The following is a 57,671-nucleotide window of genomic DNA, read 5'->3' as shown; positions in this document are numbered from 1 at the left end:
TTCAATTGATTATTATTGCATTAAGTTGTCAGCATATATGTCTCAGGCAGATGGTTATGAAGTAAACTATTTTTATACAATTGATAAAAAGACAGGACAAGTGATAAAATTAACAGATTTGTTTAAAAAAGATAGTCAATATGTAGATGTAATTACTAAAGATATAAAGAAACAGATGAAAAAGAAAATGAAAGAAAATTCACAGTATAAATATTTTATAGATGAAGAGGAAAAATATACAACATTTGAAAAAATAGATGAAAATCAACAGTTTTATATTAATAATTCAGGTGAATTAGTTATATGTTTTGCAGAAGGAGATGTTGCACCGGCATATATGGGCGCATTAGAGTTTACAATATCACATAAAACAATCCAAAATATTTTGAAATAAATAAAAAAGACTAATGTAATAATAAAAGGATTTATGCAATAATTAAAAAGGTAAAAAATTTTTAGTTATTGCGTTAAATCCTTTTTTTGTTGAGTTGAAAAAATTACAATATTTCTTTGCTCATATTACTGTTATGATACTTTTTGTCATATGTGACATCTTCTCCGAACCATTCAGGTGGAATAAATGAATTGGCATCTTCGATAGAATTAAATTCGACTTCTACCAGTAAACGACCATCAAATATATCGTGGAAAATATCTAACTCAGCTGTTAGAGAATTAAATAGAGGAATGAGATATCGTGTTTTTGTAATAATATTACCATCGGCTTTTGTCAAAAGATGAAAATAACTTTTTTGATTCAGAGGAAGATTATATTCTTCTCTAGACATCATTCCGCTACCTTTATATGTAAGAAAATAATCCTCATCCTGTTTTCTGATTCGAATAACAGGAGAAGTATTTAAATAAGCCTGTTGAATATCGTGGTGCTCATAAGAGTCTAAATTGTCAGGAAGACATTTAGGAATAAATTTGCGTTCTATTTCCATAAAAATACCATTATAACAAATACGTTAATACCTTTCATAAAATATAGTTGTATAACAAAACATTAAATACTAGAATAATATTATCAGTTTGCTATAATAAAGGCAAGAAAAGTACAAATATAAAGAAAGTGATTGTACAGAATAAAACTAATAAAATGATATAGAAAGGAATAAATAACATGAAGAAAATATATGCATTTTTAGCACAGGGATTTGAAGAAACAGAAGCGTTAATGGTAATAGATTTAATGAGAAGAAGCCATACAATTGATGTTGTTACAGTATCCGTAACAGATGAATTAATGGTTGAAAGTTCTCATAAAGTAAATATTAAGGCAGATAAATTAATTAAAGATATTAATTTTGATGAAGGAAACGGAATTTTTCTTCCGGGAGGTATACCGGGCACACCTAATCTTGAGGCATGCGATATGTTGAAACAGGCAATATTAAAATATTATAAGGAAGGCAAGTATCTTACAGCTATATGCGCAGCACCAAGTATATATAGTCATTTGGGCTTACTAAAAGATAAAAGAGCTACATGTCATGGAAGTTTTGAAAAAGAAATGGATTGCAAAGAATATGGTGGAAGCGTAGTTACTGATGGACAGTTTGTTACTGCAAACGGATTAGGAGCAGCATTAGAGATGGGACTTGAAATGGTATCTATATTAGACAGCGAAGAAAAAGCAGGAAGTATTGCTGAAGCAATTCATTTTAATAGATAGTAAATCTGCATAATAAAGAATTGATAAAATGCAATAGTTAAAACACTTAGAAGTTTATAATTTATATAGAGAAAGTTTACAAATAATATTATATAAGTATTAAATAAAAAAATAATAATTGATAAAAAGAGAGTTGAAAAAGTTAATAAAAAAATGATGACAGTATCTTGCATTTATGTTATAATGTTGTACTGCGTATAGGGTGTAGTATGCCCTGTTGCAATCAAAAAGATAGAAAGATGGACACTGACTCATAGTCCATTTTACATATTCAAGGAGGAAATATTAAGATGAGTTTACAAGTTGAAAAGTTAGAAAATAACACTGCAAAGCTTACAATTGAAGTACCTACTGAAGAGGTTGAAAAGGCTATAGAAAGTGCATACCAGAAATCTAAATCTAAATTCAGCATTCCTGGATTTAGAAAAGGTAAAGTACCTCGTAAGATGATTGAAAAGATGTATGGCGTTGGCGTATTTTATGAAGATGCTGTAAATAGCATGATTCCTGGAGCTTATGCTGATGCTGCAACAGAAAGTGAATTAGAAATCGTTGCTCAGCCTGAAATCGATATCGTACAGATTGAAGCTGGAAAGCCATTTATCTTTACAGCAGAAGTAGTATTAAAACCTGAAGTAGAACTTGGAAAATACAAAGGAATTGAAGTAGAAGCTAAGGATACAACAGTAACAGATGAAGAAGTTGATGCTGAATTAGCAAAGGTTCAGGAACAGAACTCAAGATTAGTTGCTGCAGATGATAAAGAAGTGGAAAATGGAGACCAGGTAACAATCGATTTTGAAGGATTTGTTGATGGTGTTGCATTTGAAGGTGGAAAGGGTGAAGATTATCCATTAACAATTGGATCACATTCATTTATTGACACATTTGAAGATCAGTTAGTAGGAAAGAAAGTAGGAGACGAAGTTGAAGTTAACGTTACTTTCCCAGAACAGTATCAGGCTGAAGAACTTGCAGGAAAACCAGCTATGTTCAAGGTAAATATTAAAGAAATCAAGGTTAAAGAACTTCCTGAATTAGATGATGATTTCGCTCAGGATGTATCTGAATTTGATACACTTGCTGAATACAAGGAAGATGTTAAGAAGAACCTTGAAGAAAAGAAGAAAGAAGAAGCAGAACAGCAGAAAGAAGCTGATGTAATTAAAGCAATCGTTGAAGATGCTAAGATGGACATCCATGAAAAGATGATTAAAGCACAGGCACAGCAGATGGTTGAAGATTTTGCTCAGAGAATACAGTCACAGGGAATTTCTTTTGAACAGTATATGCAGTTTACAGGTTCAACACCTGAAATGTTACTTGAACAGGTAACACCACAGGCTGAAGAAAGAATTAAAGCAAGACTTGTATTAGAAGCAGTTGTTAAGGCTGAAAACATCGAAGTTTCAGATGAAGAATTCGAAAAAGAATTAGAAGAAATGGCTAAACAGTACAATATGGAACTTGATCAGATTAAGCAGTTCACAACAGATGCTGATAAAGAGACAATTAAGAAAGACATCGCAGTACAGAAGGCTGCTAAGTTAGTAGTTGACGCTGCAAAATAAATAACAGAAACAGGAGGTATGGCACATGAGTTTAGTACCTTACGTCATTGAACAGACTAGCCGAGGCGAACGTTCGTATGACATTTATTCAAGATTATTAAAAGACAGAATTATATTTCTTGGTGAAGAGATTAATGATGCTGTAGCAAGTATAGTTGTAGCACAGTTATTATTCCTTGAATCCGAGGACCCAAGTAAAGATATCCATCTTTATATTAACAGTCCGGGAGGATCAGTTACTGCAGGAATGGCTATATATGATACAATGAAATATATCAAGTGTGATGTTGAAGTTACATGTATCGGTATGGCAGCAAGTATGGGCGCATTCCTTTTATCAAGCGGTACAAAAGGAAAACGTTACGCACTTCCTAATGCAGAAATTATGATTCACCAGCCACTTGGTGGTGCTCAGGGACAGGCAACTGAAATTCAGATTGCTGCAGAGCATATTTTAAAAACAAAGAAAAAGTTAAATGAAATTTTAGCTAGCAATTCAGGTCAGCCACTTGAGGTTGTGGAAGCTGATACAGACAGAGATAATTGGATGACAGCGAAAGAAGCTCAGGAATATGGTTTGATTGATAAGGTTATTGAAACAAGATAGAATGTAATTTATAAGGCACCGCATTAGTGGTGCCTTATTGTTAAAATTAGAAAGAGGTTATGATGGCAGGTAAAAATTTTGATGATAGCAATGTACGCTGCTCATTCTGTGGTAAATCTCAGTATCAGGTAAAGAGACTGATTGCAGGCCCGGAAGGAGTATATATATGTGACGAATGTGTAGAGACTTGCGCAGAAATTGTTGAAGAAGAGGTATACCATGCGCAGGATAGTGCTGTTACAGATGACATCAACTTACTTAAACCAAAAGAAATAAAAGAATTTTTGGATTCATATGTTATAGGACAGGATGAGGCAAAAAAGGTTCTTTCAGTAGCTGTATACAATCATTATAAGAGAGTATTGGCAGGAAATGATTTGGATGTAGAATTACAGAAATCAAACATTCTTATGTTAGGACCAACAGGTTCCGGAAAGACATATTTAGCACAGACTTTAGCAAAAATTCTTAATGTACCGTTTGCAATTGCTGATGCAACTACTTTGACAGAAGCAGGATATGTTGGAGAAGATGTAGAAAATATATTACTTAAACTTATTCAGGCAGCGGATTATGATATTGAAAAAGCACAATATGGAATTGTCTATATTGATGAAATAGATAAAATAACAAAGAAATCTGAAAATGTATCAATCACTAGAGATGTTTCAGGTGAAGGTGTGCAACAGGCATTACTTAAGATTTTAGAGGGAACAGTAGCAAGTGTACCACCTCAGGGAGGAAGAAAACATCCACATCAGGAATTGCTTCAGATTGATACAACAAATGTTTTGTTCATCTGTGGAGGAGCATTTGATGGATTAGAAAAAATTATTGAAAACAGAATGGATCAGAAAGCAATTGGTTTTAATTCTGAAATAACAGATAATACTGAAATGAATAACGATGCGTTATTTGGCGAAGTAATGCCACAGGATTTGGTTAAATTTGGAATTATTCCTGAGTTTATAGGACGTGTGCCTGTAACAGTTGCATTAAAATCATTAGACGAAAATGCATTAGTGGAAATTTTAACAAAACCAAAAAATGCGATTGTAAAACAGTACGAAAAGTTATTTGAACTTGATGGAGTAAAATTAACATTTACGGATGAAGCTTTAAAGACAATTGCTAAAAAGTCGTTTGAAAGAAAGACAGGGGCAAGAGGATTGCGAGCAATTATGGAGCAGACAGTATTAGATGTAATGTATGAAACACCTTCAGATGAAACAATCGAGGAATGCATTATTAATGAAGATGTAGTAAACCAGTTAGCAGATCCTGAGTTAAAGTACAAAAATAATTTGGATGCGAAAATAAAAAGAGCAAATAAGAAAGCAAAGAACGAACAGATTCAACCAGCTTAATGTAAGGGAGTAGAAATGCCAGACGAAATGTTAAATTTGCCGGTAATACCACTTAGAGGATTAACAATATTGCCGGGAACGACAGTTCATTTTGACGTCAGCAGAAAACAGTCTATTGCAGCAGCGAATGAAGCTGTGACGACAGGCGAAAAATTATTTGTAGTAACACAAAAAGACCCGGTGGTAGACGCACCGGGTTTTGATGACGTTTATAAAGTAGGAACTGTTGTTGAAGTAAAACAACTTAATAAGATGCCTGACCGGATAGTGCGTGTGATGGTTGAAGCAAAAGAAAGAGGAATAATTCATTCTTACAATGAAGAAAATTCATGTATTAAAGGCGATATTGAAATAATTAAAGAGCCGGATGAAAAAATTACTCAGGTTAGAGAAATTGCATTATTAAGAGAACTTAAGGATGAATTAGCACTTTATGATGGTATTAATCATGAATTGACACCTGTTGGAATAAAAAATATTGATAATCAGGAGTCATTAAGTGGTACAATGCTTCAGATTATTATGAGAATCCGAATGGATTTTAAAACAAAGCAGAAATATTTAGAGGCAAATACACTACTTGAAAGATATGAAGTGATTTTGTCATTTTTCAGTATTGAAAATGAAATAAGTCAGGTAAAAGCTGAAATTATAGAAAAAGTTAAAACAAATATAGATAAAAATCAGCGAGAACATATTTTAAGAGAACAAATGAGAGTCATCAGGGATGAACTTGGCGAAAATGATGCTACGTCAGATATTGACGAGATGATTGAAAAAACTAAAAAGTTAAATGCTGATGATGAAATAAAAGAAAAAATATTAAAAGAAATAAAAAGATTACGTATGTCAGCGGGTAATCCGGCAGATAGTAATGTATTAAGAAATTATATTGAAACTATGTTGGATATGCCATGGAATAACTGCACGGAAGAAAATCAAAAAGTTGAAGATGCACAGGCAATTTTAAACAGAGATCATTATGGACTTACAGATGTAAAGGAAAGGATGCTTGAATTTCTATCTGTAAGGGTTTTAACAAAAGATAAAGGCGAAAGTCCAATTGTTTGCTTAGTAGGGCCTCCGGGTACAGGTAAGACATCAATTGCGCGCTCAATTGCAGAGGCATTAAATAAAAAATATGTCCGTATATGTTTAGGAGGAGTTACAGACGAGTCTGAGATAAGAGGACACAGGAAAACATATGTTGGAGCTATGCCTGGTAGAATTGCAACTGCTATTAGACAGGCAAATACAGCTAATCCTCTTATTTTACTTGATGAAATTGACAAATTAGGTCAAAGTATTCATGGTGATCCGGCAGCAGCAATGTTAGAGGTGTTAGATTCAGAACAAAATTCTAAATTCAGAGACAATTATTTGGAAGTGCCTTTGGATTTATCGAAAGTAATGTTTATTGCAACAGCTAATGATTTGTCAACTGTTCCAAGACCGCTTTTAGACAGAATGGAAATAGTTGAAGTATCAAGTTATACAGATAATGAAAAATTCCATATTGCTAAAGTGCATTTAATTCAGAAAGAATTAGAGCAAAATGGTTTGAAAAGATCACAACTTACAATATCTGATGAAGCAATAAATAAAATTATAAAATATTATACAAAAGAAGCAGGTGTCAGAAGTCTTGACAGAACAATTGCAAAAATTTGCAGAAAAGCAGCTAAGATAATAGTTGGAAAAGAAAAGAAAAGTATTAAAGTAACATCGAAAAATATTACTAAATATTTAGGAAAAGAAAAATTCCGTCAGGATGAAGCAAATGAAAAGAATGAAATTGGAATTGTTAGAGGACTTGCATGGACTAGTGTAGGTGGAGACACATTACAGATAGAAGTAAATACAATGCCTGGAAAAGGAATACTGGTTTTAACCGGAAATCTAGGCGATGTTATGAAAGAGTCAGCACAGATTGCGCTTAGTTATGCAAAAAGTGTTGCCAAAGAATATGGCGTTGACAGTAAATTCTTTAAAGAGAATGATATACATATGCATATTCCGGAAGGTGCAGTTCCAAAAGATGGACCATCAGCGGGTATAACTATGTCAACAGCAATAGTTTCAGCTATTGCAAATATTCCTGTAGACAGATATTTAGCAATGACAGGTGAGGTTACTCTTAGAGGAAAGGTTCTTCCTATAGGTGGACTTAAAGAAAAATTGTTGGCAGCAAAAGATGCGGGAATGAAAAAAGTACTTGTGCCGGTGAAAAATAAAACTGACGTAGAAGAATTCTCAACTGAAATTACTGATAGATTAAAAATAGTATATGTTTCAGAAATGACTGAAGTATTGAAACAGGCGTTAGTTAAATAATAACGACATATAAATAGAAAGGTAAATCAACATGATAATAAAGAGTGTAGAATTAGAAAAAGTTTGTGGAGTTACAAGCGTAATTCCGGACAATGATAAACCTGAAATAGCTTTTGCCGGTAAATCAAATGTAGGTAAATCATCATTGATAAATGCGTTAATGAATAGAAAATCATTGGCTAGAACATCTTCACAGCCTGGAAAAACACAAACAATTAATTTCTATAATATTAATGATGAATTATATTATGTTGATTTGCCCGGATATGGATATGCAAGTGTATCAAAAGAAGTTAAGGCAAAATGGGGAAAGTTAATTGAAAGATATTTGAGAAACTCTAAGCAGTTACAATGTGTGTTCTTATTGGTAGATATTAGACATGCACCGTCAACTAATGATGTAGAAATGTATGAATGGATCTTGGCAAATGGGTTCTATCCGATTATTATTGCAACAAAGCTGGACAAAATAAAAAGAAGCCAGGTTCAGAAAAATGTAAAGATAATTAAGGAAAAACTTAACGTGGAACCGGGAACAATTATTATTCCTTTTTCAGCTCAGACAAAACAGGGAAGAGATGAAATATGGGATATCATAGATCAGATTACAAAGGAGTAGATAAGAAATGGCAATGGATTCGGCTACATTGTATAAATTAATGATTTTATACATGCTTAATAAGGTTGATTTTCCGTTAACAAATTCACAGATTTCAGAATTTTTCTTAGAAAATGAGTATACGAATTACTTTTCATTACAGGAATCGATAAATGAGTTATGCGAAAATAATTTCGTGTTTTCGGATACAGTAAGAAATACATCATATTATCATTTAACATCAGAAGGAAGAGAAAGTTTAAAATTTTTTGAAAATAAAATTCCTAATGCAATAATTGATGATATGGATACTTTTTTGATAACAAATAAGTATGAACTTAGAAATGAAGTCGGAACAGTTTCTGACTATTATAGAGTAAATGATGGAGATTATATTGTGCATTGTCAGGTAAATGAAGATGCAAGTACATTAATTGAAATAAATCTGACTGTACCAAATAAAGAAAGCGCTGCAAAAATGTGTGCTAAATGGAAAGATGCAAGTCAGGAAATATATGAAATGGTTATAACAAAACTGACGAAATAGCCTTTGGCTATTTTGTCAGTTTTGTTGTAAAGAAAAAATAATGTATATCATGTTCATATGAATTATACGCTAAAAAGACTATGAATTAAAATGAGTAGTGAATAAAAATAGGTATTAAATTTATATAGACTATAAATAAAAATGTATAATAATTTGAAACGATGTTAATTGATGCACTTAAGACAAAAAGAGAGAAAGGAATAGTAATTATTTAAATAGAAAGACAACTACAAATAAAAACAAAGAGTTGGTTGTAAAGAAAATTAATAATTAGATGGTAATAGAGAGATGGATAAAAAAGGAATATTAGAATTAAAAAGAAGAATGACAAAAGATGGCTGTACATTTACAAAAATGACAGGATGTTATGTGGATGGAGAAAAAAATAAGATTGTAAATATAGATGAAAATTTCTTGGGATTAGAGGAAGAAGAATTTTATAAATACCTTGAAATTGCCAAGAAAACATTGTCAGGTACAATAGGCAATAATTTAATGGAATATGAATTTCCATTAGCTGAAGAGGAACCGGGAGGACATCAGCAAAGTCTTATGGCAATTAAGTCAAGTCAGTTAAAGAATGAAGAAATGCTTGAGTCATTTTATGATATGGTAATAGAAAATTATGAACATACAGGAAATTATCTAATTTTATTATTCCATGATGTTTATGATGTAATGACAAAAACAACAGACAATAATAAGTTAGATGAGTCAGAAGAGATATTTGAATATATCATATGCTCAATATGTCCTGTGGCTTTAAGTAAACCGGGACTTGGATACAGAAAAGACGAGAATAGAATTGGAACAGTAGACAGGGACTGGATTGTCGGACTTCCGGAAAGCGGATTTTTATTTCCGGCATTTACAGATAGAAGTACGGATATACATAATGTTATGTTCTATTCAAAGGATGCAAAAGAACCACATAAAGAATTGGTAAATAATATTTTAGGATGTGAAAGCAAACATACAAATGCAGAAAAACAGGTTATTTTTAATAATTTGTTATTAGAGCATGTACCTGAAGATGACCATAAAGAGGTGTTGATCAAAGTTAATGAAAATTTGGCAGATGTAATAGAAGAAAAACCGGAAGAAAAATTAACAGAAGAAGTTGTTGCGCAGGTTATTACTGAAAGTGGCGTAATGGGAAGTGTTGCGCAGAGTATCGCGGAAGAATTTGTGCATACATTAGGTGAAGAATTACCTGAAGCAGAAAATATTGTTGACCAAAAAATTGTGAAACAAAGTGCTGAGAAGAAGGAAAAGATTGAACTTACAGCAAAAGTGGAAGAACTTACAGCAAAGTTAGAAGAAGCAAATGAAACTATTGCAAATAGCACAATTAACAATGACGAAGAAGAAACACAGGAGACAGATGATAATGAAATTTTTGTAAGAGTTTCAGGTGATAAGAAAGATGAAATAAGAACCCAATTAATTGAAGGACAAAAGTGCATTGTGATTCCTGTATCGGAAGAAGATAACATAAATATTGTGAAGCGTTAAAATTTTTAAAGAGCACAATATCATTCAGAGTTTATAATCTTACTTCATTAAAATGATTATAAAAGAGGAGTTGCAATTACATAAAAGATCTACTGATAAAAAGGAGGAGAAGTGAAAAAATTATCTGCATATATATGGAAAAATAAACTTAGATATATTTTGGCAATAGGCTCGATGATTCTTGCAGTAAGTCTTGATTTAATGTCACCGCAGCTTACAAAACATATTATTGATGATGTTATTGTAGGTGGACAGATAGGCAAATTAAAATATTTACTTGCAGGAATTTTGGCAATAGGCGTAGGAAGAGCGGTATTTCAATATATAAAAGAATATACATTTGACTGCTTAGGTTCTGATATAGCAAGTTCTATGCGAAAAGATTTATTTATACATACACAGAAATTGAGCCAGGATTTCTTTGATAGAACGGATACCGGTGAATTGATGTCAAGAATTAAGGATGACGTTGATAAAATCTGGGATGGATTAAGCTATGTAAGTATGCTGTTGATTGAAGTGGTAATACATACATCAATAGTATTATTTTGCATGTATACAACAAACGTTAAACTTGCGATTATACCTACAGTAGCCATGATTTTTTGTGGATGTATTGCTTTAATTATGGAAAGAAAACTAGGAGCAGTGTATGAGGAAATAAGCGAAGAAAATGCCGAGTTAAATACTGTTGCGGAAGAAAATCTTGCAGGAGTCAGAACAGTTAAGGCATTTGCCAGAGAAAAATATGAAATAGAAAAATTTCTGAATCATAACAACAGATATTATGAATTGAATATGAAGCAGTCAAAAGTATTTGTAAAATATTATCCTTATTTTTCTGTAGTAACAAAAATTTTACCGCTATTAACATTACTCGCAGGCGGGAAAATTGTTATTGATGGAAGAATGTCTTTGGGACAATTGGCTGCAATGGTAGAATATTCAAATAATATAGTGTGGCCGATGGAAATGCTTGGATGGCTTACAAATAGTTTCTCATCAGCAATTGCATCTAATAGAAAATTAAAGAAAATTTATAATGAAGTACCAACAATCAAAGAAAAAGAAAATCCTATAATTCTTGATGAGGTTAAGGGTAAGATTACTTTTGACCATGTGGCATATGGAAAAGAAGGAAAACATATATTAAGAGATGTTTCTTTTGAAGTACAACCTGGAGAAACACTTGGAATTATGGGAGAAACCGGGTCGGGAAAATCTACAATAATTAATCTTATGTCAAGATTTTATGATGCTGATAAAGGAAAAATATGTCTTGATGATGTTGACATAAGGGATATGAAACTAAGTCAGGTAAGAGAAAGCATTTCTCAGGTTATGCAGGATGTATTTTTATTTTCCGACACAATAGCTGAAAATATCAAACTTGGTAAAAAGGACTACATAAGTGAGGAAGAAGTAGAGATAGCTTCAAATAATGCACAGGTAAGTGAATTTGCTACTAAAATGAAAAATAAATATAATACTGTAATAGGTGAAAGAGGTGTTGGACTGTCGGGAGGACAGAAGCAGAGAATCAGCATAGCGAGAGCATTTGCAAAGAAAAATCCAATACTGATATTAGATGATTCTACATCAGCACTGGATATGGAAACAGAGCAACAGATTCAGGAAGCATTAAGGAAATTAGATGGTGTTACAAAGGTTATAATAGCCCATAGAATTAGTGCTGTAAAAAATGCTGATGAAATTATAATTCTCAAAGATGGAATTATCGCTGAGAGAGGAAAGCATCAGCAGTTGTTAGAAAAACATGGCCTTTATTATGAAACATATCAATCTCAATATGGTGATGTAGAAGGGGGTGAAGTGAATGGCTTATAATTCATATAAAGAAGATGAAAAAAGCGTAGAAAAGAGTAAACTTCAAACTCTTAAAAGATTGCTTTTGTATTTGTTAAAATACAAGTGGACAATAGTGTTAGTTTTGATACTTATGGGATATTGTGTAGTTGTAAGTTTAATAAACCCTCTAATAATTGAGTCAGCAATAGATAATCATATTGGAAATAAAGACTATATAGGCTTATACAAATTATTAATTATAGCGTTAATTATCAATTTAATTGCAACATTTGCCATTAAACTTAGAATGTATATAATGGCTAAAATGTGTAATCAGATATTACTTACAATTAGGCAGGAATTATATACTCATATACAAAAACTTGGATTTAAGTTCTTTGATAGTAGACCTACAGGAAAAATATTATCTAGGATTATCGGAGATATAAATTCCTTAAAAGATGTGCTGTCAAATTGTGTAACAACATTAATACCTGATTTTATTACAGTATGTGCAGTTGTTATTATTATGTTTTCTAAGAATCCAAAACTTGCAGTAGCAGCACTTATAAGTACACCTTTTATGGCAATTGCAATAACAATGATACAGGTTAAGGCTCATCCAAGATGGCAGACTTTTAGAAAAAAATCTTCTAATTTAAATGCGTTTTTGCATGAAGATATGTCGGGAATGAAAATAATTCATAGTTTTACTGCTGAAAAAGAAACAGAAGAAACGTTTGATGAGTTACTAAATGAACATAAATCATCATTCAGATCAGCTGTAAGATTAAGTGACTGTTTTGGTTCTGTTATTGATTTCTCATGGGGATTTGGATGTGTTGCATTATATTTTATAGGAATTGTTGTATTGAAAGATGAAAATATTTCTGTAGGTACATTTTTGGCATTTGGAACATATATTAATATGTTTTGGCAGCCTATTAATAATTTAAGCAATTTCTATAATCAGATAACAACAAATATTGCAGGAGCAGAAAGAATATTTGAAATTTTAGATACAAAGCCTGAAATAGAGGATGAGAAAGGTGTTGTCGATTTACCTGATATAAAGGGTGAAGTTACATTTGACCATGTTACATTTGGATATGATGAAGAAAAAGTATTAGATGATGTAAGCTTTGTTATTAAACCGGGAGAAACGATAGCGATAGTTGGACCTACAGGAGCAGGAAAATCAACTATAATAAATCTTATCAGTCGATTTTATGATGCAAATGAAGGAAGAGTGTTGTTAGATGGTTATGATGTAAAAGATGTTTCGATAGAAAGCCTTAGAAAACAGGTTGGAACAATGACGCAGGAAAATTTTATTTTTTCAGGAACTGTCAAAGATAACATAAGATATGGAAAATTAGATGCAACAGATGAAGAAATAATCGAAGCTGCTAAAGCTGTTAATGCTCATGAATTTATAATGAAGCTTGATAAAGGCTATGATACTGAGTTGTTAGAGCGTGGTGGAGGATTATCTATAGGTCAGAAACAGATTTTAGCATTGGCAAGAACAATGGTTTCAAAACCTAAAATACTTATACTTGATGAAGCAACATCAAGTATAGACACAAAAACAGAATTAATAGTTCAAAAAGGGATTGATAAATTGTTGAGAGGAAGAACTTCTTTTGTAATTGCACACAGATTATCTACAATAAAGAGAGCAGATAGAATATTTGTTGTTGATAATGGAAAGATAATAGAAGAAGGAAATCATAGACAATTATTGGAAAAGAAAGGTGCATATTATAATTTGTATATGGCACAGTTCAACGTATAACACGAATTGCTACGTTCTTCGAACTCTCGCAATTCTACAAAATATATGAGAAAACAGTTCTATCGGACTATGAATATTCTTATATAAATATATAACACGAATTGCTACGTTCTTCGAACTCTCGCAATTCTACAAAATATATGAGAAAACAGTTCTATCGGACTATGAATATTCTTATATAAATATATAACACGAATTGCTACGTTCTTCGAACTCTCGCAATTCTACAAAATATTCGAAAACCACCCTATCGGGCTATTTTCTCATATTTTGGCGATTCATAAAAAAGACTGCGTTTTCATGCAAGCATGAACGCAGTCTTTTTTTGAATCTGGTGTTATATGTTTTCTTTTACGGCTTTGCTTACTACTTCAGAAACTTCAGGATTGAAGGCTTCAGGTAAAATAAAGTTTTCGCTTAACTGGTCATCAGGAACGAGAGAAGCAATTGCATTAGCAGCAGCTAATTTCATTTCTTCAGTAATCTGCTTTGCACGACCTTCAAGAGCACCCTTGAAAATTCCAGGGAAGGCAACAACATTGTTAACCTGATTTGGAAAATCAGAACGTCCTGTACCAACGACCCTTGCACCTGCTTCTTTAGCAAGGTCAGGCATAATTTCAGGTGTAGGATTTGCCATTGCAAATATAATAGCGTCTTTGTTCATTGAAGCAACCATTTCCTTAGTTACGATGTTTGGAGCTGATACACCAATAAATATATCTGCACCAACCATTGCATCGGCAAGAACACCATTTTTTCCTTCAAGGTTAGTTACCTGAGCCATTTCCTTTTGAGCCCAGTTTAAATCTTTAACATCATTTGATAATATTCCGTATAAACCGCATATTGTAAGATCTTTAAAACCGTATTTTAATAATAATTTTGAAATTGCAATACCGGCAGAACCATCACCGTTTACAACTACCTTACAATCTTCTTTTTTCTTTCCGACAACTTTTAAAGCGTTGATAATACCGGCAAGAACAACGATTGCTGTTCCATGCTGATCATCATGGAATACAGGAATGTCTAATAATTCTTTAAGTTTACTTTCTATTTCAAAACATCTTGGAGCAGAAATGTCTTCAAGATTAATACCACCGAATCCGGGAGCAATTCTAACAACAGTGTCAATGATTTCCTGTGTATCCTGTGTGTCAAGACAAATTGGAACGGCATTTACATCACCGAATTCTTTAAAAAGAACAGCTTTACCTTCCATAACAGGCATGGCGGCGTAAGGGCCAATATTTCCTAAACCTAAAACAGCACTTCCGTCTGAAACTACGGCTACTGTATTTGCCTTCATTGTGTATTTATAAACATCTTCCGGATTTTTAGCAATTTCAACACAAGGTTTAGCAACACCCGGTGTATATGCAATTGATAAATCCTCACGTGTTTTGATTTTACATTTTGCTTCTGTACTGATTTTACCTACTAAATCAGCATGGAGCTTTAAAGCTTTTTCATCTGTTGTCATAATAACCTCCAAATATAATATAAATAGTAATAAATGTATATTTTAAACATATACATAAAATCAGGTGTCTGAAGTATAGTAGTAAAAAATACATTTAAACACCTGTTTATAAGCATAACACATTTTTAAAAATTACACTATTATTTTTAAAAAAGATGTGTTAATATAAAAACAGAATCTAGACTCAAGTGGGTTTCCCACACATTTCCCGGATTTAATAATAAATATTGAACAGATAGATAGTGAAAGGACTGGTGCATTTATGAGAGAAAAGTTGCAGTCATTACCAGTGAGCGAATTACGAGCCATTGCAAAGGAAAATGGGATTAAAAGTGTAACAAAGTTAAGAAAACAGCAGTTAGTAGATATGATTTTGGAAGTGAATGAGCGAAATCAGAAAAAGCAGACTGAAGCCGCCAAAAAAGAAGAAGTTGATAATGAAAATAAAGAAAATATACAGGTAGCAGAAGTAAGTACTGAAGAAAAAGAAGATAAGCCTGAAAAGGAAGTAAAGAAAAAAAAGTCAGAAAATAAAGAAAAAAATTCAGAAAGTAATAAAGAGTTAAAGATAGAGAAAAAGAATTCACATAAATTGGAAGGAAAGACTGAACATAGAATAATAAAAACACATTCTAAAAATGAAAATAAACCGGTACAGAAGGTGCAAAAAACTGAGAAGAGAGATCCTCAGCCAACAGATGAAGGAGATTTTAAATCAGGAATACTTGAGGTTATGCCGGATGGATTTGGATTTATCAGATGTGATAACTATATGCCTGGAGATGATGATGTTTATGTGGCACCATCACAGATTAAAAGATTTAATTTGAAAACAGGAGATATATTAGAAGGAAAAGTAAGAGCAAAGAGAGAATCAGAAAAGTTTGGAGCTCTTTATTATTTAGATAAAGTAAATGATGAATCATTAGAAAAAGTTATTTCCAGACCAAATTTTGAAGATTTAACTCCTATATTCCCTAATAACAGACTTCATTTGGAAACACCATCTGAAAATATGGCAATGAGAATAGTTGATATTATCAGCCCAATTGGAAAGGGACAAAGAGGAATGATTGTGTCTCCACCAAAAGCAGGTAAGACAACCCTTTTAAAACAGGTAGCAAAATCAATTCAGACTAATAATCCTGAAATGAAAATGATTATTTTATTAATAGATGAAAGACCTGAAGAAGTTACAGATATAAAAGAAGCAATTGAAGGGGAGAATGTAGAGGTAATTTATTCTACATTTGATGAATTACCTGAGCATCATAAACGTGTTTCGGAAATGGTAATCGAAAGAGCAAAAAGATTAGTTGAACATGGAAATGATGTAATAATTTTATTGGATAGTATTACAAGACTTGCAAGAGCATACAACATGACTGTACCGCCAAGTGGAAGAACTTTATCAGGTGGTTTGGATCCGGCAGCACTTCATATGCCAAAGAGATTCTTTGGTGCAGCAAGAAATATGAGAGAAGGTGGAAGCCTGACAATTCTAGCTACAGCATTAGTAGATACAGGAAGTAAGATGGATGATGTTGTATATGAAGAATTTAAGGGAACAGGTAATATGGAATTGGTTCTTGATAGAAAATTATCTGAGAAGAGAGTATTCCCGGCTATTGATATAATTAAGTCAGGTACAAGAAGAGAAGATTTATTATTAGATAGTGAAGAATTAGGAGCATCTTATGTAATAAGAAAAGAAATTAATGGAATGAAGAAAGAAGACGCGGCAGAAAGAATAATTAATTTATTCTATAGAACAAAAAATAATAAAGAATTTATTTCAAAAATTTCAAAAATAAAAAATAATGATGGACCAACAAATTCAACAGGTGCTCACAGATTCACGTAATTTTTGTCGAATCATTATAAAATAAAGTGACATTTAATAAAAAAAGGTTGCTAATAGTAAAAGCATATGCTATAATGACTAGGCTATTGAGTTAAGACGGATTGGCGTTGCCAATAAGCATAAAATTTAATTTAAGGAAATGAAGAGGTGAATGTAATGAGAGAAGGAATCCATCCAGATTACCAGCAGGCAACCGTTACATGTAACTGTGGTAACACATTCGTAACAGGTTCAACTAAGTCAGATATTCATGTTGAAATTTGTTCAGCATGTCATCCATTCTACACAGGACAGCAGAAAGCAGTTTCAGCTCGTGGTAGAATTGATAAGTTTAATAAGAAATATGGTATTCAGTAAGTATTAAGGATAACAGGTTGGGAATTTTTGTTCTCAACCTATTTTCTTATGTAAAGATATGCAGGTTAGAAGCATAATCTGATTATGAAAATAGGGATATTTAATATTTTTATTTGTGCGATTATAATGAATGAGGACATTTATGAAAAATAAAAATAAATTAGGTTCTTCCGGAATAGGAGGACAGGCAGTTATAGAAGGAATTATGATGAGAAATAAGGACTGGTATTCTGTAGCTGTAAGAAAAAGTGATAATACAATTGAGGTAGAAAAGAAGCAATATAAAAGTGCTTCACAGAAAAACAAAATTTTGGGAGCTCCTTTTATCAGAGGAGTATTTAGTTTTATTGATTCCCTAGTGCTTGGAATAAAATCTCTTACATATTCAGCATCTTTTTTTGAAGATGATGATGAAACAGAAGAAGAGCCTGGCAAATTAGAATTGTGGCTTATTAATAAATTTGGTGAGAAAGCTGAGAATGTAATAATGGGATGTGTAGTAGCAGTTTCTATTATATTTTCAGTATTAATATTTATGATGTTACCGTTATTTATAGCGGATATGTTTGAAAGATTTGTTCCGGGAATAGGAAACAGACAGGTTCCAGTAATAGAAGGAATAGCCAAGATGGTTATTTTTATCGGATATATGCTGTTAATATCATTAATGAAAGACATAAGAAGGACATTTATGTATCATGGAGCAGAGCATAAATGTATTAACTGTATTGAAAATGGAAAAATATTAACTGTAGAAAATGTAAGAGAAAGTTCGAGATTTCACAAAAGATGTGGAACAAGCTTTATGTTGATAGTTTTGATAATTAGTATTTTGTTCTTTATCTTCATTCGCTCGGATGTAGTTTGGATTAAATATACAATAAGATTAATTTTAATACCTGTAATTGCAGGTGTTTCATATGAGATTATCCGATTAGCAGGTAGTAGCGATAATTTTATTGTTAATTTAATAAGTAAACCCGGAATATGGATGCAGAAAATAACAACTAAAGAACCAACTGATGATATGATTGAAGTCGCAATTAAGGCAGTTGAGGAAGTCTTTGACTGGAAAGATTATTTGAAAAGCAATGGAATAGAAGTTTTGGATGAAATTTCAGGAGAAGAAGATGTCAACTGAATTTGAATTAAAAGATTTGATAAAAGATGGAATAGAAAAATTGCAGAAAGCATCTGATTTGGATGCAACTGTTGATGCGTGGCTTTTAGCAGAAGAAGTTTTAGGGATTACAAGAGTACAGTATTTTATCAATCCTCAAAGATTAGTTAATAAAGAGGATGCAGATAAGTTTTTTAAATTTATAGATATGCGTTGTAATAAGATTCCTTTACAGCACATAACCGGTAAGCAGGAATTTATGGGATTATCATTTAATGTGAATGAAGATGTATTGATTCCAAGACAGGATACGGAACTTTTAGTTGAAATGGTTTTAAATTATTTAAAACAAAAGATTCAAGGCAAGAAAGTCAAAGTATTAGATATGTGTACCGGCTCAGGATGCATAGCGATTTCAATAAAAAAACTTGCAGAAAATGTAGATGTGACAGCAGTAGATTTGTCCCCAAAAGCATTAAAAGTTGCAATTGATAATGCAAAGCAGTTAGATGCAAAAGTTACATTTATTGAATCAGATTTATTTGAAAATGTATCAGGTAAATATGATATAATTGTATCTAATCCGCCATACATAAGAAAAAGTGATATTGAAACGCTTATGGAAGAAGTAAAAAATCATGAACCGATGATGGCTTTAGATGGTGATGAAGACGGATTGAAATTTTATAAAAAAATATCGGAAAAGTTAAATGAATATTTATCAGATGATGGGATGATTTTTTATGAGATTGGTTATGATCAGGGAAAAACAGTTCCCGATATTTTGAAGCAGTATAATTTTAAAGATATTAATGTATATAAAGATTTGTCAGAAAATGACAGAGTTGTGATTGCGAGAAAAGGAGAAGAGAATGTTTGATAAATTAGACGGTATATTGGAAAGATTTGATGAAATATTAGAAATGTTAAACGATCCAAGCGTGGCAAATGACCAGAATAATTTTAGAAAATTAATGAAAGAGCAAAGTGACTTAGCACCAATTGTTGAAGCGTATAAGACATATAAACAAGCTAAGCAGGATGTTGAAGACAGTCTTTTAATTCTTGAAGAAGAAAATGACGAAGATATGCGTGAATTAGCTAAAGAAGAATTAAATGAAGCTAAAGCAAAAGTTGAAGAAATGGAACAGCAGTTAAAGATTTTACTTTTACCAAAGGATGAGAATGATGATAAAAACGTTGTTGTAGAAATCCGTGGCGGTGCAGGTGGAGATGAAGCTGCGTTATTTGCTGCTGAACTTTACAGAATGTATTGTATGTATGCAGAAAAGAATCGTTGGAAAACAGAAATGATTTCTTTAAACGAAAATGGTTTAGGTGGATTTAAAGAAGTTGTATTTATGATTAACGGTCAGGGTGCATATTCTAAGTTGAAATATGAAAGTGGAGTACATCGTGTACAGAGAATTCCGGTAACTGAATCAGGTGGAAGAATTCATACATCAACAGCAACTGTTGCAATTATGCCTGAAGCAGAAGAAGTAGATGTAGAAATCGATATGAATGATTGTAAATTTGATGTGTTTAGAGCATCAGGAAACGGTGGTCAGTGTGTAAATACAACTGATTCAGCTGTACGACTTACACATATTCCAACAGGAATTGTTATTTCATGTCAGGATGAAAAATCACAGTTAAAAAATAAGGATAAAGCACTTAAAGTATTAAGAGCAAGATTATACGAACTTGAACTTCAAAAGAAGCAGGATGCTGAATCAGCAGCAAGAAGAAGTCAGGTAGGAACCGGTGACCGTTCAGAAAAGATAAGAACTTACAATTTCCCACAGGGAAGAGTAACAGATCATAGAATTAAGTTTACATCACATAGATTAGATGAAATAATGAATGGAAATCTTGATGAAATAATCGATAACTGTATAGCAGCAGATCAGGCAGCAAAGCTTAGCAATATGGAAAATGAAGTATAAATTTTTTGAGCCATCGAAAGATGGCTCATATTTATATAAAAAAGTGAGGGTAGAATTATGCAGATGACAACTCTTTGTTATATAGAAAATGATGAAAAATATTTGATGCTTCATCGTGTGAAAAAGAAAGAAGATATTAATAAAAACAAGTGGATAGGAGTAGGTGGACATGCTAACGAATGGGAATCACCGGAAGAATGTCTTGTAAGAGAGGTAAAAGAGGAAACAGGACTAATACTTACTTCATATAAATTCAGAGGAATTGTAACATTTATCAGTGATGAATGTGAATCGGAAACCATGTGCCTATTTACTGCGGATAAGTTTACAGGAAATATAATTGAATGCGATGAGGGAGAACTTAAATGGGTAGATAAAAAAGTAGTACCTAATTTGCCAACATGGGAAGGGGATGCAATATTTTTGAAATTACTGTTAAATGATGAGAAAAGATTCTTTTCATTAAAATTGGTATATGAGGGAGATAAATTAGTAGAAAATAATATTGTTTTTTATTAAACAAAATATGAAAGCTTATGAGGTGCTTACTAAATGATAGTATTAAGTAAAAAGCAGATTGTTGATATAATGGAAGAAAAACAAAAAAATAAGGAACAATTATAAGCAAAAAATCAAAATTACTTAATTTTTAATCGTTATATATTAAAAAAAGCCTTTGAAATTTAAAAAGAAATTTGCTAAAATATCAAACGAATCGAGTGGCTAAGAGCGTAAATCCAGATATGGATTTGCGCTCTTTTATGTTATATAAGACGAAGTCGTGTGTATAACAACAAATAAAAAATTGACGAAGCCGGATTGATTTAATTTTATGAATTTTGGGAATTCATTTTAAACATAGGAGGTAAAGGGAAAAGTGGAAGAAAACAAGGAAGCAAACAAAATGGGGACGATGAAGGTAAACAAATTGATGCTGACAATGGGAGCACCTATGATTTTATCGATGGTGTTACAGGCTGTGTATAATATTGTTGACAGTGCATTTGTATCCAATATGCATGAAAATGGAGAAGCAGCTTTGAATGCCTTAACATTGGCGTTTCCTGTTCAGATGATGATGGTTGCGATTGCAATAGGCACAGGTGTCGGAATGAATGCATTGCTTTCGAAAAATTTAGGGAGTGGAAATCTGAAAAAAGCATCTATGATAGCAGGAAATACAATATTTTTAGGAACAATAATTTATTTAATATTTCTTGTTTTCGGAATATTTGGAGCAGATTTCTATGTATCTACACAGACAAGTAATGAATTAATAAAAAATATGGCAATACAATATTTGAAAATATGCTGTACTTTATCTATAGGAATAGTGTTCTTTTCAATATTTGAAAAAATGCTACAGGCAACAGGGCGCTCATTATATTCAACGATAGCACAAATACTAGGGGCTGTAACAAATATGATTTTAGACCCTATTTTAATATATGGTTTGCTAGGAATTCCTGAAATGGGAGTCGCAGGCGCGGCATATGCAACTGTTATAGGTCAGGTAGTGTCAGTTTTAACAGCGATTGCTTTCCATATAAAATTTAATGTCGAAATAAAAGGAATAATTAAAAATTTAAAACCATCAGCAAAAATAATAAAAGAGATATATATGATTGGTTTACCTGCAATCATAGCTCAGGCATTAATGTCATTTATGACATACGGATTAAATATAATACTTGTTAGAATAAGTGAAACAGCAGTTACTGCATATGGATTGTACTATAAAATTCAACAGTTTATTTTGTTTGCAGCATTTGGCTTAAGAGATGCAATTACTCCGATAGTATCATTTAATCATGGAATGAGAAGTAAAGAAAGAGTTAGGGACGGAATAAAATATGGTTTGATTTATACTTTAATTATAATGGTTGTAGGAACTGTTGTGCTGGAAATTTTTGCAAATCCATTTGCTAAGATATTTGGGTTGTCAGGTGTTACGCAACAATTATGCGTTAGTGCGATAAGAGTAATTTCTATAAGTTTTGTATTTGCAGGTGCAAATATTGCTTTTCAGGGAATATTTCAGGCACTTGAAGGTGGCATGGAATCACTATTTATTTCAATATGCAGACAGTTCTTATTTGTTCTTCCTGTTGCATGGGGATTTTCTTTAATTGCAATAAAAGATATAAGCTACATATGGTTAGTATGGATGACATTTCCGATAGCAGAGGCAGTATCATGTGTTATTGCGTGTGTGTTTATGAAGAGGATTGATAGGAGAAAAATACAAAGTCTTAATAAATAGGTAGAAATGTATGTATATATTGTTGTATTATATAAAGTATGTAGAAAAAGTATTAATTATTTATATTCTGCAGACAGATACAAGTGTCAGAGAAATATTTTTATTTAATGGGCATTTGTGCAAGAGTAAAAGCCATAAGGAGAAGTACAATGGATATTACAGTTAGAAGAGCAGAAATTAAAGATATTGATAAAGTGAGCATATTATTAAGTGAGGTACTCGAATTACATGCGAAGTTAAGACCTGACATATTTATATCAGGTACAACAAAGTATACAAGGGAAGAACTAACTAATATATTTCAAAATGATGAAACACCGGTATTTGTAGCTATAGATAATGATGAAGTTGTAGGTTATGCATTTTGTGTAATAAAAAAACAACCTTTTAGTACAAATATGGTTGATTTTAAAACATTACATATTGATGATTTGTGTGTAGACGAAAATTGCAGAGGAAAACATATTGGAACAATTTTGTATAAATATGTTCTTGAATATGCTAAATCAATAGGATGTTATGATGTTACGTTAAATGTATGGGAAGGAAATGATAATGCCCGTGCATTTTATGAAAAGGTGGGAATGTTTGTAAAGGAAACACAGATGGAAGTGATTCTTAAATAGGGATATTCATGGTAAAGAATTGGTATATGTGATAGATTTTTACAGACATATATCACAAGGATAAATTTAGGGAGAACTAAGGAGAAAGTAATATGGACAATCTGTCAGTATATGAACTTATGTGGCTGTTTTTAAGTTATTCATTTTTAGGATGGATTCTAGAAACAGTATTTGCAACAATAAAGGAAAGAAAAGTAGTTAACAGAGGTCTTATAAATGGACCATTTTGTATTATATATGGTATCAGTGCAGTTTTAATATCAACAACATTACACGAACTTACAGGAATTTGGTTGATTTTATTTGCAGCTATATATGCATCTGTTGTTGAATGGTTTGGCGGACATTTAGTTGAAAAAATATACCACGAAAAATGGTGGGATTATTCAGATATTAAATGGAATTTTGAAGGATATGTATGCGTTCCAATGGCAGCAGTATGGGGCGTGCTAGGATACATAGTTGTTAAGTTTGGAGATAGTCTGTTACTTGATTTGTACAAATTATTTCCGGAACTTTTAATGCATATAATTTTATGGATTATAACAGGATGCCTTATTGCAGATATAGTATTTTCTTCAATTATTATTAAATTTGAAGGTAAAGGCGTAGATAAAATAATTGAAGCAAATAATAAATTTACGGAAATTAGTTTAAAACTTGAAAAATGGATTGCCAAAAGAATAAATCTGCGTATAGATAAAGCTTATCCAAAATCTTCTAAAGTAGAGAAAAAGGAAAAGGATAAGAGTGTATTTGCAAGGGGATGTGATTTTTATAAAATTGCATTACTGTTTTTTATCGGCTCATTTCTTGGAGATGTAACAGAAACGATATTCTGCAGAGCAACGGCAGGAGTATGGATGAGAAGAAGCAGTGTAATATGGGGACAGTTCAGTATAGTGTGGGGCTTGGCAATTGCAATCGTAACGGCTATGCTCTATAAATATAGAGAAAAAAGTGATAGTTTCTTATTTGTAATGGGAACCTGTTTAGGGGGAGCATACGAATATTTATGTAGTGTATTTACCGAAATTGTATTTGGAAAGATATTTTGGGATTACAGCAAAATACCATTTAACTTAGGAGGAAGAATAAATCTTTTATATTGCTTCTTCTGGGGAATGGCAGCAGTTGTATGGTTTAAAATATGTTACCCTAAATTATCAGCAATAATTGAAAAAATTCCTGTAAAGCCGGGAAAAATATGTACATGGGTATTGATTATATTTATGAGTGTTGATGTCGTTGCGACATGCATGGTGCTTCATAGATATGACCAGAGAGAAAATGGAATAGTGGCAACAAAGCAGTGGCAGATATGGGTTGATGATAATTACAATGATGCCAGAATGGAAAAAATATATCCAAATGCAAAAAATGCCAAATAAAAATTAAAATAATGTTGTTAAAACAACAGAAATGTTATTCGAATTATAATACTATCTGCATGTGATAATTTTACATCAGAAAGGAATTTTAATAGATGGATAATAAAATGTTTTGTTTTCAATGTGAGCAGACAGCCGGTTGTACAGGCTGTACAGGAGCAATGGGAGTGTGTGGTAAGTCAGCGGATACATCTAAATTGCAGGATGAACTCACAGGAGCGTTAATCGGTCTGGCAAAAAGTACAAGTCACAATCCTAAAAGAAAAGAAACAGATAAAATTATAATAGAGGGATTATTTACAACGATAACAAATGTTAATTTTAATGATGATACATTAAAGGAAATGATACAAAAAGTTCATTTAGAAAAAAATGCAATTGCACCAAATTGCAATGCGTGTGCGATGCCTTGTGGAAGTACAGAAGATTATGATATGAATTTGTTGTGGAATGAGGATGAGGATATCCGCTCATTAAAATCACTTATCTTGTTTGGAATAAGAGGAATGGCAGCTTATGCGTACCATGCAATGGTTTTAGGATATGAGGATGAGGATGTAAACGGATTCTTTTATAAAGCGTTATCTGTTATTACTTATGATATGGAAATTGGACAACTTTTGCCAGTAGCGCTTGAAGTGGGAGAAAAGAATTTAAAATGCATGGAATTACTTGATAGGGCAAATACAGAAAGTTATGGAAATCCTACTCCGGTAAAAGTTCCATTGACTATAGAAAAAGGACCATTTATCGTAATTTCAGGACATGATTTAAAAGATTTAGAATTGTTATTACAGCAGACAGATGGAAAAGGAATAAATATATATACTCATGGAGAAATGCTTCCTGCACACGGTTATCCGGAGTTAAAGAAATATCCTCATTTGAAGGGGAATTTTGGAACTGCATGGCAGAATCAGCAAAAGGAATTTGATGATATCAAAGGACCTGTATTATTTACAACTAATTGTCTAATGCCGGTTAAGCAAAGTTATGCAGACAGAGTATTTACAACGGAAGTTGTTTCGTATCCTGAAATGGTTCATATCGGAGAAGACAAGGACTTTACTCCTGTAATAAATAAGGCACTTGAACTTGGCGGTTATGAAGAAGATAAAGTTATGACGGGAATAAACGGTGGAAGATATGTTATGACAGGATTTGGACATGGAACTATTCTTGGAGTTGCAGATAAGGTTATTGAAGGAGTTAAGAACAAAGAAATAAGTCATTTCTTCTTAGTTGGAGGATGTGATGGAGCAAGAGTCGGAAGAAATTATTATACGGAGTTTGTTAAACAGTCACCAAAAGATTCTATTATTTTGACGCTTGCATGTGGTAAATACAGATTTAATGATTTGGATTTGGGAGATATTAACGGACTAGCAAGAATTATGGATATGGGTCAGTGCAATGACGCATATGGAGCAATAAAAGTTGCAATTGCGTTAGCACAGGCATTTGAATGTGAAGTTAATGATTTACCATTATCAATGATTTTATCATGGTATGAACAAAAAGCTGTATGTATTTTATTAACATTATTACATCTTGGAATTAAAAACATATATTTAGGACCGACACTTCCTGCTTTTATATCACCTAATATATTGAATTATTTAGTGGAAAATTATAACATTTCACCTATTAGTACACCGGATAAAGATTTAGAAAAAATTATGTCAAATAAGTAAAATAAAACAGTTCGACCATACAATAGCAGGGATTATTACAGTTTATGCTATATGGCCGGACTGTTATTATTTTTAGATAAATTAATATATAGACTCTTCATTTATTAATGTTTTTCTGCTAGAATAGGAAAATGAGATTAAAACAAAAGATTTATTAGCCGAAGAGGATGCTTATGTAATTATTGAATAGAAATAAGAATTTAATTCGGAATTATTCTAAAGTCAATTAGAAAAGGTAGAGGTTAAGTAAATGAAAATTGGATTTGATAATGACAAGTATTTAAAAATGCAGTCAGAGCATATCAGAGAGAGAATTGAAAAATTTGGAAACAAGTTATATTTAGAATTTGGTGGAAAATTATTTGATGATTATCATGCATCAAGAGTTCTTCCGGGATTTCAGCCTGATTCAAAATTACAGATGTTATTACAGTTAAAAGACCAGGCAGAAGTTGTTATAGTAATTAGTGCGGAAGACATTGAAGAAAATAAGGTAAGAGGCGATTATGGAATAACATATGATTTAGATGTATTAAGACTTATTGACGAATTTCAGTCAGTTGGCCTTTTTGTAGGAAGTGTATGCCTTACAAAATTTGCAGGACAGCCATCAGCAGAATTATTCCAACAGAGATTAAAAGAACTTGGAATTAAGTCATACAGACATTATAAGATTCCGGGATATCCAAGCGATGTAAATCATATTGTAAGTGATGAAGGATATGGAAAGAATGATTATATAGAAACAGAGAGACCTTTAGTAGTTATTACTGCACCGGGTCCCGGAAGTGGAAAGATGGCAACATGTCTTTCACAGTTATATCATGAGCATAAAAAAGGAATTGAAGCAGGATACGCTAAATTTGAAACATTTCCTATATGGAATATTCCACTTAAGCACCCTGTTAACCTTGCATATGAAGCAGCAACAGCAGATCTTAATGATGTAAACATGATTGATCCATTTCATTTAGAAGCGTATGGAAAGACTACAGTTAACTATAATAGAGATATAGAAATATTCCCTGTTGTTAATGCAATGTTTGAACTTATTGCAGGTGAAAGTCCATATAAATCACCTACAGATATGGGTGTTAATATGGCTGGTAACTGTATTGTGGATGATGAAGTATGTTGTGAAGCATCACAGCAGGAAATTTTACGAAGATATTATAAATGTTTATGCGATAAAAAACGTAATGGTGAAACAAAAGATGATATATATAAATTAGAACTTTTGATGCAGCAGGCAGGAGTTACTATTGATGACAGAAAAGTAGCAAAAGTAGCTAAAGAAATTGAAGAAAAAACAGGTAGTCCTGCAGTAGCTATTGAGCTTGAAGATGGAACAATGATTACAGGAAAAACAAGTGATTTGCTTGGTTCATCTGCAGCAGCCTTATTAAATGCAGTTAAGAAATTAGGTAAAATTGAAGATGATGTTAAATTGGTATCACCACAGGCAATTGAACCGATTCAGACATTAAAGACACAGTATTTAGGAAGTCAGAATCCACGACTTCATACAGACGAAATTTTAATTGCTTTATCATCAACAGCAGCAAATAGTGAAGTTGCAAAAGTAGCGATGAAGCAGTTACATAAGTTAAAAGGATGTCAGGCACATTCTACAGTATTGCTTACATCAGTAGATGAACAGACATTTAAGAGATTAGGAATACAGCTTACATGTGAACCTAAATACGAAGAAGATGGAAGAAAATATCATAAACACTAATTTGCAAAATAATAAATATAAACATTAAAATAACCGGTTATTAATTTTTCTTAGATTGATAACCGGTTAAAATAAGCAGGGAAAGTTGAGGTAAATATGATACAGGACATAGAACCAAAACTAAACAATCAATATAAAAATATTAAGCCTAAAGATAATGATTATGTATTAAGTTACAGTGGGAGAAGGGTATTGTTATCTAAAAAGGCAGAAACACTAGAATATTTAACATATGAGAAGTATAAACAGATAAATCAGGGGGATGATACCTTGGTTTATTTTTTTAGTATAGGAAATGATTCATATTTCTATGAAAAAAGCGAAATAGAAGCTGATGGATTTGAGTATGTACCAATGTTTAAGACAAGAACAATGAAACCAATGACTAAAGTAATGGCAGCAGCAACAGGATGGCATTTAAATATGTGGTATAAGTCTAATAAATTTTGTGGGGCATGTGGTTGTAATATGGAACATGATGAAAAAATAAGAATGCTAAAATGTCCTAAATGTGGAAATCAGGTATTCCCAAAAATCGCTCCGGCAGTTATAGTAGGAGTGACGGACAATGATAAAATATTATTAACAAAATATGCAGACAGAGAGTATAAAAGATATGCACTAATTGCAGGTTTTACAGAGATAGGAGAGACTATCGAAGAAACAGTTGCAAGGGAAGTATTTGAAGAAACAGGAGTGCATATTAAAGATATAACATATTACAAAAGCCAACCATGGGGATATGATGGTAATGTCCTTATGGGATTTTTTGCAAAACTAGATGGCAATATGAAAATTACAATGGATGAAGATGAATTGTCCGTAGCAGAATGGGTTAATTATAAAGATGTTCCGGATGATGAAGAAAAGATAAGCCTAACAAGAGAAATGATGACATGTTTTCGCAAGGAGAGAGAAAATGAAAGCAAAAGACGAAAAAACAAATGTAATGAGAGTATTAGACAGTAAGAAGATTAAATATCAGCATTATTATTATGGTGATACAGATGCAATAAGTGGGACTGATGTTGCAAAAGCATTAGGACAAAATCCGGAGTGCGTATTTAAAACATTAGTCACAGAAGGAAAGACAAAAAATCACTATGTATTTATTGTACCTGTAGAAAAAGAACTTGATTTAAAAAAGGCAGCAAAAGCTGTAGGAGAAAAATCAATACAAATGATAAAATCAAAGGAACTTTTACCACTTACAGGATACATTCATGGTGGCTGCTCACCGATTGGAATGAAAAAATTATTTAAAACAACAATTGATTCGAGTGTAGAAAAAGTAGAAAAATTTTGCGTAAGTGGTGGAAAAATCGGCTATCAGGTAGAAATTACACTTGAAGATTTAAGAAAGGTAATTCCTGTTCAGACCGCTGAAATTACTGTATAAATATAAAATGTATTATGTGGAGCGTGTAAGGGTTAAAAGAAAGTGCATTTGGCAGCGTAGGTTCAATAGCACATCATTATAGCAGATAGTATGGCTTGATGCGAATGCTTAAAGAGTTTAAAGGAGAAAAGATATGGGATACGAATTAATTGGATTAGATATGGATGGAACATTGCTAAATTCAGAAAAGAAGATTAATTCAGGTGTTATTTTAGCAATAAAAGAAGCAATAGAAAATGGAAAACATATTTCGTTATCATCCGGACGGGCATTAGCTGAAATAGAAGAATATAGAGAACAATTAAAGGATATGGAATATGCCATCCTTGAAAGTGGAGCTTTGGTTTATAATTTGAAAAATGAAGAAATAATTTCTGCTTCAACAATAGACGAAGAAATAGTTAGTAAGATATTTGATACAGTTAAAGATAAGGATGTGTTTATTCATTTGATATCTAAAGGACGTTCTATTTCACCGAAAAGATTGATTCCGCAAATGGAAAAATACCACATGGGAATTTATATTCCGTTATATGAAAGAGTATGTACAAAAGTTGAGGATACAGTTACATTTCATAATGAAGATAAACAGGGAATAGAAAAAATTAATCTATTTCATACTTGTCCACAAGACAGGGAAGATACGAGAAAAAAATTACAGGGATTACCTATTGTGATGCTTAATGCAGAGGATACATCACTTGAAATTTCACCACTTGGAGTTACAAAGGGATATGGACTAAAAAAACTTTGCAAACACTTGAATATTGAGGTTGAGCAGTCAATTGTAGTTGGAGATGCAGATAATGATCTGGATGTATTAAAAACAGCAGGACTTGCTGTAGCCATGGGCAATGCAAATGCTAATGTAAAAAAGATAGCAGATGTAGAGGTTATGGACAATGACCATGATGGGGTTGCAGAGGCAATATACAAATATTTATTGGAAAAATAAAAAGATTGAATAATTATATGTACTTGTGATATAATTAGACGTAAGAAATCACGATACGAAACAGAAAACCGGATTCTTTACGAATCCGGTTTTGTAGCGTTTAGGAAAAATTAACACAGAATAAATTTAAAGAATAGGAGTGAATTGTGTATGCATTATGACTTGATTATTGTAGGTGCAGGACCGGCAGGAATCTTTACGGCATTAGAACTTTTAAAAAATAATAGCGATAAGAAGATTCTTTTGGTTGAGAAAGGAAAAGCAGTAGAAAAAAGACATTGCCCGAAAGCGGAAGTAGGACATTGTGTTAACTGCAAGCCAAATTGTGCAATAACTACAGGGTTCTCCGGAGCAGGAGCTTTTTCAGATGGTAAGTTAAGCTTGTCATATGAAGTAGGTGGAGATTTGCCGATGCTTATTGGAGAAGAATTTGCACAGGAATTAATTGACTATACAGATACAATCTATTTGGAATTTGGTGCAGACCCACATGTAGAAGGAATTTACGAGGGAGAAGACATCAAGGAAATAAGAAAGAATGCAATTAAGGCAGGTCTTAAGTTAGTAGACTGCCCAATCAGACATTTGGGAACGGAAAAGGCACAGCAGCTTTATTACAATATTCAGGAATGGTTGTTACAGCATGGTGTTGAAATGAAATTTGAAATAGAATGTGAAAATATCATTCTCGATGAAGAAGGCTGTAAAGGTGTTATCTTAAGAGAAGGTAATGAAAGTGTTCATTATTATGCAGATGAAGTTGTTATTGCAACAGGAAGAAGAGGAGCTGATTGGTTAGAAAAACTATGTGCAGAACATAATATTGCACATAAACCGGGAACAGTTGATATCGGTGTGCGTGTAGAATGCAGAAATGAAGTAATGGAAAAGGTTAACGAAGTACTTTATGAGTCAAAGCTTATCGGATATCCAAGACCATGGAAAAATAAGGTACGTACATTCTGCCAAAATCCGGGAGGATTTGTTGCGCAGGAAAATTATGACAATGATTTGGCTGTAGTAAATGGTCATAGCTTCAAGGAAAAGAAGAGTAATAATACAAACCTTGCAATACTTGTAAGCCATAACTTTACTGAGCCATTCAACAAGCCGATTGAATATGCACAAAAGGTTGGTGAGTTGACAAATATGTTAGGCGCAGGTCATATTATGGTACAAAGATACGGAGATATTCTCGATGGAAAGAGAACATGGCCTAAAGAATTAGCACAGAGTAATGTTAAACCTACACTTAAAGATGCAGTAGCAGGTGATATAACAGCGGCAATGCCATACAGAGCAATGACAAATATCATTGAATTTATAAAAATGCTTGATAAAGTTGTTCCGGGATTCGCTTCAACAGAAACATTGTTGTACAGCCCTGAGTTAAAATTCTATTCAAATAAAGTAAAAATGGACGAAAACCTTAATACAAACATTAAAGGTTTACATTGTCTTGGAGATTCTTCAGGATGGACAAGAGGTCTTATGATGGCATCAGTTATGGGTGTTCTTATGGGAAGAAAATTATTAGATAAATAAACGGAAGCAACAATCTGTCTGGATAGATGGGTTGTTGCTTCTTTTGCCATGAGAATCAGCCGGATTTATTAAAAATAGAATAAACACAAAATAAATGAAAAGAATATATTAGAGAAAAGATAAAATACACAATATATTTTTTATTAAATAGGATTAAGTGCCTGTATCAATAGTATGAATTTACAGTTTTAGTGAAGAAAGTAATACATTACAGTAAAAGAAAATTGCATTTAATTGTTATACATTTGGCGAAATTTGTATATTTTTTAGAAAAAATATGTATAGTATAATTCAATTTAAGATGTAGAAATCTACAGAGAATATAAGCTTTAGATGTTTATGAAAATGTTATAGCTTATGAGATTTTAAGAAAGGTGGTGTCTTAATGATTAAAGAAACAATGGCTTCCATTAAAAAAGCTGAAAAACAAGGGGAAGAAATTGTTAATAAAGCAAATGAAGATGCTGAAAAAAATATAAAAAAGGCAAATGAAGATGCTGAAAAGAGCATTGATGATGCAGTAAAAAGGCAGAAAGACAAGATAGAAGAATATTGTCAAAAAGCCAGAGAAAGAGGAGAGAAAGAAGCAAAAACAATTAGAAGTGATAATGAAAAGAATGTTAAAGAACTGTATGACAAGGCTTTAACTCTCGAAAATGAGGCTGTAAATAAGGCAGTAGAAGAAGTAATGAAATTTTAATTGTTTGTGATTTGAAATTTAAGATTATTAGATTGCATATAATGAAGGAATTGATGCTTAATCGATATAATTAAATTATCATATAACTATAAATTGTTATTTCTTTAGAAATAAAGAAGGGAGGCATGATAAAATGGCAGTATTAGAAATGCAAAAAATATGCATTTGTGCCCTGAAAAAAGAACGAAAGCCTATCATAGAATATATTCAAAGAAGTGGTGTTGTTGAAATCAAGGAAAGAAAAGTAAAAAAAGGCTTTTCCAAGATGGATACAAGTGTTGCTAAATCAAGTTTTGAAAGAAATGCAGCTTTAGCAGAAAATGCTTTGGAAGTATTAGAGCAATATGAACCGGAAAAGAAATCAATGTTTTCGTCTCTAGAAGGAAAGAGGCAGGTTGCTTCAAATGAATTTAAAAGAATTTCAGATAATAGAGATGAAATAATGGATAAAATATCAGCTATTCTTAATTTGCAAAAAGAAATCTCAGCAAAACAAAATGATATTTTGAAATTAAAAGCAAATATAGAAGCTGTAAAACCATGGTTAAACATGGATGTTCCGGGTGCGACAACAGGAACTGATAAGACGACATTTATTTACGGATCATTTCCCGGAAATATTACTCAGGAACAACTGTATCAGCAAATCCAGTCAAATGAAAAGTTCCCTAAAGCGAGCGATGTAAGAATATTTTATTCAGACAAAAATCAGACCTGTGTTGCAGGATTTTGTATGAAAAAAGATGCAGAACAGTTTGAGGAAGCATTGAGGCAGATGGATTTTTCAAGACCTTCGCTGATAATGAGAAGTATCCCTGAGGTATCTAAGGAAAAATGGACAAAGAGGATTGCTGAGTTTGAAAACAGCATAGATAATCGCATTGAGGAACTCAGGCAATTAGCAGAGGATAGAGAGGACATTCAGTTAGCGGCAGATTATTTTAACAGCAGAGCAGAAAAATACGATGTACTTGGAAGGATTCTTCAAACAAAACATGTATTTATAATTACAGGTTATATTCCAAAAAAAGAATTTGAGAAGCTTAAAGAAACACTTACTGATAAATTCACGGTTATGATTGAGGCAGAAGAGATATCGGCAAAAGAACAACCTCCGGTTTTACTTGAAAACAACGCTTTTGCAAGACCTGTAGAGGGTGTTGTTGAATCATTTGGATTACCAAAGAAAGGCGAGTTTGACCCAAGTGCAATAATGGCAGTATTTTATTACATTTTATTTGGAATGATGCTAAGCGATGCAGCTTATGGATTGATAATATTTTTAGCATGCTTTATAGCGATAAAAAAATTCCCTAGAATGGGCGATTCGTTAAATAAATCATTGCATATGTTTATGTATTGCGGAATATCAACGACAATATGGGGATTGCTATTTGGAGGATTTTTTGGTGATGCAATTACAGTTGTATCGAATGTATTTTTCCATAAAAATATAGAACTTAAAGCGTTGTGGTTTGTTCCGCTTAACGATCCGATGAGACTGTTAATGTATTCAATGGTAATAGGAATTATTCATATGTTCTTAGGACTTGGAATAAAAGGGTATATGCTTTTGAAAGACAATAAAATAGTGGATTTTATATGTGATGTATTATTGTGGTATTCACTGTTAATCGGATTAATATTGTTATTATTGCCAACTGATTTATTTGCATCTATTTCACAGATGACATTTGTATTTCCGGTATGGCTGACAATCCTGTCAAAAGTTTTAACAATAATAGGACTTGTAGGATTGCTTCTTATGTCCGGCAGAAGAAAAGGTAACAAGTGGGTTATCAGAATTGCTCTTGGAGCTTATGATATTTATAACGTAACAGGCTGGCTAAGCGATTTGCTGTCATATTCAAGACTTTTAGCATTAGGTCTGGCAACAGGAGTTATTGCATCAGTTGTAAATTCTATGGGCAGCATGATAGGCGATGGCCCGGTAGGAATAATAGTTTTCATAATAGTATTTATTGTAGGTCATACACTAAACCTTGCAATCAATCTGTTAGGAGCTTATGTTCATACAAACAGATTACAGTATGTAGAATTTTTTGGAAAATTCTATGAAGGAGGAGGCAGAGCCTTCAATCCATTCACATTAAAAACAAAATATGTTGAGTTAGATAAAGGAGAGAAATAATAATGGAATTAGGAATTTTTTATGCCATTCTTGGCGCAGCGTTAGCAACTTTATTGGCAGGAGCAGGATCAGCAATGGGTGTAGGTATTGCAGGTCAGGCAGCAGCAGGTGTAGTAACAGAAGATCCGGGTAAATTTTCAAAGGTTTTAATTTTACAGCTTCTTCCCGGTACACAGGGTATTTACGGTTTATTAGTTGCATTTATCACATTAAGTAAAATCGGTTTATTAAACGGAAATCTTGCATCAATATCAACAGGAACAGGACTTATGATTTTAGCCGCATGTCTTCCAATTGGTGTTGTTGGTTTAATCTCAGGATTACACCAGGGAAAAACAGCAGTTGCAAGTATTGGAATCGTAGCTAAGAAACCTGAACAGTTTGGTAAGTCAATGTTATTCCCTGCAATGGTTGAAACATATGCTATTTTAGCACTTCTTATATCAATTCTTTCTGTAAGTAATATTCCGGTTTAATAGAAGTATATAAGCAGAAAGGAGTTGCCCATGGGTGGATTAGAAGAAATATTAAACCAAATTAAAGCTGACGCAAATGAAGAAGCGGCAGATATTTTGGCAAAGGCACAAGACACCTGCGACTCTATAAAAGAAAACGCTCAAATTGAAATTGATAAAATAGAGACTGCAGGGACAAAAAAGGCTGAGAGTGAAGAAAAATTACTATTTAGTAAAATTAAGTCAGCAGCCGGAATGGAAGCAAAGCAGAAATATCTTGAAGCAAAACAAAAAATTATTTCAGATATAGTGAATAAGGCATATAACAAAATGGTAAATGCTTCGGATGAGGAATATTTTGGTTATTTAATAAAAATGACAGAGGAATATGCTCAGCCGGCAGAAGGAAAAATGTGCCTTAATAAAAAAGATTTAGAGAGACTTCCTAAGGATTTTCAGGAAAAGATAAGTGAAGCAGCAAACAAAAATAATGGAAAATTATCAGTAAGCAATGAACCTATAAATATTGAAAATGGAATGATTCTTGATTACGGAGATATAGTGGAAAATTGTACTTTTGATGCTGTATTTCACAATAAAAAAGATGATTTGCAGGATGAAATTAACAGATTCCTGTTTAAATAGTTGAGGAGAAAAATATATGTCAGAAACCAATTATACTTATGCGGTTGCCCGTGTTCGTGCAAAAGAGGTCTCACTATTTTCTGATTCAGTGATTGAACAGTTGATGGCTTGTAAAGATTATAAAAGCTGTATGGCATTTCTTCATGATCATGGTTGGGGAAATGGAGAACCGGCGGAAACAGAAGATGATATGCTTGCATTTGAGAGAAAGAAAACCTGGGATGACATACATGAGTTAGTAAATGAGAAAGATGCATTTACTGTAATCACAGTACCAAGAGAGTATCATAATTTAAAAGCAGCAATTAAACAGGTATGTAGTGGAGATAAAGCAGAGCATGCATATTATGATAATTGCAGATGGTCACCTGAGCAGTTGAAGGATATGGTTGAAAGAAAAGATTTTGACAGTTTGCCTGAAATGATGGCTTATGCAGCGAATGAAGCGACAGAGGCATTGCTACAAACTCAGGATGGACAGTTATGCGACATAATAATTGATACTGCGACATTAGAAGCTGTTAAAGAAGAAGGAGCAAAATCAGATTCAAAATTAATAAAACAATATGCTGAAGAAATGGTTGCAGTTGCAAATATAAGAGTTGCAGTAAGATGTGCTAAAACAAAGAAATCAAAAGATTTCATGGAAAGAGCAATTGTTGCCTGTGATTCTTTAAGCAAAGCTTCTTTAATTAAAGGCGCGGAATCAGGAATTGATGGAATATGCAGTTATTTACAATCGGCAGGATACAGCGAGGCAGCTGAACATATAAAAGAATCACCGTCAGCTTTTGAAAGATGGTGTGATAATAGAATAATCGATAAAATCAAAGAAGAAAAATATAATTCTTTTTCGGCAGGCCCAATACTTGCATATTTTCTTGCAAGAGAAAATGAAATAAAAACAGTTAGAATTATATTGACCGGAAAGTTAAATAACTTAAGTGATGATTATATTCGGGAAAGGTTAAGGAAAATGTATGTATAAGATTGCAGTGTTAGGTGATTATGACAGTATATATGGGTTTGGCGCAATCGGAATGGACACATTCCCGGTAACCGACCCGGAAGAGGGAATTAAAACCCTTAGAGTGTTGGCTAAAAGCGAATACGAAATTATTTATGTGACGGAAGGTCTGGCAGTTCAGATTAATCATGAGATAAATAAATATAAAGAAATGCTGTCACCGGCAATAATATTAATTCCCGGCGTATTTGGAAATACCGGGGAAGGAGTTGCAGGAGTTAAGGCAAGTGTAGAACAGGCTGTAGGCAGCGATATTTTGTTTTCATAAATTAAAGTGAAGTGATTTTATTTCACAGTAAGGAGACTAGTATGAGCAAAGGAGTAATTAAGAAGGTTGCGGGACCTTTAGTTATAGCAGAAGGGATGAGAGATGCCAATATGTTTGACGTTGTAAGAGTAAGTAAAGAACGTCTTATTGGCGAAATCATTGAAATGCATGGTGACCAGGCTTCGATTCAGGTATATGAAGAAACAGCAGGACTTGGACCGGGAGAAGAAGTTGAGTCAACAGAAGCACCATTATCTGTAGAATTAGGTCCGGGACTTATAGCAAGTATATATGATGGAATTCAAAGACCACTTGATGATATTATGAAAGTGGCAGGAAACAACTTGAAAAGAGGAGTTGAAGTACCATCTTTAAAGAGAGAGTTAAAATGGAACTTTGTACCTTGCATGAATGTTGGAGATGAAGTTGAAACAGGAGATGTTATTGGTACTGTAAAAGAAACAGAAGTTGTAACTCAGAAGATAATGATTCCATATGGAATTAAAGGAAAAATAAAATCAATAACAGCCGGAAATTATACAGTTACAGAGACAGTTGCAGTTGTAGAGACAAAAGACGGCGATAAAGAAATTACATTAATGCAGAAATGGCCGGTTAGAAAAGGAAGACCATATGCAAAGAAACTTCCACCAACAAAACCATTGGTAACAGGTCAGAGAGTAGTAGATACATTATTCCCAATTGCAAGAGGCGGTGTAGCAGCAGTTCCGGGACCATTTGGTTCAGGAAAAACAGTAATTCAGCATCAGTTGGCAAAATGGGCAGAGGCAGATATTGTTGTATACATTGGTTGTGGAGAACGTGGAAATGAGATGACAGATGTACTTAATGAATTTCCGGAATTAAAGGACCCAAAGACAGGACGTTCCCTGATGGAGAGAACAGTATTAATAGCAAATACATCAGATATGCCTGTTGCAGCCAGAGAAGCTTCTATTTATACAGGAATTACAATTGCTGAGTATTTTAGAGATATGGGATATTCAGTAGCACTTATGGCAGATTCAACTTCAAGATGGGCAGAAGCGCTTCGCGAAATGTCAGGACGACTTGAAGAAATGCCTGGTGAAGAAGGTTATCCGGCATATTTAGGTTCAAGACTTGCTCAGTTTTATGAAAGAGCAGGTGAGGTTATTTCACTTGGAAAAGAAGGAAGAGAAGGAGCACTTTCGGTAATTGGAGCTGTATCTCCTCCGGGTGGTGATATTTCAGAACCTGTGTCTCAGGCTACACTTCGTATCGTAAAGGTATTCTGGGGACTTGATTCAGCATTAGCTTATAAGAGACATTTTCCTGCAATTAACTGGTTAACAAGTTATTCCTTATATGTAGATAATATAGGAAAATGGTTCGAAGAAAATGTATCAGAAGAATGGCTTAAATTAAGACAGGAGCTTATGAGTCTTTTGCAGGATGAAGCACAGTTGGAAGAAATTGTAAAAATGGTAGGTATGGATGCACTTTCAGCACCTGACAGACTAAAAATGGAAGCAACAAGATCAATAAGAGAAGATTTCTTACATCAGAACTCATTCCATGAGATTGACACATACACTTCTCTTAATAAGCAATATTTAATGATGAAATTAGTACTTGGATATTATTATGAGGCAAATGAAGCTCTTTCAAATGGTGCTTCAATTGACAAATTAATAGCACTTCCAATAAGAGAACAAATCGGAAGATTTAAGTATACTAAGGAAGAAGATATTCAGAGTAGATATGATGAAATCTTAAAGGAACTTGAAATTCAGGTTGCAGGAGCATTTGATAAGGAGGACTTCTAATATGGCAAAGGAATATAGAACAATTCAGGAAGTAGCAGGTCCTTTGATGCTTGTTAGGGACGTAGAAAATGTTACTTACGATGAACTTGGAGAAATAGAACTTGCAAATGGTGAAACAAGACGTTGTAAAGTGCTTGAAATAGATGGCAAAAATGCACTGGTACAGTTATTTGAAAGTTCTACTGGAATTAACCTTTCAAACAGTAAAGTAAGATTTTTAGGTCGAAGCATGGAACTTGGCGTTTCGGAAGATATGCTTGGAAGAGTATTTGACGGATTAGGTAACCCAATAGATGACGGACCCGCAATTCTTCCGGAAGAGAGAAGAGATATTAATGGTGTACCTATGAATCCGGCAGCAAGAAATTACCCTTCAGAATTTATTGAAACAGGAATTTCAGCAATTGATGGATTAAACACATTAGTAAGAGGACAGAAATTGCCAATTTTCTCAGCTTCAGGTCTTCCACATGCACAGTTAGCAGCGCAGATTGCAAGACAGGCAAAGGTAAAAGGAAAAGATGAACAGTTCGCCGTAGTATTTGCAGCTATGGGTATAACATTTGAAGAGGCAAATTATTTTATAGATAGTTTCAAAGAAACAGGAGCGATTGATAGAACAGTATTGTTTATAAATTTAGCAAATGACCCGGCTGTTGAACGTATTGCCACACCGAAAATGGCATTGACTGCAGCAGAATATCTTGCATTTGAAAAAGGAATGCATGTACTTGTAATTCTTACGGATATTACTAACTATGCAGATGCTTTAAGAGAAATTTCTGCAGCAAGAAAAGAAGTTCCGGGACGTAGAGGATATCCGGGATATATGTATACTGATTTGGCAACAATGTATGAAAGAGCAGGACGTCAGAGAGATAAAGACGGTAGCGTAACAATGATTCCTATTCTTACAATGCCTGAAGATGATAAGACACATCCAATTCCTGACCTTACAGGATATATAACTGAAGGACAGATTATTTTAAGCCGTGAGCTTTACAGAAAAGGCATTCAGCCACCAATAGATGTTCTTCCATCGCTTTCAAGACTTAAAGATAAAGGCATTGGGGAAGGAAAAACAAGAGCAGATCATTCAAATGTAATGAACCAGTTGTTCTCAGCATATGCAAGAGGTAAGGATGCTAAAGAACTGATGGTTATTTTAGGTGAGGCAGCACTTTCAGAAACAGACAGAATTTATGCAAAATTTGCTGATGAATTTGAAAAGAAGTATGTATCACAGGGATACCAGTCAGACAGAAGCATTGAGGAAACAATGGATATAGGATGGGAATTGCTTAATATTTTGCCTCGTGCAGAACTTAAACGTATTGATGATAAATATCTTGATATGTATTACAAAGAAAAATAAGTGATACAAAAAAGCGTTTAGAAAGCGAGGTGAGAGAATGGCAAACACTCAGGTTAATCCTACAAGAATGGAATTGACGAAACAGAAGAAGAAACTTGTATCTGCAGTAAAGGGACATAAACTTTTAAAAGATAAAAGAGATGAGCTTATGAGACAGTTTTTGGATTTGGCAAGGGAAAATATGGAACTTAGACTAAAGGTTGAGGAATCCATAAAAAAGGCAAATACAATTTTTGTTGTTGCTAAGGCGGGAATGAATACTGAAACATTAACAACGGCTTTAATGGCAACAAAGCAAAAACTTGAACTAAATGTAGATAAGAAAAATATAATGAGTGTAGATATTCCGGTATATTCCGTTAAATCTAAGACAGCTAATCCAAATGACATATATTCTTATGGATTTGCATTTACAACAGGAGACTTAGATGATGCAGTCACATCTCTCGCAGATATCAGAGAAGATATGGTACGATTAGCACAGATTGAAAAATCATGTCAGTTGCTTTCAAGTGAAATCGAGAAAACAAGAAGAAGAGTTAATGCCTTAGAACATGTTATAATTCCTGAGGCACAGAAAAATATAAAGTATATTACTATGAAATTAGATGAAAATGAACGAAGCACACAGATTCGATTAATGAAAGTAAAAGATATGATGTTAGAGGAAGCACATCATTATAAAGAAAAATAAAAGATGTAATGTCAGAATAGAGATTCTTATTAAAAAATGATTGACTATTAAAATGAAGACATAAACCTTTAAAACAATATAGCAGACATAAAGATTTTAAATTTACATCATATTGTAAATCCACATATAGTTAAAATATAAGTAGGATTAGTATTTGACAGTTGATGATAAAAGATAAATCCATATGTCTGCTATATTTTTATGCGAACATAGCAGTTATTAAGAAGTTACTGTTAAGTAGAGTACCAATATTAAAAGACAGCCAATACTAAAAGACAGCCAATACTAAAAGAAAGAAACGGCTTATACTTGACAGTTATGATTTTTTAAAATATCATATATAAAGTAAAAGATTATTGGGGATATTAAGCCTGACAATAGTGTATGAATTACTTGATTTTTGAGACAAAAGGAGGCAGAAATGATTGATTTTCATTCTCATGTATTGCCTGGTATAGATGATGGAAGCAGTTGCGAGGAGGAATCACTTGACATGCTTCGTATAGCAAAGAGTCAAGGAGTTATTACAATGTTAGCAACTCCTCATTTTTATGCTCAAAATAATTCAGTCGGACATTTCCTAAAAGACAGAGAAAAGTCATTTAATAAATTAAAAGCATGTACCGAATACATGAAAGATGATGCGTATCCTGCTATAAAGCTTGGAGCTGAGGTGTGTTATTTTAATGGAATAGGACAGGCAAGAGAATTGGAAAAACTGTGTATAGAAGATACAGATGCGATTCTACTCGAGCTTCCTTTTACACAATGGAATAAATCTGTTTTACAGGATGTAATAATGCTGATGGAAGAGAGGCATCTAACGGTTATTTTGGCACATATAGAAAGATTTTATACTTTTCAGACAAGGAAAAAAATTTGGAAGGAAATACTTGAATTACCTGTTGTTTTTCAGGTAAACGCAGATTTTTGTGACAATAGAAAGAAAAGAAAAGTGGTAAAAAAGTTAATAGAAAATGATAAACCTCTTATTTTAGGAAGTGATTGTCATAATGTTGATAACCGAAAACCAAATCTGATAAGCGGATATGATTATATATCAGATAAATATGGTCAAAAGATGGTTGAACAAATAGATAATTTTGGAAAAAAAGTGCTTGGATTTGATACGAAATAAGAGTAATAGGGTGTTAATCAAATGAAAATGAAAAGAAAAAAATACATAAAAATCGTTGCAGGAATATTGATATTCATATTATTTATTATAGCTTTTGGATACGGACTTCAGTATATTGATAATAAGACGGAAAAGACGAATGTTTCGGATGAGGATTCTATTAATGACTGGAATGTTCAGGTCGCAAGAGGAAAAATAAAGCTTAATAAGAAAAAATATGATTATTATCATGATTTTGAAAATTACCTTCTTATTGGAACAGATGCTTCAGGAAATGATGGAGAAGGCGATGAATATCAGGGCAGTATGGCAGATTTTTTAATGCTTGTTATTGTTGATAAAACAGATGGAACTTATAGTTTTCTGCAATTTAACAGAGATACCATGACAGAGATATCATTAATTAATCATGAAGGAAAAGGTGCAGCAACGGCAACTCTTCAGTTATGTACGGCACATTGGTATGGTGGAAATAAAGAACAAGGCTGTAAGAATACAGTAAAAGCCGTAAAGAAATTATTAGGTGGTATGGAAATTAATGGCTATTATGAACTTAATATGAGTGAAATTCCTACACTTAATCAAATTGTCGGTGGAGTTACAGTAACATTAGAAAAAGATTTTACAGACAAATATCCTGAAATGAAAAAAGGAGCAACATTACAACTTACTGATGATGAAGCATACGCTTATGTACATGACAGATATGGTGTTGGTGATGAAGAAAATGCATCAAGAATGAAGCGACAACAACAGTATATGACAGGTTTCTTCAAAAAATTACAGGATAAAATTAAGTCAGACAGTAATTATACAACAGATATATTTAATCAGTTGCAGGATAAGGCAACAACAGATATAACAATTGGAACAATATCTAATATAAGCAATATATTTGCAAGTGGAACAAATAAGGGGATATATGAATTACAGGGAGAATCAAAGGTTGGCCAGGCACTGGGAGATAATCTTGATCATATTGAATTTTATGTAGATAAAGATTCTATGGTTACAACTATGGAGGATTTATTTGGAATAAAGGAACATAACAACAAGGAGTAAAGGAAAGAAAAAATGAAACAACAGGTAGATAAGATTAATATGAATGAAAAAGAAGATGAAGTAGAAATTAATCTTTTAGACTTATTCAACTATTATCGCAAAAAGATTATTTTTATCATAATTGGTTTTGTAGTTGGAGCTATATTAGCAGGTCTTGGAACAAAATTTTTAATAACACCAAAGTATACTGCTACAGCTAAAGTATATATGGTATCTGCATCAAATAATTCAGTAGTTAACCTTGCAGATTTGAGTATAGGAACTTCATTGTCGGAAGATTATGCGGAATTGTTACATGTACGTCCTATAGTAGAGGCAGTAAGCAAAGAAAATGATTTAGGGTATACATATGAGCAACTTAACGGAATGATTAGTATTTCTACAGTAGAAGATACACGTATTTTGAAAATAGCAGCTGTTAGCACTAAACCAAAGGAAGCTAAGATTATAGCGAATGCATTGGCTGAAAAGGCAGTTACTGAAATTCCTAAATTAATGGGAACTACAGCACCAAATATTGCAGAAAGAGCAATTACACCTAAATTTAAAAGTTCACCAAGTCTTAAGAAGAATACAATGCTGGGAGCACTTGGAGGGATGGTTTTAGTATTAGCAGTATTGACATTCTTATTTATTACTGATGATACAATTAAGACAGAAGAAGATATTGAAAAATATTTGGGAATTATTCCATTAACTGTTATTCCTGATGGAAATGTGAAATATGGTTCATATAGCAATTATGCAAAAGGAAAAAAAGATTATACACCGAAAAAATAAGCTTGAGGAGAAAGTAAAATGAATAAAATTAAAATGGATTCAATACAGGAACTTCCTTATGCTGTAGAAGAATCAATAAACCGTCTTCGTATAAATGTCAGCTTTTTAGGAAATGAAATAAAGAAAATTATGGTTGTAAGTACATTGCCAAATGAAGGTAAAAGTTTTGTTACAATGCAGATGTGGAAACAGATGGCTAATGCCGGAATTAAGTCAGTGTTAGTTGATGCTGATATGAGAAATTCAGTATTAGTGAAGAAAAATGATATGGAGCGTCAGGATGGGAAAGAAATGAAAGGTCTTGTAAATTATCTTGCAGAAGATTTTTCTCTAGATGAAGTTATATATGAAAGTCCTTTTGAAAATGGATACATTATTCCAAATGTAGAAAATATAATTAATCCATCAATGTTACTTGAAAGTGACAAATTTGGAAATATGTTAAATGAACTTTCAAAAGATTACAGATATGTATTTGTAGATGCACCACCACTAGGACTTGTTTCAGATGCTGAAAAAATTGGAAGCATGTGTGATGGAGCGATTCTTGTTATAAGAAGTGGAGAAATCACAAGAGCAGAAGTTAAGAATTCAATAAAACAGCTTGAAAGATCAGGATGTAAAATATTAGGAGTGGTTTTAAACCGTGCAACAGATTTGAAAAATAAATACAGTAAACAGAAATATTATAGTGGTAAATAGTAATGATTTATAATACTAAGGAAAAATCTATTAATAATACACAATATTTATGTATAAATTTTACCGAAAATGTCAAAAATATATAGTTTTATATAAAAAGGTATTTAAAAAGACACTCTTTAGTAGTATAATGTGCCTATGGTGAGCTTTTATGATTGTAAAAAGTTTGCTATAGGGCAATCGACTTGGCTTTGGTCGATGTTGCGAATTAATAAATAAAGCTCAATAGAGGACAGGAGGAACTTAATAATGATGAAGAAGTTATTGAAAGAAGTTGCTGTATTAGCAATGGCAGCAGTAGTAGCAGTTAGTTCAGTTTCAGGAGTACAGGCAGCAGTTGCTAGTCCAACAGTAAGTGTTGTACCGGTTGATAAGAAGAACGTTGCAGCTACAGATGGTAACAATGTAGATACAAAGGCTGATGGAACAGCTGAGGTTAACAATGTTACAGTTAGTAAGAATATAGCTACAGTACCTGCTACAGTAACAGTTGATGGGGTAACTTACACAGTAACAGTAATTAAGGCTAAAGCATTTGCTAAGACAGCAAAGAAAGCTAAACAGATTGTAATTCCAGCTACAGTTAAGAGAGTTAACAAGATGGGATTCACAGGAGCTAAGAAAGTAAAGAAGATTATTGTTAAAGGAACAAAGAGCTTCACAGTAAAGAAAGGTGCTTTCAAGGGATTAAATTCAGCTAAGATTACAGTTAAAGTTAATAAGAAGATGAAAGCTAAAGAATTCAAGAAATTAAAGAAGAATTTAAAGAAAGCCGGATTCAAGGGAAAAGTTACAAAATAATAATAATTACATAAAGAAAAGGAGCTATGAAAGCTCCTTTTCTTTTTATAGAAGGAGAATGAAATGAAGATAAAAGAAGGGTTTATTTTAAGAAAAGTAGGAGGAAGTAACGTAATTGTTCCTACAGGAAATGAGACAAACGAATTTAATGGAATGATAACAACAAATGATACAGGTGCATTTATATTTGAGAAATTACAAAGTGGAATGAATAGTGATGAAATAGTCAAAACGATAACTGAAGAGTTTGAAATAGACAGTGAAACTGCAACGAAGGACGTAGAAAAATTCATTGAGAAAATGAAAGACGCAAATATATTTGAATAGTTATTCTGGCAAAAAAAGGGATAACTGATTACAAATATATTATTTATAATAATAGAGAAAGAATTTGATTTAGATAATGAAAGATAGAGAAAGTCTTGTATGGATAAAAGCTAAAGCTAAGAAGCAAAGCTTTAGAATAATTATTTTAAGTATAGCAAATATAATTCTTGCACTAATTGGAACAGGCTTATCGGTTTTAAGTAAGTTTGCAATAGATGCGGCAGCAAATGCAGCAGATGCGCAGGGACACGATGAATTTATTAAATTTAGAAACCAGATTATAGTTGTGGGCATTATTATTTTATGCACAATTTTGTTTAGAATGATTCTTAGAATTGCAACGCAGAGCATGACTGTTAAGGCACAGGCAGGTCTTGAAATGAGCATGAGATCGCAATTGTATCAGAGCATTATAAGAAAAAATTATAGTGATATAATGAAATATCATAGTGGAGAGTTAATTAACCGTCTGACAAGTGATATGAAAATAGTTACAGAAGGAGTTACATCAATTATTCCAACTATTTTGTTTTGCGTTTTCCAATTCTTAGGTGCTTTTATAGTGCTTGTTTCATTTGACTGGAGATTTACTATTTTATTTTTAGCAGCAGGAATTGTATTGTCAGTAACAACATTATTTTTTAGAAAAAAATTAAAAAGTCTACATAAGGCTGTTCAGGAGACAGATGGAAAAGTAAGATCATTTTATCAGGAATCAATAGAAAGCATTCTAGCTGTAAAAACATTTGGCGTAGAGGATAAGTTTGCTGAAAAAGGCGACATACTTCAAAAGAAAAATTATGATATGAAAATGAAACGAAGGGTCATAAGTATATGTGCAAACACAGGATTTAGTTTCATTTTTAATGCAGGGTATTTGTTTGCATTAATCTGGTGTGCATTAAAAGTATGCGCAAAGACAATGAGTTTTGGTACTTTGACTGCAATGCTTCAGTTAATATCCCAGATACAAACTCCATTTTTCAATATAACTAAGGTTATTCCGCAATATTACAGTATTTTGGCTTCGGCAGAAAGAATAATCGAGATTGAGAATATACAGGATGAACAAAGAAACGAACCAGAGGAAACGGTAAAAGAACTCTATGATAAATTCGATAAAGGTATATTTAAAAATATAAGATTTAGCTATGGAAGAGATATTGTACTTAAAGAAGGAAATGCAGATTTTAGTAAAGGTGAATTTGTGGCGATAAGGGGAATTTCCGGAATTGGAAAAAGTACTTTGTTTAAACTTTTGCTAGGAGTTTTCAGACCAGATGAAGGTGAGATAAAGTTATGCTTTAAAGATGGAGAAGAAGTTACTGTTTCACCTGATACAAGAAGAATGTTTGCGTATGTACCTCAGGGAAATTTTTTGTTTAGCGGTACAATAAGAGAGAACCTAACTTTAATCAAAGATGCAGATGATGAAACAATAAAGCAGGCATTAATAGCAAGTGATATATATGATTTCGTAAGCAAATTACCAAATGGAATGGATACTAAGATTGGTGAAAACGCCATGGGATTATCAGAAGGTCAGGCACAAAGAATTGCAATTGCGAGAGCAGTTATAAGTGGAGCACCAATCTTATTGTTAGATGAAGCAACATCAGCGCTTGATGAAATGACAGAAAAGAGAGTGTTGGAAAATATAAAGAAATTAAAAGAAAGAACATGTATCATAATTACTCATAAACAGGCTGCGTTAGATGTATGCGATAAGGAATTTATAATTAAAGATAAGTGCTTATATCAAAAATAAAGTGGCATCAGGGATTATTTCCTGATGTCACTTTATTTTTGTGCCTTTTGTGAAATCCGGCATCATTTTATAAGTACATATTTATTCACCATATCCCACAATGAATCATGAAATACCATTGCAAGTGCTTTCCATTGTTTATGCTTTTGTGATTCGTATTCTAACTGCTTTTTCAACTGCTGTATTTCAAGAAGTAAATCTTCCGTTTCCTTTAGTAGAAGTTCATTTTCATTAATCATTTTAAATGTCCTCTTCTAAATTATTGCTGTAAAGCCTATTAAATTATATCAGAAATATGAAGAAATATGGAAAGAATATATCGACACAAAATAGACAATTATGACAGTAATAAAGGAAAAAAAGTCGGAATTAAATATATATCCTGTAGATAAATGTCGGATTATACAATTTATCATACTTGAGGGTCGGATAAAGGGTCGGAATATAGGGTTCAGGTTGTAAATGAAGATGGAATATTATATAATAAAAAGAGTGCCAAATGAAATGAATTTGGATATATGACGTAAGGTCATAAAAATGATGAAAGGAAATTGTCGGTGCTTATATTCAAATATATAGTAGACAATGAATTAGTGGAAATGGGAAAATATTTTGGAACAGATGGTTTTAGAGGAGAAGCAAATGTTAATTTAACAGCAATGCATGCATTTAAGATAGGACGATTCATAGGATGGTATTATGGAAGATATCATAAATGCTCAGTTGTTATTGGAAAAGATACAAGAAGAAGCAGTTACATGTTCGAAGACGCTTTGTCAGCAGGGCTTACATCTACAGGTGCAGATGTATACTTATTACACGTTACTACAACACCAAGTGTTTCATATGTTGTAAGAACAGGAGATTTTGATTGCGGAATTATGGTATCAGCAAGTCATAATCCATTCTATGATAACGGAATTAAGTTAATTAATGGCAATGGTGAAAAGATGGAACAGGAGGTCATTGATGAAGTAGAAAAATACTTAGACAGTGATTTAGAAAGTATTCCATATGCAAGAATGGAAAAAATCGGAAGAACAGTTGACTATTTTGCAGGAAGAAACAGATATATGGGTTATTTGATGTCACTTGCAACACATTCATATAGAAATATCAAAGTTGGTCTTGACTGTTCTAATGGTAGTGCATCTTCAATTGCAAAAGGAGTATTTGATGCACTTGGTGCAGAAACACATGTAATTAATGATGCACCGGATGGAACTAACATTAATAAAGAATGTGGTTCAACACATATTGAAGAATTACAGAAATATGTTATTGGAAATAAGTTAGATATCGGATTTGCATATGACGGAGATGCTGACAGATGTTTATGTGTAGATGAAAAAGGAAATGTTGTTAATGGTGATTTAATTTTATATGTTGCCGGAGTTTATATGAAACAGAAAGGAACTCTTGTAAACAATACAGTTGTAACAACAATTATGTCAAATATCGGTCTTTATAAAGCATTTGATGCAGTAGGCATTGATTATGAAAAGACAGCAGTAGGTGACAAATATGTTTATGAATGCATGAGAGAAAATGAATATAAACTTGGTGGAGAAGAATCAGGTCATATTATTTTTGGTAAGTATGCAACAACAGGAGATGGTATTTTAACATCAATCAAATTAATGGAAGTAATGCTTGCAAGCAAGAAAAAAATGTCAGAACTTACATCACCTGTTACAATCTATCCACAGTGCCTTAAAAATGTAAAGGTTAAGAGTAAACCGGAAGCACAGCAGGATGCAGATGTTCAGGCAGCAGTAAAAGAAGTTGCAGATAAGCTTGGAGAAGACGGAAGAATTCTTGTAAGAGAAAGTGGAACAGAGCCTGTAATTCGAGTAATGGTTGAAGCAAGAACTGATGAAGAAGCAGAAAAATGTGTTGACTATGTAGTAGATGTAATTAACAAAAAAGGTCATGCATTATAAAAGATATTTGATCATTGACACATTAAAGTAATTTATAATGTACAATAACTGTTTAATAGTTAATAAAGGAAAAACTTTTAAAATGAAAAAAATATACATAGTTAGAATAGTCTTAATTGTTTTGATAGGATTCTGGATGGGAACCATATTTGGATTTTCGGCTGAGAATGGTGAATCATCTCAGTCTCTTAGTGATAAGATTACTGTTAAAGTAGTTAAATATATAGAGCCTGAATATGACAGCAAGGATTTATTAAAGCAACAGGACATATTTAATAAAACCAGTTTTTTTGTAAGAAAGACAGGACATTTTGGAGAATATGCAATATTGGGGATATTGATAACTATGTTTGCAATGACATTTAGAGCATACAGAAGTAAAAAGATAAGATACCGGTTAATGACAATTGTCGTTCCGTTTATTTATGCGTGCACAGATGAATTCCATCAGGGATTTGTAGATGGAAGAAGTCCTAAATTTTTTGATGTATGCATAGATACGTGCGGAGCATTTACGGCAATAGTCATAATGATTGGAATTAATATATTGATAAAGAAGATAATGACAGAAAGGGATAGAAATGAAGACTTGGGAACAGTATATTAGAAAAGTAACTCCATACACACCCGGCGAACAGCCAAAGACAGCGAATGTAGTAAAATTAAATACTAATGAAAATCCTTACCCACCGGCACCGGGAGTGAGAAAAGCACTTTGTGATATGGATTCGGCAATTCTTCGAAAATATCCGGACCCGGATGCAACAGAATTAGTTGATGCAATTGCTAAATATTATGGAGTTAAATCAAACCAGGTATTTGTAGGAGTAGGTTCAGATGACGTTTTAGGAATGGCATTTTTAACATTCTTTAATTCAGATAAACCAATACTATTCCCTGATATTACATATTCTTTTTACGATGTATGGGCAGATTTATTTGATATTCCTTATGAAACAATAAAATTAGACGATAATTTTGAAATAATACCTGAGGATTATTTTAGAAAAAATGGTGGAATCGTATTTCCTAATCCAAATGCTCCAACAGCAGTAGAGATGTCAATAGACAAGGTTGAGAAAATTATAAAAAATAATCAGGATTCGGTAGTAATTGTTGATGAAGCATATGTAGATTTTGGAGCAACTTCAGCATTAAAATTCATTGAAAAATATGATAATGTGCTAGTTGTAAGAACATTTTCAAAATCCCGTTCAGCAGCAGGTCTTAGAATCGGTTATGCAATGGGAAATGAAAAGTTAATCAGTGCAATGCTTGCTGTTAAGTTTTCGTATAATTCATATACAATGAATTTTCCAACAATCTATGCAGGTGTAGAAGCTATAAAAGACGATGCTTATTTCAAAAATCTTGTGGAAAAAATAATTACTACAAGAGAGAATGCAAAAACAAAACTTAAAGAATTAGGATTTACATGCACTGATTCAAAGACTAATTTTTTATTTGCAACTCATAAAAGCGCGAAAGCTGAGGATATATTTAATTATCTAAAGACAAAAAATATTTATGTAAGATATTTTAAGAAGCCAAGAATAGATAATTATTTAAGAATTACAATTGGCACGGATGATGAAATGGAAAAATTATATTTGGCATTAGAAGAATATTTAAAATAATATTGTCTGACACATTAATAAATATATATCGAGACAGGAAAAGTGTTAATAAAATTCCCGGAAGAAAAATTCCGGGAATTTTTGAATTTAAGTGCATCTGGCGGCGTACAATGTAAAGATGATAAAAAGTCGGAGTCAAAAAAATCCCCGACTTTAAAATAATTATTTTAACAAATAATAAGTGCTAAAATAGCAATTTATAGATTAACTTAATCTAAGATTCTTCCATCTGTAGAAATTGTAACTACATTCCATGGAATAAATTTTCCACTGTTTTTTATTGCATCTTTTGCAGCATTTTCTAAACCACCACAGCATGGGACTTCCATTCTCACAATACATACTTCTTTAATATCATTATTTTTAATTATTTCAGTTAACTTAATTGAATAATCAGTGTTGTCTAATTTAGGACAACCTACAATAGTTACATGATTTTTAATAAAATCCTGATGGAAGTTAGCATATGCATAAGCAGTACAGTCAGCGGCAATGAGTAATTTAGCACCGTCAAAAAATGAAGCATTAGGTGAAACTAATTTAATCTGAACAGGCCACTGCATTAATTGACTTGAAGGTACAGAAGTCTGCACATTTTCAGTATTTGCAGGCTTTAATGCTTTAGCTCTCATACCCGGACATACAAAAGATGCAGGTGCAGCCTTTTTAGCCTGAGCAGCTTTTACAGCAGCTTCATTATATTCAGGAGCTTCACGTTCAACAAAAGAAATTGCATTCATAGGACATGTAGGAAGGCAGTCTCCTAAACCATCACAATAATCTTCACGAAGAAGCTTAGCTTTACCATTAACAATCTCAATTGCACCTTCATGGCAGGCATTTGCACAAATACCACATCCATTACACTTTTCTTCATTAATTTCTATAATACGACGAATCATATTAGACCTCCAATTTGAAATTTATTACAATTATTTGTATATTGATTTGATAATGCTAGTATAGTACAATCAGTATGACAAATCTGTTGTTAAAACAACAATAAAGACAGTTAATTATATGTTATATGTAAAATTATTTTATGAGGTGCAACGATGAATTATCAACTCTTGTCCAATTCAAAATTATTTAAAGGGATGAGTGAAGAAGAAATAAAGACAATGTTAAGTTGCCTTGGGGCAGTTACAAAAAAATATAAAAAAGGTGAAGATATTTATAGAGTAGGGGAATCAATACAATTGTTTGGAATGGTTGTTGAAGGCGGAGTAAATATTGAAAGCGATGATTTGTGGGGAAATAAAAGCATATTAAGTCATATAGAGCCGGGATTTATATTTGGAGAAACATATGCAAGTATTCCTGGAGAGGCACTGCTTGTAAATGCAGTAGCAACGGAAAATACAGAAATTTTGTTTTTAAATGCTTACAGAGTTCTTGAAACATGCCCAAATACATGTGGTCATCATGAAAAACTGATAAAAAATTTGCTACGGATATCAGCACAGAAAAATTTAATGCTTTCAAGAAGAATATTACACACATCATCTAAATCCATTCGAGGAAGACTGTTAGCATATTTTTCAGATCAGGCGAAATTAAGTGGAAGTTATAAGTTTACAATTCCATTTAATAGACAACAGCTCGCTGATTATTTAAATGTAGACAGAAGTGCAATGAGTAATGAGTTGTCTAAAATGAAAAATGACGGAATAATAGAAATAGATAAAAATACATTTACGTTAAAAGAACAATTATAAATATAAAACAACAATAAAAATAAAATGCAAATAAGCAAAAATACACAGAAAAAGGAGTGGTAAAATGCATTCACCATTAGAGATAGCAAAAAGTTACATAGAAATAGGAATACACAAAAGCAATCTGCCAATTTTCAAGATGATATTACTTGGATTTTTCGCAGGAATGTTTATAGGATTTGCAGGTATAGGTTCAACAGTAGCAGCAAGCAGTATATCAGTCGCTTCAGTAGCTAAGCTTGTAGGGGCAATGGTATTTCCGGCAGGAATGGCAATGGTTCTTGTTGCAGGAAGTGAATTGTTTACAGGGAATAATCTGATAATTTTATCTGTTTTGGCAGGGAAAAACAGCGTATGGAAGATGTTAAAAAACTGGTTATTTGTATATATAGGAAATTTCATTGGAACAACTTTTGTTGCAGTTTTAGTTGTATATGGACATACTCCTAATTTATTTCAGGGAGATTTGGCAGGTGCAATAGTAAATGCCGCAAAAGCGAGAACAGATTTAGCGGTTTCAGATAGTTTTGTGAGAGGAATATTATGCAATATATTGGTATGTATTGCAATTTGGATGTCATTTGCAGCAAAAAGAGTGTCAGGAAAATTAATGACAAGTTTCTGGCCGGTAATGATATTTGTATTATGCGGATTTGAGCATTGCATAGCGGATATGTATTTTGGAGTTGCAGGATTGTTAACAGCATCAGAGTATGGTATAACAGCAGATGGACTTACATGGTTTAATTTTCTTGTAAATAATTTGATACCTGTAACACTTGGCAATATTGTCGGAGGAGCAGGAATTGTAGGATGTGGATATTATATGGCATTTCTTCATAAGTCTCCACTTTCAGGAGAAACAGCAGAAAAAGAGGCAAAAGATATAGACATTGCGGAAGAATATTAATAGTGGAGGAGCAAAGTGGCAGAAAATGAAAAAACATATATAGCCATAGATTTAAAGTCTTTTTATGCATCAGTTGAATGCAGGGAAAGAAAGTTAGATTGTATGACTACAAATTTGGTGGTGGCTGACAAAAGCCGAACTGAAAAAACAATATGTCTGGCTGTTTCGCCGTCACTTAAAGCTTATGGGATTCCAGGCAGAGCTAGATTATTTGAAGTGATTCAAAAAATAAAAGAAGTTAATGAGGAAAGAAAGGCAAAATTGCCGGAAGGAGTTTTCCATGAATTATCGTATAATGATAATGTTATAAAAAAATCTCCATACGTAGGGGTTGATTATATTGTAGCGAAACCAAGAATGGCACTGTATATGCAATACAGTGCCAGAATTTATGAAATATATCTTAAATACATTGCATCTGAGGATATACATGTTTATTCTATTGATGAAGTATTTATGGATGTGACGCATTATTTAAAAACATATGAATTAACTCCTAAGCAGTTGGCAAAGAAAATAATAAAAGATATTCAACAGACAACGGGAATTACAGCAACGGCAGGTATAGGTACAAATTTATATTTGTGTAAGATTGCAATGGATATTATGGCAAAGCACATTCAGGCAGATGAAGATGGCGTAAGAATTGCTTATTTGGATGAAATGCTTTACAGAAAACAATTATGGAATCATAGGCCAATTACAGATTTTTGGAGAGTCGGAAGAGGATATGCAAAGCAACTTGAGAAATATGGTTTGTATACGATGGGAGATATTGCCAGATGTTCAGTCGGAAAGGAAAATGAATTCCATAATGAAGAACTTTTGTACAAGTTATTTGGTGTAAATGCAGAATTACTGATAGACCATGCGTGGGGATGGGAGCCATGTACAATTGAAGATGTTAAATCCTATAAACCTGAAACTAACAGCTTAGGTTCAGGGCAGGTATTGCAATGCCCATACACGTGGGAAAAGGCAAGAGTTGTTGTTGGAGAAATGATTGAACTTCTTGTTCTTGATTTAGTTGAAAAAGAACTGTTTACTAATCAAATTGTGCTTACAGTAGGATATGACATAGAGTGTATTAAAAATCCTGAAATAAGAAAAAAGTACGATGGAAGTGTAACAACGGATTATTATGGAAGAAAGATACCAAAACACGCTCATGGGACAACAAATTTAAAAGAACATTGTTCATCTACAAAGCTTATAACTGAGGCAGTTTTAAAATTATATGATGAAATTGTAAATAAGAATTTGTTAATACGAAGAATAAATATAGCAGCAAATCATGTTATAAATGAAAAAGATGTTGTGAAAAAAGATGATTATGAACAGTTAGATCTATTTACTGATTATGAAGAACAGGCTAAGAAAAAAGAAACAGAAGAAAAGCAGTTACAAAGAGAAAAACAAATGCAAAAGGCTATGCTAGAGATAAAAAAGAAATATGGGAAAAACGCAATTTTAAAGGGAACTAATTTGACAGAAGGTGCTACAGCAATAGAGAGGAATGAAATGATTGGTGGGCATAAAGCATAAAATTAAGTTTGTTAAAAAGATATTTATATAAATTATAAATGAAATTTTATTAATTTAACATTATGTAAAAGTTAGAGATGTTAATAAGGTATGGAAAGGCAGATGGCAAAATGAGTAAAGAGGCAAAGAATACTTATGAAGATATTATAAATATGGAGCATCCAACATCAAAAAGGCATCCAAGGATGACGGTTTATAACAGAGCTGCACAATTTTCACCATTTGCTGCACTGACAGGTCATGAGGAGGCGTTGAAAGAAACTGCAAGAATTACTGATAATAAAATTGAATTAGATGAAAATGTTAAAAGAGAACTTGATTATAAATTACAACAGATATTAAATAAAAATGACTTTATTCAAAATGTGCAGATTACTTATTTTAAAAAAGATGAAAATAAAGAGGGCGGGGCATATTTAAATATATGCTCCAAAATAAAAAAGATAGATGAGTATAAAAAAACAGTTGAATTTACCGATGGAAAAGAAATTTTTATAGATGATATTATATCTATAGAGGAAGAAACAAAATGAAATAAGTTTGTTTTTAGAATGTTTTCTACGATTAGCCGCCGACAAAAGTACGGGGCAGTACATAGTTTTAAAGGAGCTTTAAGATGAAATATTTAAAACAATTTTTAATAATACTTGTAATTTCATATGCAGGAGAGTTGTTGAAATACGTGTTACCTTTACCGATTCCGGCTAGTATATACGGAATGGTTATTTTACTTGTAGGATTGCTTACAGGATGGATTGCACTTGATGCAGTTAAAGACGTTGGCAAATTTTTGATAGAAATAATGCCTGTTATGTTTATACCGGCAGGAGTAGGACTTATGTCGTCATGGGGAATACTAAAACCATTGATATTGCCTGTTAGTATAATAACAGTAGTAACAATAGTTACAGTTATGGCTGCAACAGGAAAGGTTTCACAATGGGTTATACGAAAAGGAAAATCTGATAAAGAGGAGAATGAAAAAGATGAATAATTTGCTTGAAACATCTTTATTTGCGGGCGTAAGCATAAGTCTTGTATCATATATGATTGGTCTTGCATTAAAGAAAAAATTTAAACTAGGGATATTTAATCCGTTATTGATTTCAATTATATTTACAATTGTTATTTTGGTTTGCGCAAATGTAGATTATGAAACATATAACAAGGGTGCAGTTTATTTAAGCTGGTTTTTAACTCCGGCAACAGTGTGCCTTGCAATTCCATTATATGAACAGTGGCAATTGTTAAAAAGAAATTTTAAAGCAGTAATTTTAGGAATATCAGCCGGAGTGCTTACCAGTTTGTGTACAGTGTTGATTTTGGCAAAATTAATGAAAATGACACACAGGGAGTATGTTACTTTACTTCCAAAGTCAATAACTACAGCAATCGGTATGGGCGTTTCAGAGGAATTAGGCGGATATGTTACAATTACGGTAGCAGTAATTGTAGTTACAGGAGTTTTAGGAAATATATTTGGAGAACTTATTTGCAAGATATTTAAGATTACGGAACCTATTTCAAAGGGATTGGCATTAGGAGCATCTTCTCATGCAATTGGAACTGCAAAGGCAATTGAAATGGGAGAAATCGAAGGTGCAATGAGCAGTCTTGCAATAGCTGTTACAGGCATTTTGACGGTAGTTTTAGCATCTGTATTTGCAAATTTTTTATAGAAATATATTAAGATGCAGGGTCAAAACGTTTAAAATCTCGTAAATTTGCTCATAAGTGGATAACTATAAATTTTACAGATTACTTAAAGAAGGAGTACAATTATGATTATTACAATAGCCAGACAGTGCGGATGTAATGGAGATGAATTAGGAAAAGCATTGGCACAAAAATATAATTTAAAATTATTTGACAAAAAAGCAATTTCTAAAATGGCAAAGGAAAAAGGGTATTTTGAAAGATACCCTGACTTTTACGGAGAAACACCTATGGATATGCTTATGCATTCGATTACGGTTTCTGAAGAAGATTCGTTGTTATACAGTAC

Annotated in this window: 56 protein-coding genes (2 of these 56 running past the window's edge); 52 read left to right on the top strand and 4 right to left on the bottom strand. The window is 32.6% G+C overall.

From position 1 onward, the window contains the following. A protein-coding gene (locus CCC31_RS05130; RefSeq protein ID WP_022088222.1) for an RsiV family protein crosses the window boundary here: on the top strand, nucleotides 1-394 show its 3' end. 473 nt of this gene lie to the left of the window's left edge; only the last 394 of its 867 coding nucleotides appear in the window; its start codon lies off the left edge, out of view; it ends in the stop codon at nucleotides 392-394. 103 nt (nucleotides 395-497) lie between these two features. Here CCC31_RS05130 and CCC31_RS05125 read toward each other — a convergent pair whose 3' ends face one another. After that, nucleotides 498-947 carry a CYTH domain-containing protein gene (locus CCC31_RS05125; protein WP_022088223.1) on the bottom strand — a complete coding sequence of 150 codons (450 nt, stop codon included), beginning with the start codon at nucleotides 945-947 and terminating at the stop codon, nucleotides 498-500. A gap of 179 nt (nucleotides 948-1,126) precedes the next feature. On the opposite strand from CCC31_RS05125, the gene CCC31_RS05120 reads away from it, so the two are divergent. The 10 genes from CCC31_RS05120 (at nucleotide 1,127) to CCC31_RS05075 (ending at nucleotide 13,824) form a co-directional block, all read left to right on the top strand. Then, nucleotides 1,127-1,678 (top strand): DJ-1 family glyoxalase III, encoded by a 552-nt coding sequence (locus CCC31_RS05120; protein WP_022088224.1) that lies wholly within the window; start codon nucleotides 1,127-1,129, stop codon nucleotides 1,676-1,678. 290 nt (nucleotides 1,679-1,968) lie between these two features. After that, a complete protein-coding gene (gene tig / locus CCC31_RS05115; RefSeq protein ID WP_290850047.1) occupies nucleotides 1,969-3,249 on the top strand; it encodes a trigger factor in 1,281 nt (426 codons plus the stop codon). Between the two features lie 25 nt (nucleotides 3,250-3,274). After that, on the top strand, nucleotides 3,275-3,856 hold the full coding sequence (clpP, locus tag CCC31_RS05110; protein ID WP_022088226.1) for an ATP-dependent Clp endopeptidase proteolytic subunit ClpP: 582 nt from the start codon (nucleotides 3,275-3,277) through the stop codon (nucleotides 3,854-3,856). Between the two features lie 62 nt (nucleotides 3,857-3,918). Continuing rightward, nucleotides 3,919-5,223: an ATP-dependent Clp protease ATP-binding subunit ClpX gene (gene clpX, locus CCC31_RS05105; protein WP_117910327.1), complete on the top strand. Its 1,305-nt coding sequence runs from the start codon at nucleotides 3,919-3,921 to the stop codon at nucleotides 5,221-5,223. Nucleotides 5,224-5,238: 15 nt separating this feature from the next. Further along, the gene (gene lon, locus CCC31_RS05100; protein ID WP_290850044.1) at nucleotides 5,239-7,557 is read left to right on the top strand and encodes an endopeptidase La; all 2,319 of its coding nucleotides are present in this window, start codon (nucleotides 5,239-5,241) and stop codon (nucleotides 7,555-7,557) included. Nucleotides 7,558-7,588: 31 nt separating this feature from the next. After that, entirely contained in the window at nucleotides 7,589-8,176 is a 588-nt protein-coding gene (yihA, locus tag CCC31_RS05095) for a ribosome biogenesis GTP-binding protein YihA/YsxC (protein ID WP_022088229.1), read from the top strand. 7 nt (nucleotides 8,177-8,183) lie between these two features. After that, a complete protein-coding gene (locus tag CCC31_RS05090) occupies nucleotides 8,184-8,702 on the top strand; it encodes a DUF4364 family protein (protein ID WP_022088230.1) in 519 nt (172 codons plus the stop codon). A 288-nt stretch (nucleotides 8,703-8,990) separates the two neighbouring features. Then, nucleotides 8,991-10,217: a DUF4317 domain-containing protein gene (locus tag CCC31_RS05085; RefSeq protein ID WP_022088231.1), complete on the top strand. Its 1,227-nt coding sequence runs from the start codon at nucleotides 8,991-8,993 to the stop codon at nucleotides 10,215-10,217. A gap of 111 nt (nucleotides 10,218-10,328) precedes the next feature. Continuing rightward, on the top strand, nucleotides 10,329-12,065 hold the full coding sequence (locus tag CCC31_RS05080; protein ID WP_022088232.1) for an ABC transporter ATP-binding protein: 1,737 nt from the start codon (nucleotides 10,329-10,331) through the stop codon (nucleotides 12,063-12,065). Further along, nucleotides 12,055-13,824: an ABC transporter ATP-binding protein gene (locus CCC31_RS05075; RefSeq protein ID WP_290850040.1), complete on the top strand. Its 1,770-nt coding sequence runs from the start codon at nucleotides 12,055-12,057 to the stop codon at nucleotides 13,822-13,824. The genes CCC31_RS05080 and CCC31_RS05075 overlap by 11 nt, the downstream gene beginning before the upstream one ends. A gap of 337 nt (nucleotides 13,825-14,161) precedes the next feature. Here the strand turns inward: CCC31_RS05075 and CCC31_RS05070 are convergent, their stop codons facing one another. Beyond that, a complete protein-coding gene (locus tag CCC31_RS05070; protein WP_147586398.1) occupies nucleotides 14,162-15,310 on the bottom strand; it encodes an NADP-dependent malic enzyme in 1,149 nt (382 codons plus the stop codon). 262 nt (nucleotides 15,311-15,572) lie between these two features. Here CCC31_RS05070 and rho point away from each other — a divergent pair, with 262 nt between their 5' ends. From rho to CCC31_RS04915, 31 genes are all read left to right on the top strand, one after another. Next, nucleotides 15,573-17,174 (top strand): transcription termination factor Rho, encoded by a 1,602-nt coding sequence (rho, locus tag CCC31_RS05065; RefSeq protein ID WP_290850037.1) that lies wholly within the window; start codon nucleotides 15,573-15,575, stop codon nucleotides 17,172-17,174. A 156-nt stretch (nucleotides 17,175-17,330) separates the two neighbouring features. Next, nucleotides 17,331-17,531: a 50S ribosomal protein L31 gene (gene rpmE / locus CCC31_RS05060; protein WP_022088236.1), complete on the top strand. Its 201-nt coding sequence runs from the start codon at nucleotides 17,331-17,333 to the stop codon at nucleotides 17,529-17,531. A 142-nt stretch (nucleotides 17,532-17,673) separates the two neighbouring features. Then, nucleotides 17,674-18,672: a DUF1385 domain-containing protein gene (locus CCC31_RS05055; protein ID WP_147586400.1), complete on the top strand. Its 999-nt coding sequence runs from the start codon at nucleotides 17,674-17,676 to the stop codon at nucleotides 18,670-18,672. Next, entirely contained in the window at nucleotides 18,662-19,531 is an 870-nt protein-coding gene (gene prmC, locus CCC31_RS05050; RefSeq protein WP_290850035.1) for a peptide chain release factor N(5)-glutamine methyltransferase, read from the top strand. The genes CCC31_RS05055 and prmC overlap by 11 nt, the downstream gene beginning before the upstream one ends. Next, the gene (gene prfA / locus CCC31_RS05045) at nucleotides 19,524-20,600 is read left to right on the top strand and encodes a peptide chain release factor 1 (protein ID WP_290850033.1); all 1,077 of its coding nucleotides are present in this window, start codon (nucleotides 19,524-19,526) and stop codon (nucleotides 20,598-20,600) included. Before prmC ends, prfA begins: the two co-directional genes overlap by 8 nt. Before the next feature lie 57 nt (nucleotides 20,601-20,657). Continuing rightward, nucleotides 20,658-21,119, top strand: a complete 462-nt coding sequence (locus CCC31_RS05040; RefSeq protein WP_117910336.1) for an 8-oxo-dGTP diphosphatase — start codon at nucleotides 20,658-20,660, stop codon at nucleotides 21,117-21,119. Between the two features lie 385 nt (nucleotides 21,120-21,504). After that, the gene (locus CCC31_RS05035) at nucleotides 21,505-22,863 is read left to right on the top strand and encodes an MATE family efflux transporter (RefSeq protein WP_117910374.1); all 1,359 of its coding nucleotides are present in this window, start codon (nucleotides 21,505-21,507) and stop codon (nucleotides 22,861-22,863) included. A 149-nt stretch (nucleotides 22,864-23,012) separates the two neighbouring features. After that, complete coding sequence (locus CCC31_RS05030; RefSeq protein WP_117910337.1) at nucleotides 23,013-23,489, top strand: GNAT family N-acetyltransferase; 477 nt, start codon at nucleotides 23,013-23,015, stop codon at nucleotides 23,487-23,489. A 92-nt stretch (nucleotides 23,490-23,581) separates the two neighbouring features. Continuing rightward, a complete protein-coding gene (locus CCC31_RS05025) occupies nucleotides 23,582-24,880 on the top strand; it encodes a putative ABC transporter permease (protein ID WP_117910338.1) in 1,299 nt (432 codons plus the stop codon). A gap of 95 nt (nucleotides 24,881-24,975) precedes the next feature. Then, nucleotides 24,976-26,574, top strand: coding sequence for a hydroxylamine reductase (hcp, locus tag CCC31_RS05020; protein ID WP_199522689.1), 1,599 nt, complete (start codon nucleotides 24,976-24,978; stop codon nucleotides 26,572-26,574). Between the two features lie 250 nt (nucleotides 26,575-26,824). Beyond that, entirely contained in the window at nucleotides 26,825-28,312 is a 1,488-nt protein-coding gene (locus tag CCC31_RS05015) for a DUF1846 domain-containing protein (protein WP_022088264.1), read from the top strand. A gap of 96 nt (nucleotides 28,313-28,408) precedes the next feature. After that, entirely contained in the window at nucleotides 28,409-29,281 is an 873-nt protein-coding gene (gene nudC / locus CCC31_RS05010; protein ID WP_118565494.1) for an NAD(+) diphosphatase, read from the top strand. Further along, nucleotides 29,232-29,711 (top strand): Cys-tRNA(Pro) deacylase, encoded by a 480-nt coding sequence (ybaK, locus tag CCC31_RS05005; RefSeq protein ID WP_117910340.1) that lies wholly within the window; start codon nucleotides 29,232-29,234, stop codon nucleotides 29,709-29,711. Before nudC ends, ybaK begins: the two co-directional genes overlap by 50 nt. A gap of 133 nt (nucleotides 29,712-29,844) precedes the next feature. Beyond that, nucleotides 29,845-30,666, top strand: a complete 822-nt coding sequence (locus CCC31_RS05000) for a Cof-type HAD-IIB family hydrolase (RefSeq protein WP_117910341.1) — start codon at nucleotides 29,845-29,847, stop codon at nucleotides 30,664-30,666. Between the two features lie 150 nt (nucleotides 30,667-30,816). Continuing rightward, nucleotides 30,817-32,211 carry an FAD-dependent protein gene (locus tag CCC31_RS04995; protein WP_022088268.1) on the top strand — a complete coding sequence of 465 codons (1,395 nt, stop codon included), beginning with the start codon at nucleotides 30,817-30,819 and terminating at the stop codon, nucleotides 32,209-32,211. A 385-nt stretch (nucleotides 32,212-32,596) separates the two neighbouring features. Beyond that, the gene (locus tag CCC31_RS04990; RefSeq protein ID WP_117910342.1) at nucleotides 32,597-32,911 is read left to right on the top strand and encodes a hypothetical protein; all 315 of its coding nucleotides are present in this window, start codon (nucleotides 32,597-32,599) and stop codon (nucleotides 32,909-32,911) included. Between the two features lie 133 nt (nucleotides 32,912-33,044). After that, the gene (locus CCC31_RS04985; RefSeq protein ID WP_290850026.1) at nucleotides 33,045-35,063 is read left to right on the top strand and encodes a V-type ATP synthase subunit I; all 2,019 of its coding nucleotides are present in this window, start codon (nucleotides 33,045-33,047) and stop codon (nucleotides 35,061-35,063) included. Then, the gene (locus CCC31_RS04980) at nucleotides 35,063-35,539 is read left to right on the top strand and encodes a V-type ATP synthase subunit K (protein ID WP_336306542.1); all 477 of its coding nucleotides are present in this window, start codon (nucleotides 35,063-35,065) and stop codon (nucleotides 35,537-35,539) included. The genes CCC31_RS04985 and CCC31_RS04980 overlap by 1 nt, the downstream gene beginning before the upstream one ends. A 30-nt stretch (nucleotides 35,540-35,569) precedes the next feature. Continuing rightward, on the top strand, nucleotides 35,570-36,163 hold the full coding sequence (locus CCC31_RS04975; RefSeq protein WP_118565492.1) for a V-type ATP synthase subunit E: 594 nt from the start codon (nucleotides 35,570-35,572) through the stop codon (nucleotides 36,161-36,163). 16 nt (nucleotides 36,164-36,179) lie between these two features. Beyond that, entirely contained in the window at nucleotides 36,180-37,151 is a 972-nt protein-coding gene (locus CCC31_RS04970) for a V-type ATPase subunit (RefSeq protein ID WP_290850022.1), read from the top strand. Further along, complete coding sequence (locus CCC31_RS04965) at nucleotides 37,144-37,458, top strand: V-type ATP synthase subunit F (protein WP_117910346.1); 315 nt, start codon at nucleotides 37,144-37,146, stop codon at nucleotides 37,456-37,458. The genes CCC31_RS04970 and CCC31_RS04965 overlap by 8 nt, the downstream gene beginning before the upstream one ends. Before the next feature lie 41 nt (nucleotides 37,459-37,499). After that, nucleotides 37,500-39,266: a V-type ATP synthase subunit A gene (locus tag CCC31_RS04960; RefSeq protein ID WP_260978690.1), complete on the top strand. Its 1,767-nt coding sequence runs from the start codon at nucleotides 37,500-37,502 to the stop codon at nucleotides 39,264-39,266. A gap of 1 nt (nucleotide 39,267) precedes the next feature. Beyond that, nucleotides 39,268-40,641 (top strand): V-type ATP synthase subunit B, encoded by a 1,374-nt coding sequence (locus CCC31_RS04955; protein WP_290850020.1) that lies wholly within the window; start codon nucleotides 39,268-39,270, stop codon nucleotides 40,639-40,641. 37 nt (nucleotides 40,642-40,678) lie between these two features. Further along, entirely contained in the window at nucleotides 40,679-41,335 is a 657-nt protein-coding gene (locus tag CCC31_RS04950; RefSeq protein ID WP_117910349.1) for a V-type ATP synthase subunit D, read from the top strand. A 421-nt stretch (nucleotides 41,336-41,756) separates the two neighbouring features. Continuing rightward, entirely contained in the window at nucleotides 41,757-42,473 is a 717-nt protein-coding gene (locus CCC31_RS04945; RefSeq protein ID WP_290850018.1) for a CpsB/CapC family capsule biosynthesis tyrosine phosphatase, read from the top strand. A 21-nt stretch (nucleotides 42,474-42,494) separates the two neighbouring features. After that, complete coding sequence (locus CCC31_RS04940; RefSeq protein WP_290850016.1) at nucleotides 42,495-43,535, top strand: LCP family protein; 1,041 nt, start codon at nucleotides 42,495-42,497, stop codon at nucleotides 43,533-43,535. 12 nt (nucleotides 43,536-43,547) lie between these two features. Beyond that, a complete protein-coding gene (locus CCC31_RS04935; protein WP_290850014.1) occupies nucleotides 43,548-44,315 on the top strand; it encodes a Wzz/FepE/Etk N-terminal domain-containing protein in 768 nt (255 codons plus the stop codon). 18 nt (nucleotides 44,316-44,333) lie between these two features. Continuing rightward, nucleotides 44,334-45,017: a CpsD/CapB family tyrosine-protein kinase gene (locus CCC31_RS04930; RefSeq protein WP_118565486.1), complete on the top strand. Its 684-nt coding sequence runs from the start codon at nucleotides 44,334-44,336 to the stop codon at nucleotides 45,015-45,017. Nucleotides 45,018-45,266: 249 nt separating this feature from the next. After that, nucleotides 45,267-45,818, top strand: a complete 552-nt coding sequence (locus CCC31_RS04925; protein WP_260978693.1) for a hypothetical protein — start codon at nucleotides 45,267-45,269, stop codon at nucleotides 45,816-45,818. A 63-nt stretch (nucleotides 45,819-45,881) separates the two neighbouring features. Continuing rightward, on the top strand, nucleotides 45,882-46,145 hold the full coding sequence (locus tag CCC31_RS04920; RefSeq protein WP_022088283.1) for a PqqD family protein: 264 nt from the start codon (nucleotides 45,882-45,884) through the stop codon (nucleotides 46,143-46,145). 76 nt (nucleotides 46,146-46,221) lie between these two features. Continuing rightward, on the top strand, nucleotides 46,222-47,913 hold the full coding sequence (locus tag CCC31_RS04915; protein WP_117910355.1) for an ABC transporter ATP-binding protein: 1,692 nt from the start codon (nucleotides 46,222-46,224) through the stop codon (nucleotides 47,911-47,913). Nucleotides 47,914-47,975: 62 nt separating this feature from the next. On the opposite strand, the gene CCC31_RS04910 is transcribed toward CCC31_RS04915, so the two are convergent. Next, complete coding sequence (locus CCC31_RS04910; RefSeq protein ID WP_022088285.1) at nucleotides 47,976-48,152, bottom strand: hypothetical protein; 177 nt, start codon at nucleotides 48,150-48,152, stop codon at nucleotides 47,976-47,978. A 360-nt stretch (nucleotides 48,153-48,512) separates the two neighbouring features. Between CCC31_RS04910 and glmM the strand changes: the two genes are divergently transcribed. The 3 genes from glmM (at nucleotide 48,513) to hisC (ending at nucleotide 51,493) form a co-directional block, all read left to right on the top strand. Next, a complete protein-coding gene (glmM, locus tag CCC31_RS04905) occupies nucleotides 48,513-49,856 on the top strand; it encodes a phosphoglucosamine mutase (protein WP_117910376.1) in 1,344 nt (447 codons plus the stop codon). 82 nt (nucleotides 49,857-49,938) lie between these two features. Then, a complete protein-coding gene (locus CCC31_RS04900; RefSeq protein WP_158562687.1) occupies nucleotides 49,939-50,463 on the top strand; it encodes a VanZ family protein in 525 nt (174 codons plus the stop codon). Continuing rightward, a complete protein-coding gene (gene hisC, locus CCC31_RS04895) occupies nucleotides 50,438-51,493 on the top strand; it encodes a histidinol-phosphate transaminase (RefSeq protein WP_290850009.1) in 1,056 nt (351 codons plus the stop codon). The genes CCC31_RS04900 and hisC overlap by 26 nt, the downstream gene beginning before the upstream one ends. A 209-nt stretch (nucleotides 51,494-51,702) precedes the next feature. Here the strand turns inward: hisC and CCC31_RS04890 are convergent, their stop codons facing one another. Then, the gene (locus tag CCC31_RS04890; RefSeq protein ID WP_290850007.1) at nucleotides 51,703-52,395 is read right to left on the bottom strand and encodes a 4Fe-4S binding protein; all 693 of its coding nucleotides are present in this window, start codon (nucleotides 52,393-52,395) and stop codon (nucleotides 51,703-51,705) included. Nucleotides 52,396-52,548: 153 nt separating this feature from the next. Here CCC31_RS04890 and CCC31_RS04885 point away from each other — a divergent pair, with 153 nt between their 5' ends. From CCC31_RS04885 to CCC31_RS04855, 7 genes are all read left to right on the top strand, one after another. Next, entirely contained in the window at nucleotides 52,549-53,211 is a 663-nt protein-coding gene (locus CCC31_RS04885) for a Crp/Fnr family transcriptional regulator (protein WP_022088290.1), read from the top strand. A 64-nt stretch (nucleotides 53,212-53,275) separates the two neighbouring features. Beyond that, nucleotides 53,276-54,121: a formate/nitrite transporter family protein gene (locus tag CCC31_RS04880; RefSeq protein ID WP_117910360.1), complete on the top strand. Its 846-nt coding sequence runs from the start codon at nucleotides 53,276-53,278 to the stop codon at nucleotides 54,119-54,121. Between the two features lie 15 nt (nucleotides 54,122-54,136). Then, nucleotides 54,137-55,666, top strand: coding sequence for a DNA methylase (locus CCC31_RS04875; protein WP_290850004.1), 1,530 nt, complete (start codon nucleotides 54,137-54,139; stop codon nucleotides 55,664-55,666). 110 nt (nucleotides 55,667-55,776) lie between these two features. After that, nucleotides 55,777-56,199 (top strand): hypothetical protein, encoded by a 423-nt coding sequence (locus tag CCC31_RS04870; protein ID WP_290850002.1) that lies wholly within the window; start codon nucleotides 55,777-55,779, stop codon nucleotides 56,197-56,199. An 83-nt stretch (nucleotides 56,200-56,282) separates the two neighbouring features. After that, nucleotides 56,283-56,660, top strand: coding sequence for a CidA/LrgA family protein (locus CCC31_RS04865; RefSeq protein ID WP_117910362.1), 378 nt, complete (start codon nucleotides 56,283-56,285; stop codon nucleotides 56,658-56,660). Beyond that, complete coding sequence (locus CCC31_RS04860) at nucleotides 56,653-57,345, top strand: LrgB family protein (protein ID WP_022088295.1); 693 nt, start codon at nucleotides 56,653-56,655, stop codon at nucleotides 57,343-57,345. The genes CCC31_RS04865 and CCC31_RS04860 overlap by 8 nt, the downstream gene beginning before the upstream one ends. A 102-nt stretch (nucleotides 57,346-57,447) precedes the next feature. Continuing rightward, nucleotides 57,448-57,671, top strand: partial view of a cytidylate kinase-like family protein gene (locus CCC31_RS04855; protein WP_022088296.1) — the beginning only. Its footprint extends 352 nt past the window's final position; the window shows 224 of its 576 coding nt (coding positions 1-224); it begins with the start codon at nucleotides 57,448-57,450; the stop codon falls past the right edge of the window.

The sequence above is a fragment of the Eubacterium sp. LMAG:50 genome, assembly GCF_008680265.1.
In the GTDB taxonomy this organism is placed as follows: Bacteria; Bacillota; Clostridia; order Lachnospirales; family Lachnospiraceae; genus Eubacterium_U; species Eubacterium_U album.
Note: the sequence above shows the minus strand (reverse complement) of the source record. Positions and strands in the feature narration are given on the sequence as shown.

Excerpts from the sequence above, each read along its gene's own strand:
- tig (WP_290850047.1), top strand. The coding sequence starts at position 1,969 with ATGAGTTTACAAGTTGAAAAGTTAGAAAATAACACTGCAAAGCTTACA.
- prfA (WP_290850033.1), top strand. The coding sequence starts at position 19,524 with ATGTTTGATAAATTAGACGGTATATTGGAAAGATTTGATGAAATATTA.
- lon (WP_290850044.1), top strand. The coding sequence starts at position 5,239 with ATGCCAGACGAAATGTTAAATTTGCCGGTAATACCACTTAGAGGATTA.
- CCC31_RS05125 (WP_022088223.1), bottom strand. The coding sequence starts at position 947 with ATGGAAATAGAACGCAAATTTATTCCTAAATGTCTTCCTGACAATTTA.
- hisC (WP_290850009.1), top strand. The coding sequence starts at position 50,438 with ATGAAGACTTGGGAACAGTATATTAGAAAAGTAACTCCATACACACCC.
- CCC31_RS05035 (WP_117910374.1), top strand. The coding sequence starts at position 21,505 with ATGGGGACGATGAAGGTAAACAAATTGATGCTGACAATGGGAGCACCT.
- CCC31_RS04925 (WP_260978693.1), top strand. The coding sequence starts at position 45,267 with ATGATGAAGAAGTTATTGAAAGAAGTTGCTGTATTAGCAATGGCAGCA.
- CCC31_RS05070 (WP_147586398.1), bottom strand. The coding sequence starts at position 15,310 with ATGACAACAGATGAAAAAGCTTTAAAGCTCCATGCTGATTTAGTAGGT.
- CCC31_RS04860 (WP_022088295.1), top strand. The coding sequence starts at position 56,653 with ATGAATAATTTGCTTGAAACATCTTTATTTGCGGGCGTAAGCATAAGT.
- yihA (WP_022088229.1), top strand. The coding sequence starts at position 7,589 with ATGATAATAAAGAGTGTAGAATTAGAAAAAGTTTGTGGAGTTACAAGC.
- hcp (WP_199522689.1), top strand. The coding sequence starts at position 24,976 with ATGGATAATAAAATGTTTTGTTTTCAATGTGAGCAGACAGCCGGTTGT.
- CCC31_RS04930 (WP_118565486.1), top strand. The coding sequence starts at position 44,334 with ATGAATAAAATTAAAATGGATTCAATACAGGAACTTCCTTATGCTGTA.
- CCC31_RS04865 (WP_117910362.1), top strand. The coding sequence starts at position 56,283 with ATGAAATATTTAAAACAATTTTTAATAATACTTGTAATTTCATATGCA.
- prmC (WP_290850035.1), top strand. The coding sequence starts at position 18,662 with ATGTCAACTGAATTTGAATTAAAAGATTTGATAAAAGATGGAATAGAA.
- ybaK (WP_117910340.1), top strand. The coding sequence starts at position 29,232 with ATGAAAGCAAAAGACGAAAAAACAAATGTAATGAGAGTATTAGACAGT.
- nudC (WP_118565494.1), top strand. The coding sequence starts at position 28,409 with ATGATACAGGACATAGAACCAAAACTAAACAATCAATATAAAAATATT.
- CCC31_RS04890 (WP_290850007.1), bottom strand. The coding sequence starts at position 52,395 with ATGATTCGTCGTATTATAGAAATTAATGAAGAAAAGTGTAATGGATGT.
- CCC31_RS04880 (WP_117910360.1), top strand. The coding sequence starts at position 53,276 with ATGCATTCACCATTAGAGATAGCAAAAAGTTACATAGAAATAGGAATA.
- CCC31_RS05120 (WP_022088224.1), top strand. The coding sequence starts at position 1,127 with ATGAAGAAAATATATGCATTTTTAGCACAGGGATTTGAAGAAACAGAA.
- CCC31_RS04960 (WP_260978690.1), top strand. The coding sequence starts at position 37,500 with ATGAGCAAAGGAGTAATTAAGAAGGTTGCGGGACCTTTAGTTATAGCA.
- CCC31_RS05025 (WP_117910338.1), top strand. The coding sequence starts at position 23,582 with ATGGACAATCTGTCAGTATATGAACTTATGTGGCTGTTTTTAAGTTAT.
- CCC31_RS05075 (WP_290850040.1), top strand. The coding sequence starts at position 12,055 with ATGGCTTATAATTCATATAAAGAAGATGAAAAAAGCGTAGAAAAGAGT.
- CCC31_RS05000 (WP_117910341.1), top strand. The coding sequence starts at position 29,845 with ATGGGATACGAATTAATTGGATTAGATATGGATGGAACATTGCTAAAT.
- CCC31_RS04945 (WP_290850018.1), top strand. The coding sequence starts at position 41,757 with ATGATTGATTTTCATTCTCATGTATTGCCTGGTATAGATGATGGAAGC.
- clpP (WP_022088226.1), top strand. The coding sequence starts at position 3,275 with ATGAGTTTAGTACCTTACGTCATTGAACAGACTAGCCGAGGCGAACGT.
- CCC31_RS04950 (WP_117910349.1), top strand. The coding sequence starts at position 40,679 with ATGGCAAACACTCAGGTTAATCCTACAAGAATGGAATTGACGAAACAG.
- CCC31_RS04920 (WP_022088283.1), top strand. The coding sequence starts at position 45,882 with ATGAAGATAAAAGAAGGGTTTATTTTAAGAAAAGTAGGAGGAAGTAAC.
- CCC31_RS05030 (WP_117910337.1), top strand. The coding sequence starts at position 23,013 with ATGGATATTACAGTTAGAAGAGCAGAAATTAAAGATATTGATAAAGTG.
- CCC31_RS05040 (WP_117910336.1), top strand. The coding sequence starts at position 20,658 with ATGCAGATGACAACTCTTTGTTATATAGAAAATGATGAAAAATATTTG.
- CCC31_RS05055 (WP_147586400.1), top strand. The coding sequence starts at position 17,674 with ATGAAAAATAAAAATAAATTAGGTTCTTCCGGAATAGGAGGACAGGCA.
- CCC31_RS04910 (WP_022088285.1), bottom strand. The coding sequence starts at position 48,152 with ATGATTAATGAAAATGAACTTCTACTAAAGGAAACGGAAGATTTACTT.
- CCC31_RS04995 (WP_022088268.1), top strand. The coding sequence starts at position 30,817 with ATGCATTATGACTTGATTATTGTAGGTGCAGGACCGGCAGGAATCTTT.
- CCC31_RS04870 (WP_290850002.1), top strand. The coding sequence starts at position 55,777 with ATGAGTAAAGAGGCAAAGAATACTTATGAAGATATTATAAATATGGAG.
- rpmE (WP_022088236.1), top strand. The coding sequence starts at position 17,331 with ATGAGAGAAGGAATCCATCCAGATTACCAGCAGGCAACCGTTACATGT.
- CCC31_RS04885 (WP_022088290.1), top strand. The coding sequence starts at position 52,549 with ATGAATTATCAACTCTTGTCCAATTCAAAATTATTTAAAGGGATGAGT.
- clpX (WP_117910327.1), top strand. The coding sequence starts at position 3,919 with ATGGCAGGTAAAAATTTTGATGATAGCAATGTACGCTGCTCATTCTGT.
- CCC31_RS04970 (WP_290850022.1), top strand. The coding sequence starts at position 36,180 with ATGTCAGAAACCAATTATACTTATGCGGTTGCCCGTGTTCGTGCAAAA.
- CCC31_RS04915 (WP_117910355.1), top strand. The coding sequence starts at position 46,222 with ATGAAAGATAGAGAAAGTCTTGTATGGATAAAAGCTAAAGCTAAGAAG.
- glmM (WP_117910376.1), top strand. The coding sequence starts at position 48,513 with ATGGGAAAATATTTTGGAACAGATGGTTTTAGAGGAGAAGCAAATGTT.
- CCC31_RS05090 (WP_022088230.1), top strand. The coding sequence starts at position 8,184 with ATGGCAATGGATTCGGCTACATTGTATAAATTAATGATTTTATACATG.
- CCC31_RS04900 (WP_158562687.1), top strand. The coding sequence starts at position 49,939 with ATGAAAAAAATATACATAGTTAGAATAGTCTTAATTGTTTTGATAGGA.
- CCC31_RS04935 (WP_290850014.1), top strand. The coding sequence starts at position 43,548 with ATGAAACAACAGGTAGATAAGATTAATATGAATGAAAAAGAAGATGAA.
- rho (WP_290850037.1), top strand. The coding sequence starts at position 15,573 with ATGAGAGAAAAGTTGCAGTCATTACCAGTGAGCGAATTACGAGCCATT.
- CCC31_RS05085 (WP_022088231.1), top strand. The coding sequence starts at position 8,991 with ATGGATAAAAAAGGAATATTAGAATTAAAAAGAAGAATGACAAAAGAT.
- CCC31_RS04940 (WP_290850016.1), top strand. The coding sequence starts at position 42,495 with ATGAAAATGAAAAGAAAAAAATACATAAAAATCGTTGCAGGAATATTG.
- CCC31_RS04990 (WP_117910342.1), top strand. The coding sequence starts at position 32,597 with ATGATTAAAGAAACAATGGCTTCCATTAAAAAAGCTGAAAAACAAGGG.
- CCC31_RS04955 (WP_290850020.1), top strand. The coding sequence starts at position 39,268 with ATGGCAAAGGAATATAGAACAATTCAGGAAGTAGCAGGTCCTTTGATG.
- CCC31_RS05015 (WP_022088264.1), top strand. The coding sequence starts at position 26,825 with ATGAAAATTGGATTTGATAATGACAAGTATTTAAAAATGCAGTCAGAG.
- CCC31_RS04975 (WP_118565492.1), top strand. The coding sequence starts at position 35,570 with ATGGGTGGATTAGAAGAAATATTAAACCAAATTAAAGCTGACGCAAAT.
- CCC31_RS04965 (WP_117910346.1), top strand. The coding sequence starts at position 37,144 with ATGTATAAGATTGCAGTGTTAGGTGATTATGACAGTATATATGGGTTT.
- CCC31_RS04985 (WP_290850026.1), top strand. The coding sequence starts at position 33,045 with ATGGCAGTATTAGAAATGCAAAAAATATGCATTTGTGCCCTGAAAAAA.